We start from the raw sequence: 57671 nt of genomic DNA, 5'->3' as shown, positions 1-57671 counted from the left end.
CAACGACGGCGACCCCGCGACCCCCGACCGGGTCGACTGGGTCTGCTCCGGCACCATGATCGACGCGGACACCTTCCTGACCGCCGCGCACTGCACCACGGACTGGCCCGACAACGTGCGGTTCTACGTCTCCCTCGACCAGGACGTGCAGTCCGGCCTCGACGCGGCGGCGAAGAAGTACCCGGGCGACCCCGCCGCACAGGCCGCCGCGGTCGCCGTCGAGGGCACCGCCCACTCGCACCCCGACTACCCGGGCCCCGCCTCCGACACCCACGACATCGCGGTGGTCCAGCTGCCCGCCGCCCAGGTCAAGGCCCGCTGGAGCTTCACCCCGGCCACCCTGCCCACGGCGAACCAGCTCGGCAGACTCGGCCCGCGGGGACTGAACAGCACCGACTGGTTCGTCGCCGGCTACGGCACCCAGGAGGCCGTCAACGGCCCCGGCGGACACACCCACCCCGGCGGCGGCGTCCGCATGAAGGCGCCCGTCACCTTCGACGCCCTCAACGACTCCTGGGCCCGCCTGGCGATGACCGCGCCGCAGGGCAACGGAGGCGCCTGCTACGGCGACTCGGGCGGCCCGAACTTCGCGATGATCGACGGCAAGCGCGTCCTCGCCGCGACCACCATCACCGGCGACACCCCCTGCTACGCGACCAACGTCACCTACCGCCTGGACACCCCCGGCGCCCGCGCCTTCCTCGCGCCGTACGTACGCCTGCCGTAACCCCGCACCGGCCCGCCGCCGACCGCCCCGCCGCACCGGGCACAGCCCCGAAGCGGCGGGGCGCCGACGTTCGCATTCATCAACTCGCGTAGCGCGTGGGGCCTCCGCTCCCCCTTTCCCTCTCTCTCCGTAACGCTCCGTAACACGCGCGCAATACAGGGCCACACGCCCATCCCCGGCCGCGCCCACCCCCGGAACCTTTCCGATTCCGCCCGCGCCGCCCGCGCCACGGCAACCGCACGATCTCAGCCACTGCCAACCGGAAGTGCGCGTTCTCAGAATGCGGACTTCGGCGAAAATCCACCAAACCCGCCGAGACGGCCCGCCGCCGAGACCGGGCATCCACCACGTCATAACAAGAAAGTCACAAGCCAGCCCGCGCCGCTGACCCTGCCCTTACCCCGGGCTTAGAGTCACGGCCAGTCACCGCTCCACATCGGGAGTTCGGTACCAGCGCGGCACTCACCCCCCGACCAGGGCGGGGCCTGCCTGTGAAAGGACTGATTGTGCGACAGCGTTCCTTGGTGATTCTTACCTCCGTTCTCACGACCGGAGCTCTGACTCTCACCGCCTGCGGCTCCCGAGACGACAGCGGTGACAAGAGCGGAGACAGCGGGAGCGGCACCACGCTGACCATCGGCGTCGACGCCCCCCTCTCCGGTGAGAACTCCACCACCGGCCTCGGCATCCAGTACGGCGCCCAGATAGCCGTCGACGACGCCAACAAGAACAACTGGGTCCCGGGCGTGAAATTCAAGCTCAAGGCCCTCGACGACAAGGCCCAGCCCGCCACCGGCCAGTCCAACGCCACCAGCCTCGTCGGCGACAAGACCGTCGTCGGAGCCGTCGGCCCGCTGAACTCCGGCGTCGCCCAGACCATGCAGCAGGTCTTCGCCTCGGCCAACATGGCCCAGATCTCCCCCGCGAACACCGCCCCCGAGCTCACCCAGGGCAAGAACTGGCAGACGGACAAGAAGCGTCCCTTCAAGACGTACTTCCGCACCGCCACCACCGACGAACTGCAGGGCAGCTTCGCCGCCGGCTACGCCTACAACGGCCTCAAGAAGAAGAAGGCCTTCGTCGTCGACGACAAGCAGACCTACGGCGCCGGCCTCGCGAAGATCTTCAACGAGCAGTTCAAGAAGCTCGGCGGCAAGGTCGTCGCGACCGACCACGTCAACACCGGCGACAAGGACTTCGGCTCCCTCGTCACCAAGATCAAGAACTCCGGTGCCGACCTGCTCTACTACGGCGGCCAGTACGACGAGTCCGCGCTGATCACCAAGCAGCTCAAGGACGCCGGCGTCAAGATCCCGCTCTTCGGCGGCGACGGCATGTTCGCCTCCACCTACATCGAGGCCGCCGGCAAGTCCTCCGAGGGCGACCTCGTCACCGCCATCGGCGTCCCCGCCGACACCCTGCCCGCCGCCAAGCAGTTCATCCAGACCTACAAGGACAAGGGCTACAAGGGCGACTACGGCGCCTACGGCGCCTACGCCTACGACGCCGCCACCGCCATCATCAAGGCCGTCAAGGCCGCGGCCGACGCCAACGGCGGCAAGGTGCCCAGCGACATCAACGACCTGCGCTCCAAGGTCGTCGACGGAGTCCAGAAGTCCGACTTCGAAGGCCTCACCGGCAAGGTCTCCTTCGACCAGTACGGCGACACCACCAACAAGCAGCTGACGGTCTACCAGGTCGAGAAGGGTGCCTGGAAGGCCGTGGAAACCGGCACCGCCGACCTGCAGTAGTCCCGGCCCCCCAGTAAGCCGCACCACGGGCCGCGCGGGAGGAGGACCCCGACCGCGCGGCCCGTTTTCACACCCCCACACAGCACGCGACCACGCACGCATCCAGTGCACACGACCACCAGCGACATGGAGGCCACGCGGTGAACACCCTGCCGCAGCAGCTGGCCAACGGGCTGCTTCTCGGCTCGATGTACGGGCTGATCGCCATCGGCTACACGATGGTGTACGGCATCGTCCAGCTCATCAACTTCGCGCACGGCGAGATCTTCATGACCGGAGCGTTCGGCGCCCTCACGGTCTACTTCTACATCCTCCCCGACGGCACCTCGATGGCCCTCGCCGTACCGCTGATGCTCCTCGGCGGCGCCCTCGTGGCCATCCTCATCGCCGTCGGAGCGGAACGGTTCGCCTACCGCCCCCTGCGCGGAGCACCACGACTGGCACCCCTCATCACGGCCATCGGCCTCTCCCTGGCCCTCCAGGAAGTCGTCCGCAACTTCTACCCCGGCGCCGACCGCGCCCGCGCCTTCCCCGGCCTCGACGCCACCCACGACATCGGCTCCATCACCATCAAGGACGCCGACATCTTCCTCATCCTCGCCGCCGTCCTCTGCATGGCCGCCCTCGCCTTCTTCGTACGCCGCAGCCGCACCGGCCGCGCCATGCAGGCCACCGCGCAGGACCCCGACACCGCACAGCTCATGGGCATCGACACCAACCGCATCATCGTCATCGCCTTCGCCATCGGCGGCTTCTTCGCCGCCGTCGCCGCCGTCGCCTACGGACTCAAGTACGGCAACGTCGACTACCGCATGGGCTTCCTCATGGGCCTCAAGGCCTTCACCGCGGCCGTCCTCGGCGGCATCGGCAACATCTACGGCGCCATGCTCGGCGGCGTCGTCCTCGGCATCGCCGAAACCCTCGCCTCCGCCTACATCGACGAGATCCCCGGCATGCAGCAGCTCGGCGGCCAGAGCTGGGCCAACGTGTGGGCCTTCTGCCTCCTCATCCTCGTGCTCCTCTTCAGGCCCCAGGGCCTGCTCGGCGAGCGCGTCGCGGACAGGGCGTGATCACATGACCGAGACGACCAAGACCCCCGCCCCGGACGCCACCCCCACGCCGCCCGCCCTGCGCGGCCTCATACCGCTGCCCCTGGCGGCCGCCCGCGCCCTGCTCCTCGCCGGCGGCATCGCCACCGCGGCATCCGCCTTCCTCGCCTGGACCTGGACCGCCGAATTCCCCGGCGACCTCACCATCAACGGCTACCCCGGCGGCCTGCAGTGGCTCACCTTCACCGCCGGCCTCCTCACCGCCCTCTTCACCCTCGCCGCATACGGCATCCGCGGCCTCGGCTGGCTCCTGCCCGCCCGCAACAACGCACCCCTCGTCCTCACCGCGCTCGGCGGCTTCACCGTCACCTGGTTCACCGTCATCGCCATCAGCGTCGAACTCGGCGGCGTCGTCAACCTCGAACCCGGCGGCTGGATCGCGGCCATCGCCTCCCTCCTGCCCCTCATCGGCGCCTTCGCCCTCCCCCAGGAGCGCACCGGCACCGACGGCACCAAGGAAGCCCTCAAGGCCTACATCGCCAAGCCCGACCGGATCCCCGCACCCGCGGCCACCGCGCCCTGGGTCCAGCGGGCCGTCATCACCGTCGTCACCATCATCGGCCTCGGCGTCTTCACCTACGGCATCGACACCGAGTACGGCGAACTCTTCGTCGGCTACCTCTTCGTCGTCACCTTCGCCATGTGGGCGCTGCACACCGCCGGCCTCCTCGACCGCTTCTCCGCACAGGTCGCCGCCAACCGCAGCTTCACCCTCGCCATGGGCTTCGCCGCGGCCATCGCCTTCCCCTTCACCCAGACCGACGACCACTACGCCAACATCGGCGTCAACATCCTGATCTTCGGGACCGTCGCCCTCGGCCTCAACATCGTCGTCGGCCTCGCCGGACTCCTCGACCTCGGATACGTCGCCTTCCTCGGCGTCGGCGCCTACACCGCCGCCCTCGTCTCCGGCTCCGAGTTCTCCACCATCTCCGGCGTCCACTTCCCCTTCTGGGCCTCCGCCCTCACCGGCGCCGCCGCCTCCCTCGTCTTCGGCGTCCTCATCGGCGCCCCGACCCTGCGACTGCGCGGCGACTACCTCGCCATCGTCACCCTCGGCTTCGGAGAGATCTTCCGCATCGCCGTCAACAACATGGACGGCGACTCCGGACCCGACGTCACCAACGGCCCCAACGGCATCGCCAACATCCCCGACCTGAACCTCCTCGGCTTCAACTTCGGCCAGGCCCACGACATCGGCGGATTCACCCTCGGCCGCTTCGCCAACTACTACCTGCTGATGGTCCTCATCATGGCCATCGTCGTCCTGGTCTACACGCGTGCCGCGGACTCCCGCATCGGCCGCTCCTGGATCGCCATCCGCGAGGACGAGACCGCCGCCACCGCCATGGGCATCAACGGCTTCCGCGTCAAACTCATCGCCTTCGCCCTCGGCGCCGCCCTCGCCGGCCTCGCCGGCACCGTCAGCGCCCACGTCACCTACAGCGTCGTCCCCACGCCGTACCAGTTCGCCGGCTCCACCCCGCCCAACTCCGCGTTCCTCCTGGCCGCGGTCGTCCTCGGCGGCATGGGCACCGTCGCCGGCCCGCTCCTCGGCGCGGCCCTGCTCTACCTGCTCCCCGAGAAGCTCGTCTTCCTCCAGGACAAGTCGCTCCTCGCCTTCGGCATCGCGCTCATCCTCCTGATGCGCTTCCGCCCCGAAGGCATCATCGCCAACCGCCGGCGCCAGCTCGAATTCCACGAGACCGGCCAACTCGACGTACCCAAACAGACCACGCTGACCGACGAACCGGCCGTCACCAAGGCGGGGGCGTAACCATCATGACGACACCTGTACTCGAAGCCCGCGACGTCACGATGCGCTTCGGCGGCCTCACCGCCGTCCGCTCCGTCGACTTCACGGTCAACGCCGGCGAGATCGTCGGCCTCATCGGCCCCAACGGCGCCGGCAAGACGACGTTCTTCAACTGCCTCACCGGCCTCTACGTCCCGACGGAGGGCACGGTCTCCTACAAGGGCACCGTCCTCCCGCCCAAGCCCCACCTCGTCACCCAGGCCGGCATCGCCCGCACCTTCCAGAACATCCGCCTGTTCGCCAACATGACGGTCCTGGAAAACGTCCTCGTCGGCCGCCACACCCGGACCAAGGAAGGCCTCTGGTCGGCCCTCCTGCGCGGCCCCGGCTTCAAAAAGGCGGAAAAGGCCAGCGAAGAACGCGCCATGGAACTCCTCGAGTTCATCGGCCTCGCCCACAAGCGCGACCACCTGGCCCGCAACCTCCCCTACGGCGAGCAGCGCAAGCTGGAGATCGCGCGGGCCCTGGCCTCCGAACCCGGCCTGCTCCTGCTCGACGAGCCCACGGCAGGCATGAACCCCCAGGAGACCCGCGCCACCGAGGAGTTGGTCTTCGCCATCCGCGACAAGGGCATCGCCGTCCTCCTCATCGAGCACGACATGCGCTTCGTCTTCAACCTGAGCGACCGCGTCGCCGTCCTCGTCCAGGGCGAGAAGCTCGTCGAAGGCACCCCCGACGTCGTCCAGGCCGACGAACGCGTCGTCGCCGCCTACCTCGGCGAACCCTTCGAAGGCGACCCCGGAGAAGCCGAAGCCGCCGAGGTCGAGGCCGCCGAAGCCGCCGCCGACGCGACCAGCACCACCAGCAGCACCAAGGGAGAAGCCAAGTGACCGCACTCCTCGAGGTCGAAGACCTCCGGGTCTCCTACGGCAAGATCGAAGCCGTCAAAGGCATCTCCTTCAGCGTCGAAGCCGGCCAGGTCGTCACCCTCATCGGCACCAACGGCGCCGGCAAGACGACGACCCTGCGCACGCTGTCGGGCCTGCTCAAGCCGACGTCCGGGAAGATCCTCTTCGACGGCAAACCCCTCAACGGAGTCCCCGCCCACAAGATCGTCGCCCTCGGACTCGCCCACTCCCCCGAAGGCCGGCACATCTTCCCCCGCCTCACCATCTTCGAAAACCTCCAGCTCGGTGCCTTCCTGCGGAAGGACAAGGACGGCATCGAAAAGGACATCCAGAAGGCGTACGACCTGTTCCCCATCCTCGGGGAACGCCGCAACCAGGCCGCGGGCACCCTCTCCGGCGGTGAGCAGCAGATGCTCGCCATGGGCCGCGCCCTGATGTCCCAGCCCAAGCTCCTCATGCTCGACGAGCCCTCCATGGGCCTCTCCCCGATCATGATGCAGAAGATCATGGCGACGATCTCCGAGCTGAAGGCCCAGGGCACGACCATCCTCCTCGTCGAACAGAACGCCCAGGCCGCGCTGTCCCTGGCGGACCAGGGCCACGTCATGGAGGTCGGCAACGTCGTCCTGTCCGGGACGGGGCAGGACCTGCTGCACGACGAGTCGGTACGCAAGGCGTACCTGGGCGAGGACTGAGGTCCCGGCCGCATACGAAGAGGCCCGCCTGCCCTCCGTACGGAAGGGAGGCGGGCCTCTTCGTACTGCTCAGCCCTTGTTGGCCTTCTTCTCCTCGGCGTCCTGGATGACCGCCTCCGCGACCTGCTGCATCGACATACGGCGGTCCATCGACGTCTTCTGGATCCACCGGAACGCCGCCGGCTCCGTCAGCCCGTACTCCGTCTGCAGGATCGACTTCGCCCGGTCCACCAGCTTGCGCGTCTCCAGCCGGAGCGTGAGGTCGGCGACCTCCTTCTCCAGCTCCTTCAGCTCCGTGAACCGCGAGACGGCCATCTCGATCGCCGGGACGACGTCCGTCTTGCTGAACGGCTTCACCAGGTACGCCATGGCACCGGCGTCCCGCGCACGCTCCACGAGGTCGCGCTGCGAGAACGCGGTCAGCATCAGCACCGGCGCGATGCTCTCCTCGGCGATCTTCTCCGCCGCGGAGATGCCGTCGAGCTTCGGCATCTTCACGTCCAGGATCACCAGGTCGGGGCGGTGCTCACGGGCCAGCTCCACGGCCTGCTCACCATCACCGGCCTCACCGACGACGGTGTAGCCCTCCTCCTCCAGCATCTCTTTGAGATCGAGCCGGATCAGGGCCTCGTCCTCGGCGATGACGACCCGCGTCGTCATCGGAGGCACGTGCGACTTGTCCTCATCAGGCACGTCAACAGGCTGGGGCGACTCGGGGGCGCTCACGTGGGCTCCTTGGTAGGGGCAGGCCGGTACTGCTCCCAAGAGCGTACCTAGCTGAAGTCGGCAGCACTTACCGGGTACACTCCCGATCAGTGCTGTCGCCGGGTTGGCGGAACAGGCAGACGCTGATGTCTCAAACACATCTGTCCGAGAGGACGTGCGGGTTCGAGTCCCGCACCCGGCACCACAAGTAAAGCGGAGGATCACGTTCGCGTGGTTCTCCGCTTTTTGCTGCCCACCGTCGCGATCAGTGACGCACCGTGTCCGTATGAACGTTCACAGTACTGAGGTGCGACTGACGGCCGTCACACTGCTGCGCGCCGGCGCGAAAAACGCAGATGTCGCCCGCAGCCTGAAGGTGCCCGCAGGGACGATCGGCTACTGGAAGCACCTGGACCTGGCACGACGCGGCGAGTCCCCCGGCAGGCACGACCCGAAGTGTCCCCGCTGCGACGGGAGGGGGCTCGACGAGCCCGCATACTCCTATCTGCTCGGCCTCTACCTCGGCGACGGCCACATCAGCCACTACTCCGAGCACCGCGTGCCCAACCTCATGATCACCTGCACGGAGGCATGGCCAGGGCTCATGGACGACTGCGAACAGGCCATGCGCGCGGTCTTCCCCGACAATTCCGTCTGCCGTGTCCGCAAGACCGGCTGCCGCAATGTCAAGGTCTACTCGAAGCATCTGCACTGCCTTTTTCCGCAGCACGGCCCCGGCAAGAAGCATGAACGCCGGATCGCCCTCGAACCCTGGCAACAGGCCATCGTCGACGCCCACCCCTGGGAGTTCATCCGCGGGCTCATCCACTCCGACGGCTGCCGGATCACCAACTGGACGACCCGCATGGTCGCCGGTAAGCGCAAGCGCTACGAATACCCGCGCTACTTCTTCTCCAACAAGTCGGACGACATCCGGAGGCTGTTCACGGACGCACTCGACCTGGTCGGAGTCGAGTGGAGCACGCTTGCTCGTGCGAGCGACCCGTTCAACATCTCCATCGCCCGCAAAGCCTCCGTAGCCCTCATGGACGCCCACGTAGGCCCCAAGTACTGACGGCGCCCTACCGCGGGCTGTCGTCCTCTCCGATGTGGTGGACGCGGACCATGTTCGTCGAGCCCGACACCCCGGGCGGGGAGCCGGCCGTGATGACGACCGTGTCGCCCTTGGCGCAGCGGCCGTAGCGGAGGAGGAGTTCGTCCACCTGGTCGACCATCGCGTCCGTCGAGCCGACCTCCGGGCCGAGGAACGTCTCGACGCCCCATGTCAGGGCGAGCTGGGAGCGGGTCGCCTGGTCGGGGGTGAAGGCGAGGAGGGGGATCGGCGAGCGGTAGCGGGAGAGGCGGCGGGCGGTGTCGCCGGACTGGGTGAAGGCGACGAGGAACTTCGCGCCCAGGAAGTCGCCCATTTCTGCCGCCGCCCGGGCCACCGCGCCGCCCTGGGTGCGGGGCTTGTTGCGTTCCGTCAGGGGAGGGAGGCCCTTCGCCAGGATGTCCTCCTCCGCAGCCTCGACGATGCGGGCCATCGTGCGGACCGTTTCGATCGGGTGTTTGCCGACGCTCGTCTCGCCGGAGAGCATCACCGCGTCGGTGCCGTCGATGACGGCGTTGGCGACGTCGGAGGCTTCGGCGCGGGTCGGGCGGGCGTTGTCGATCATGGAGTCGAGCATCTGGGTGGCGACGATGACCGGTTTGGCGTTGCGCTTCGCCAGTTTGATCGCGCGCTTCTGGACGATCGGGACCTGTTCGAGCGGCATTTCGACGCCGAGGTCTCCGCGGGCGACCATGATGCCGTCGAAGGCGGCGACGATGTCGTCGATGTTCTGGACGGCCTGGGGTTTTTCGACTTTGGCGATGACGGGGAGGCGGCGGCCTTCCTCGTCCATGATGCGGTGGACGTCCTGGATGTCGCGGCCGCTGCGGACGAAGGAGAGGGCGATGACGTCGAAGCCGGTGCGCAGGGCCCAGCGGAGGTCGTCCTCGTCCTTTTTCGACAGCGCGGGGACGGAGACGGCGACGCCGGGGAGGTTGAGGCCCTTGTGGTCGGAGATGACGCCGCCTTCGATGACGGTGGTGTGGACGCGGGGGCCGTCGACCTGGGTGACTTCGAGGCAGACTCTGCCGTCGTCGACGAGGACGCGTTCGCCGGGGGTGACGTCGTCGGCGAGGCCGGCGTAGGTGGTGCCGCACATGTGGCCGTCGCCTTCGGTGCCGTCTTCGACGGTGATGGTGAAGGTGTCGCCGCGTTCGAGGAGTACGGGGCCTTCGGTGAAGCGGCCGAGGCGGATTTTCGGGCCTTGAAGATCGGCGAGGAGGCCGACGCTGCGGCCGGTTTCGTCGGCGGCCTTGCGGACCCGGTGGTAGCGCTCCTCGTGTTCGGCGTGTTCGCCGTGGCTGAGGTTGAAGCGGGCTACGTCCATTCCGGCGTCGACCAGGTCTTTGATCTGGTCGTACGAGTCGGTGGCGGGTCCAAGGGTGCAGACGATCTTCGCTCGGCGCATAGGTCCGAGCCTATGAGTTACCGGCGGGTAGAGAATTGGCCGTGCATGACTACTCAACAGACTTTGCGTGAAGTGTTATTGACAAGTGTTGAATTGTGCGGCGGGGTGCTCCGATGAGCACCCCGGGGGAATTCGTTCGCGTATTCGGAATTTCGATTCGTTTCCCCGTGGGGCTTACAGCCGCGGCGGCACCATCGTGAAGCGGGCGTTGATCTGGGCGTGGACGCGCTGGCGTTGGGGTTCGAGGTCGAGGGGTGCGGCGGGGGCGCTTTCGGCGGCGGCGCCGTAGCCGGCGGAGCGCATGCGGCCGGGGGCCTGGGGGTAGGCGGGCGGGCTGCTCTCCGCGCCGATGTCGGCGAGTTCGACGAGGGCGGAGAGGGTGGTGCCGAGCGCCTCGGCGTATTCGCGGGCGCGTTGGACGGCTTCCGTCACGGCTTTCTTGCGGGCTTCGCGGTGGGCGGGTGAGTCGGGGCGCAGGGCCCACCAAGGGCCGTCGACGCGGGTGAGTTCGAGGTCGGCGAGGCGGGTGGTGAGTTCGCCGAGGGCCGTGAAGTCGGTGAGTTCGGCGGTGACGTGGACGCTGCCGTGGTAGGTGCGGACGCGTTCGCCGCGGCCGTGTTTGGTGAGTTCGGGGGTGATGGAGAAGGCGCCGGTCTCCAGTCGTTCGACGGCGTCGCCGTAGGACTTGACGAGGTCGAGGACGACGGCGTTGCGGCGGGTGAGGTCATCGAGGGCGGAGCGGCGGTCGCGGCCGCGGGCGGCGACGGTGATGCCGATGCGGGCGATCTCGGGGTCGACTTCGAGGCGGGCCTCGCCGCGGACGGCGATGCGCGGGGCGTCGGGCGTGCCGTAGGGGACGGCGGGCTGGGTGGCATCTCCGGCGGGCGTGGTCATACGCCCCACTCTGTCATGTCTTGGCTGGCCGGAGGCCTGGAGTCGGTGATCCGAGTCATCTAATCGCAACCTGCCGGGGCTGTTGCTGCCGGTCATGCACGGGTCAGAATCTACGCGCGTTGTCCACGCGCGTTGTTCACAGTTTCCGCGAGGAGTGCCAGCCATGCCGTTGAACCGCCGGAAGTTCCTGGAGAAGTCCGCCGTGACCGGGGCGGGGGTGGCAGTGGCCGGTGCGGTCGGGGCGCCGGGCGCTCAGGCGGCCGAGGCGCGGGACGGCTCGCGGGGACGCGCGAAGCGGTACGCGTTCACCGTGATGGGGACGACGGACCTGCACGGCAACGTCTTCAACTGGGACTACTTCACGGACAAGGAGTTCGACGACAAGGCGCACAACGACGTCGGTCTCGCGAAGGTCTCCACCCTGGTGAACCGGGTCCGTGCGGAGAAGGGCCGCGGCAACACGCTGCTCATCGACGCGGGCGACACCATCCAGGGCACGCAGTTGTCGTACTACTACGCCAAAGTGGACCCGATCACTGCCGAGGGCGGCCCGGTGCATCCGATGGCGCAGGCGATGAACGCCATGGACTACGACGCGGCGGCGCTCGGCAACCACGAGTTCAACTACGGCATCCCGGTGCTGCGGAAGTTCGAGCAGCAGTGCCGTTTCCCGCTGCTGGGCGCCAACGCGCTGGACGCGAAGACGCTGCGCCCGGCGTTCCCGCCGTACAGCATGCACCGGCTGCGCACGCCGTTCGGGCGGGACGTGAAGGTGGCGGTGCTGGGGCTGACCAACCCGGGCATCGCGATCTGGGACAAGGCGAACGTGCAGGGGAAGATGACGTTCCCGGGTCTGGAGGAGCAGGCGGCGAAGTGGGTGCCGAAGCTGCGGTCGATGGGCGCGGACGTCGTGATCGTCTCGGCGCACAGCGGTTCGTCGGGGACGTCGTCCTACGGTGACCAGCTTCCGTACATCGAGAACGCGGCCGGTCTGGTGGCGGAGCAGGTGCCGGGCATCGACGCGATCCTGGTGGGGCACGCGCACACGGAGATCCCCGAGTACTTCGTGACGAACAAGAAGACGGGCAAGCAGGTCGTGCTGTCGGAGCCGCTGAAGTGGGGGCAGCGGCTGACGCTGTTCGACTTCGAGCTGGTCTGGGAGAAGGGCTGCTGGAAGGTCGAGAAGGTCGGCGCGCAGGTCCTGAACTCCAACACCGTGGAGGAGGACCCGGAGATCGTGCGGCTGCTGTCGGACGAGCACGAGAAGGTCGTGGCGTACGTCAACCAGGTCATCGGCACGAACGCGGCGGAGATGACGTCGGCCGAGGCGCCGTACAAGGACGTGCCGATCATCGACCTGATCAACCACATCCAGGCGGACACGGTGAAGCAGGCGCTGGCGGGCACGGAGCACGCCGCGCTGCCGGTGCTGTCGCAGGCGGCGTGCTTCTCGCGCAGTGCCCGGATCCCGGCGGGCGAGGTGACGATCCGGGACGTGGCGGGTCTGTACGTCTTCGAGAACACGCTGGAGGCGCGGCTGATGACGGGCGCGCAGATGAAGGCGTACCTGGAGTACTCGGCGAACTACTTCGTGCAGACGGCGCCGGGTGCCGCGGTGGACCCGGCGAAGCTGACGAACGCGGGCGGGACGCCGGACTACAACTACGACGTGGTGAGCGGTCTGTCGTACGAGATCGACATCGCGAAGCCGGCCGGGTCGCGGGTGACGAACGTGCGGTTCGAGGGGCAGCCGCTGGCGGACGACGCGAAGTTCGTGTTCGCGGTGAACAACTACCGGGCCAACGGCGGCGGGAACTTCCCGCATGTCGCCGCCGCGCCGCTGCTGTGGTCGAACTCGGACGAGATCCGCAACACCATGATCGCCTGGGTGAAGGCGAAGGGGTCGATCGATCCGGCCGAGTTCGCCGCGGTGGACTGGAAGCTCACGCGGGAGGGCACGCCCGTCTTCTAGAGCCTGTCCGGAGCCTCGTCACCTTCGGTCGTCGACGAGCGGCGTCAGGGCCGGTGCCTCGCGGGGCGGCGGCACCTGTTGCCGCTGGGTGAGGCCGAAGGTGGTGAAGGCGGTGCGGCTCGGGAGTCGGTAGGCCTCCCTGCCGGTCAGGGAGTTGAGAATGATCGCGCCGCGCCAGGCGGTGAGGCCGAGGTCGGGTGTGCCGACGCCGTGGGTGTGGGTCTCGGCGTTCTGGACGTACACCGAGCCGGAGACGGACGGGTCGAGGACGAGCCGGTGGTCCTCGTCGACGCGCGGGCGTTCCTGGCTGTCGCGGCGCATGTAGGGGTCGAGGCCGGCGAGGACGCGGTCGAGGGGGCGTTCGCGGTAGCCGGTGGCGAGGACGACGGCGTCGGTGGTGAGGCGGGAGCGGCTGTCCTGGCGGGCGTGTTCCAGGTGCAGTTCGACCTTGGTCGTGGCGACGCGGCCGGCGGTGCGGACGCGGACGCCCGGGGTGAGGACGGCGTCGGGCCAGCCGCCGTGCAGGGTGCGGCGGTAGAGCTCGTCGTGGATGGCGGCGATGGTGCCGGCGTCGATGCCCTTGTGGAGCTGCCACTGTCCGGCGACGAGCCGGTCGCGGGCGGTCTCGGGCAGGGCGTGGAAGTAGCGGGTGTGGTCGGGGGTGAAGTGCTCCAGGCCGAGCTTGGAGTACTCCATGGGGGCGAAGGCCTCGCTGCGGCCGAGCCAGTGCAGTTTCTCGCGTCCGGCGGGCCGGTTGCGGAGCAGGTCGAGGAAGATCTCGGCGCCGGATTGGCCGATGCCGACGACGGTGACGTGTTCGGCGGCGAGGAGGGCGGCGCGGTGGTCGAGGTAGTCGGCGGCGTGCAGGACCGGGACGCCGGGGGCCTCGGCGAGGGGTTTGAGGGGGTCGGGGACGTAGGGCTCGGTGCCGATGCCGAGGACGACGTTGCGGGTGTACGTCCGGCCTAGGGCCTCTGCTTCGCCGTCGGTGTCGAGCTGGGTGAAGTCGACTTCGAACAGGTCGCGTTCGGGGTTCCAGCGGACGGCGTCGACCTGGTGGCCGAAGTGCAGGCCGGGGAGGTTCTCCGCGACCCAGCGGCAGTAGGCGTCGTACTCGGCGCGCTGGATGTGGAAGCGCTCGGCGAAGTAGAAGGGGAAGAGCCGCTCGCGGGACCTGAGCCAGTTGAGGAAGGTCCAGGGGCTGGTGGGGTCGGCGAGGGTGACCAGGTCGGCGAGGAACGGGACCTGGATGGTGGCGCCTTCGATGAGCAGGCCGGGGTGCCAGGCGAAGGCGGGGCGCTGCTCGTAGAAGACGGTGTCGAGGTCGCGCAGGGGCTGGGCGAGCGCGGCGAGGGAGAGGTTGGCGGGGCCGATGCCGACGCCGACGAGATCGCGGGGGGCGTCGGGCTCGTGGTGGGGGTGGGGCGTCGGGGTGGGGTCGGGGGTCGGTGGGGGGTTCATCGGGGGGTGTGTCCTTCCGCGAGTGTCGCTCGGCGCGCTGCCACGAGGTGCAGCAGGGCGGCCAGGTCGTCGGGGCCGGTGACGGGGTTGAGGAGGGTGGCCTTGAGCCAGAGCCGGCCGTCGAGGCGGGCCCGGCCGAGGACGGCGCGGCCGTCGGTGAGGAGTGCGCGGCGTACGGCGGCGACGGTGGTGTCGGGGGCGTCCGCGGGCCGGAACAGGACCGTGCTGATGACGGGCGGGGCGTGCAGTTCGAAGCCGGGGTGTTCGTGGACGAGGGCGGCGAACTCGCGGGCGCGGGCGCACACCTGGTCGACGAGTGTGCCGAGGCCGTGGCGGCCGAGGGTCTTGAGGGTGACGGCGAGTTTGAGGACGTCGGGGCGGCGGGTGGTGCGCAGGGAGCGGCCGAGGAGGTCGGGCAGTCCGGCCTCGGTGTCGTCGGTGGCGTTCAGGTAGTCGGCGCGCTGCCGCAGGGCGGTGAGGTCGTGTGCGTCCCGGACGGCGAGGAGGCCTGCGGCGACCGGTTGCCAGCCGAGTTTGTGCAGGTCGAGGGTGACGGTGTCGGCGGCGTCGAGGCCGGTGAGGCGGGTGCGGTGCCGGTCGCTGAAGAGGAGGCCTCCGCCGTAGGCGGCGTCGATGTGCAGCCGGGCGCCGTGGGCGGTGCAGCGGGCGGCGATCTCGGGCAGGGGGTCGATGTGTCCGGCGTCGGTGGTGCCGGCGGTGGCGGCGACGAGCAGGGGGCCGGGCAGGCGGGTGAGGACCGCGTCGAGCGCGGTGGGGTCGATCGTTCCGTCCGGGGCGGGGACGACGACGGGTTCGGGCAGTCCGAGGAGCCAGGCGGCGCGTGGGAGCGAGTGGTGGGCGTTCGCCCCGACGACGAGCCGTGGGGTGCCGCCGCAGGCCTCCCGGGCGAGGAGCAGGGCGAGTTGGTTGGATTCGGTGCCGCCGGTGGTGATGACGGAGTCGGGGGGTCCGCTCTGTCCGGAGCCGTAGATCTCTCTGGCCAGTGCCGCTGTGACCATCGCCTCCAGTTCCGAGGCGGCCGGGGCCTGGTCCCAGGAGTCCAGGGACGGGTTGAGGGCGGAGGCGGCGAGGTCGGCGGCGGTGGCGACGGCGAGGGGCGGGCAGTGGAGGTGGGCGGCGCACAGGGGGTGGGCCGGGTCGGCGGCGCCCTCGGCGAAGGCGTGGACCAGGGTGCGCAGGGCGTGTGGGTCGCCGTGGTCGGGCAGGACTTCGCCCACGGCTTCCCGCAGGCGCGCGGCGACCGCGTCCGGCCCGCCCGCCGGCAGTGGCCCGCCCCGGATCCGGGCGCCGGTGTCCAGCGCGTCGAGCACGGTGTCGAGCAACGGGCGCAGGGCGTACGGGCCTGCTGGGCCTGAGGCGAGGGGCGGCGTGCTCATGGGCTGTCCTCCGGGGCGCGGGGCGGCACGCCCGAATAGCCCAACGACGGGACCCGGGTGGAGGTACGTCCGTACGGGGAAAACGTGTCGGAGCCGCACGGGTCCGGGACGGGGCGTGGGGTCGCGCCCAGGGCGCCCGTCACCACAGCGCCACCAGGGCGGGGGGGGGTGGCCCCCGGTGGCTCCCCCTACCGACAGCGCCCCGGGGCGGGGCCACCTCCAGGGGCGCCCCCACCCTCGGCACCACCGAGGCGGGGCCTGCGGTCATCGGCGGCGCCCGCAACACACAGCACCCCGAGGCCGGGCCCGGGTCACCCCGGCGCGCCCGCCCCCACAGCGCCCAGGCCCTGCGCGGATCGGCAGGTGAGGCGGCCGGGGTGCCGGGGCTCGGGGTGCGGTCCGTGGCCGTTCGTCCGGGGCGTCAGGTCCTAGGTGTTCTGGGGCTCCTGGTCGGTTCGGCTGCCCTGGACGCGTAGCGCGCGGGACAGGTCGTCGAGTTGGTCGATGAGTTTGCGGCGCAGGGCGGGGACGGGGTCGGCGTCGCGCAGGCACTCCTCGCCGAGGCGGAGGTTGTCCGTGTCGACGGCGTGGGCGGGGAAGGCGTCGCGGCCGACGGCCCCGGCGATGGCGGGGCCGCGGCGGTCGGCGACGGCGACCGCGTCGGCGTAGTAGCGCGGCACGTACTCCCGCACCAGGTCGGCCTGTTCCGGCTGCCAGAAGCCGGCTGCCGTGGCGGTGAAGAGGTAGTTGGACAGCTCGTCGGAGGCGAACATCGCCTCCCAGGCACGGGCCTTGGCCTCCGGGTCGGGCAGGGCGGCCCGGCAGCGGGCGGCGCCCTCCTGGCCGGTGGCGCTCGGGTCGCGGTCGAGTTCGGCGGCGATGGCGGTCTCGTCGGTCGCGCCGAGGACGGCGAGCCGGGCGAGGACGCGCCAGCGCAGCTCGGGGTCGAGCTCCGGGCCGCCGGGGACGGTGCCGTCGGCGAGCCAGGCGGCGATGGTGTCGGGGTGGGCGGCCACGTCGATGCGGTGGCGTACGGCGATCAGGCGCAGGCCGGGGTTGTCGCCGTCCTCGGTGCGGCGGATGAGGTCGCGGCACAGCTCGGAGAGGGTGGCGAGGGCGGCGGGCCGCTCCTCGGGAGTGACGTAGCGGTCGGCGATGTGCGTGGACGCGAAGGCCAGCACGCCCTGGACGATGGCGAGGTCCGTCTCCAGGGGGAGGTGGGCGCGGGCCGTCTCCAGGTAGGCGGCGGGGGCGAGTTCGCCGTCGCGGACGGCGTCCCGCAGGGCGTTCCAGACGACCGCGCGGGTGAGCGGCTCGGGCAGGCCGGACAGGTCCTTGCGGACGGTCTCGAAGGACTCGGGGTCGAAGCGGACCTTGGCGTAGGTGAGGTCGCCGTCGTTGAGGAGGAGCAGGGCCGGCCGCTTGCCGATGGGGTGGGGGGCGCTCTGCGGGAGGTCCAGGTGGAGGCGTTCGCGCAGGACGAGGTGTCCGCCGTCGTCGCCGAGGTCCCGGTCGTACAGGCCGGCGGCGATGCGGTGGGGGCGGCTGCCGGCGCGGTCGACGGTGAGGGCGCAGGTGCCGTGTTCGCCGGGGGCGACGCGCGGGGTGAGGGTGTCGACGCCGGTGGTGCGCAGCCAGGCGTCGGCCCAGGCGTGGACGTCGCGTTCGGTGGCGCTCGCGAGGTTGTCGATGAAGTCGGCGAGGGTGGCGTTGGCGAACTTGTGCCGGGCGAAGTGGGTGTTGATGCCGGCGAGGAAGTCCTTCTCGCCGAGCCAGGCGACCAGTTGCCGCAGGGCGCTGGCGCCCTTGGCGTAGGAGATGCCGTCGAAGTTGAGCAGCGCGGAGGCGGTGTCGTCGACGGCTTCGGGGGCGACGGGGTGGGTGGAGGGGCGCTGGTCGGCGTCGTAGCCCCAGGACTTGCGGGCGACGCCGAAGTCGGTCCAGGTGTCGGTGAAGCGGGTCGCTTCGGTGAGGGTCTGGTAGCCCATGTACTCGGCGAAGGACTCGTTGAGCCAGATGTCGTCCCACCACTTGAGGGTGACGAGGTCGCCGAACCACATGTGGGCCATCTCGTGGGCGATGACCATGGCGCGGGTCTGGCGCTCGGTGTCGGTGACGGCGGAGCGGTAGACGAACTCGTCGCGGAAGGTGACCAGTCCGGGGTTCTCCATGGCGCCGGCGTTGAACTCGGGGACGAACGCCTGGTCGTAGGAGTCGAAGGGGTAGGGCTCGTCGAACTTCTCGTGGTAGCGGTCGTAGCACTGCCGGGTGATCTCGAAGAGTTCGTCGGCGTCCGTGTCCAGGTAAGGGGCCAGGGAGCGGCGGCAGTGGATGCCGAAGGGCAGGCCGCGGTGTTCGGTGCGCACGGAGTGCCAGGGGCCGGCGGCGACGGCGACGAGGTAGGTGGAGATCAGCGGCGTGGGGGCGGCTTGCCAGAGGCCGTTCCCGGTGTGCTCGGTGATGCCGTTGGCGAGGACGGTCCAGTCCTCGGGGGCCTTCACGGACAGTTCGAAGACGGCTTTCAGGTCGGGCTGGTCGAAGGCGGCGAAGACGCGCTGGACGTCGTCCAGGAAGAGCTGTGTGTAGACGTAGGTCGCGCCGTCGGTGGGGTCGGTGAAGCGGTGCATGCCTTCGCCGGTGCGGGAGTAGCGCATGTGGGCGTGGACGCGCAGTTCGTGCTCGCCGGCGGTGAGGTTCTTCAGGGGGAGCCGGTTGCCGTCGAGGGCTTCGGGGTCCAGGGGTTGTCCGTCGAGGGTGACGGAGCGCAGCTCGGCGGGCTTGACCTCGACGAAGGTGTCCCCGTCCGCGCGGGCGCTGAACCTGATCGCGGTGCGGGAGCCGAAGGTGTCGTCGCCGCTGGTCAGGTCGAGTTCGATCGTGTAGCGGTGGACGTCGAGGAGCTCTGCTCGGGTCTGCGCTTCGTCGCGCGTCAGTACGGACATGCAGGACATGCTGCCTGATGGCAGGGGCAAGGCACAGAGGCGGATCGGTACGTGCCCAATGTCCGGTCTATGTGCGGTCTTTTTCGAGCTCCCCGGCGTGCGCCCCCATGGGTCGCTGGGTCGGCACGCGCGCGTCCGGACGGGGCAGGCCGGGGCGCGGGGGGTGCGCGGTGATCTCGGTGTGCTCGCGGACGACGGAGCGCAGCCGGCGCACCTCCCGTTCCAGGGCGAGGTGGCGCCGGTGGGTGTCGAAGAGGTAGCGGACCTTGGTGCGCAGGGCCCAGGGGTCCACGGGTTTGAGGACGAGGTCGGCGACGCCGAGTCCGAAGGCGGCGGTGGTGAGTTCGTGGTCGGCGCCGAAGCCGGTGAGCAGGATGACGGGGATGTGCTGGGTCTGTTCGACGCGCCGCATGTAGCGCACGACCTCCAGTCCGCTGACGCCGGGCATGCGCACGTCGAGCAGGAGCAGGCCGACCTGGCCGCGGAGGACCTGCTTGAGTGCCTCGTCGCCGCTGGTGGCCCGGGCGAGCTGGTAGCCCAGCGGGGCCAGGGCGCTCTCCAGCGCGTACAGCGTGTCCTCGTGGTCGTCGACGATGAGGATCCTGGTATCCGACGGCATGGCCCGGCGCCCCTCCCTCGTGGAGGACCAGAGTAATGCGGGACACTGACGGGCAGTGCTCGTCAGCTGACATGCTGTGCACAGCGCAGCATGCACCGCCCGGGGCGCCGTGTCACCACCCCCGAGGTCAGTTACCGGCGGTCGCGGCGCCGTTGAGTGCCTCGTCGGCGATGCGCTCGTGGTGGCGGATCACCTCGGCGACGATGAAGTTGAGGAATTTCTCCGCGAAGGCCGGGTCCAGTTTGGCGTTCTCGGCGAGGGCGCGCAGCCGGGCGATCTGGCGGGCCTCGCGCGCCGGGTCGGCGGGCGGCAGCTGGTGCCGCGCCTTGAGGAGGCCGACCTGCTGGGTGCACTTGAAGCGCTCGGCGAGCATGTGGACGACGGCGGCGTCGATGTTGTCGATGCTGTCGCGCAGCCGGGCGAGTTCCTCGCGGACGGCGGGGTCGACGTCACCGGTGGCGGTGTTGCTGGTGGTCATGGAGGGTCAGCGTAGAGGGCGGGGGCCGGGCGGCCGCAGGGTGTCTCACGCATCGGCCGGGGCGAGCCGCTTGTGGAAGTAGACGTCCTCGTGGCCTCCGGGCACGCCCTCGATGCGGGCCCGTTCGCGGTAGCCGAGCCGCGGGTAGAAGCCGGGGGCCTGGAAGCTGTACGTGGAGACGATCATGTCGGTGCAGCCGCGCCGGACGGCCTCGGTCTCCGCGGCGCGCATCAGGCGGCTGCCCCAGCCGGCGTGCCGCTGGTCCTCGCGCACCCAGAGCATGTCCACCGAGCACAGGCTGCCCCAGGTCCAGGCGGTGAGGCCGCCGACCAGGTCGCCGGTTGCGTCGGTGGCGCGGACGGAGAGGGGTTCGGTGGGGGCGCCGTCGGCGGCGGCGGTGTTGAAGGCGGTGAGTTCCTCGTCGAGCCGCTTTTCGAGGTCGTCGTCCTGGCCGCCCACCTGGAGCGCGTCGGCCACGGAGCGCTGTTCGCTGGTCACGGCCCGGATTCTGCCAGCGGCCCCGGGGCAGGACGACCGGTTTTCGCCGCGGCGGGGCCGGTCCGGGGCGCGGCGTGGGCTCGTACAGTGGAGTCGGTGAGGGGCGTCTTGGGGGTGAGGCGTGGCCAACGACGGGCCGGTCGAGCACGGCTACCCGCATCTGGAGACGGTGCGGGCCGCGATCACGGCGCTGTACAGGCGGCTGTCGTACGACACGATCCAGACGTTCGCGACCAGCGTGCTCCCGGCCGACGTGGCGTTCGGCGACACCGACGACCTGTATCTGGGGGCGCAGCGGGTGGCGCGGGAGCTGGTGCGGCACTACCGGCTGCCGGACGCGCGGCTGATCGTGAGCTTCCGGGAGATGCGGCACGCGGCGAACGTCGAGCTCGCGGCCGGGCCGGAGTACTTCGTGGAGCTGAACGACCGGTTCCGTACGCATCGGCGGGACATCGGGGCGGCCCTCGCGCACGAGGTGATGCACGTGTACCTGCACCGGCTGGACCTGTCCTTCCCGGGGGTGCGGGACAACGAGATCCTGACGGACACGGCGACGACGTACCTGGGCGCGGGGTGGCTGCTGCTGGACGCGTACCGGGAGGACGGGGCGTCGTCGCAGAAGCTGGGGTATCTCACGCCGGAGGAGTTCGGGTACGTGCTGGCCAAGCGGGCGCTGCTGTTCGGGGAGGACCCGTCGGTGTGGTTCACCAGTCCGCAGGCGTACACGGCGTACGTGAAGGGCAGGGAGCTGGCCCGTCGCGACGGGCAGCAGCCGCCGTTGACCGCGGCGGGGTGGGCGGGGCGGCGGAGGTACGCCAGGGACCGGCGGCACGCGTCGGCGGGGCCGCCGCAGCCGGGGGTGCGGTACGCGTTCTCCCCGGACGGGGGCGGCCGGTTGCGGGTGTCGTTCCCCTGTCCGACGTGTCATCAGCGGATCAGGGTGCCGGTGCGGGGGCGCGTTCGGGCGCGGTGCGCGTTGTGCCGGAGCGTGCTGGAGTGCGATACGTGAGCTGTGCGCCGGGGGGTGTGATGGAGGATGAGGCGCGGTCGGGGCGTGCGCTCATGCCCCGTAGGCGGCCTCCGGCGGTTCGGCCTCGGCCAGCAGCTTCCGTGTGCGCTCCCCCGCCTCCGCCGGAGACCAGCGCCCGCCCTTGTCCGCACTCGGCCCCCGCCGCCACCCGTCCATCACCGTGATCCGGCCCCCCTCCGCCTCGAAGACCCGGCCGGTCACCCCGGCGCTCGCGGCCGAGCCGAGCCAGACCACCAGGGGGGAGACGTTCTCCGGGGCCATCGCGTCGAAGCCCGCGTCGGGGGCGGCCATGGTGTCGGCGAAGGTGTGTTCCGTCATGCGGGTCCGGGCGGCGGGGGCGATCGCGTTGGCCTGGACGCCGTAGCGGCGCAGTTCGGCCGCGGCGACCAGTGTCAGGGCGACGATCCCGGCCTTCGCGGCGCTGTAGTTGCCCTGTCCGACCGAGCCGAGCAGGCCGGCTCCGCTGCTGGTGTTGACGATCCTCGCCTCGGGGCGGCGGCCCGCCTTGGCCTCGGCCCGCCAGTGGGCGGCGGCGTGCTTCAGGGGCAGGAAGTGGCCCTTGAGGTGGACGCGTACGACGGCGTCGAAGTCGTCCTCGTCGAGGTTGACGAGCATGCGGTCGCGCAGGAAGCCCGCGTTGTTGACGAGGGTGTCGAGCCGGCCGTACGTCTCCAGGGCCGTGCGGACGAGTGAGGCGGCGCCCTCGGTGGTGGCGATGTCGCCGCCGTGCGGCACGGCCTCGCCGCCCCGCGCACGGATCTCCTCGGCGACCCGGGCGGCGGGGCCGTCGGGGCCGGGGGTGCCGTCGAGGCCCACGCCGAGGTCGTTGACGACCACCAGCGCTCCCTCGGCCGCGAACGCCAGGGCGTGGGCCCGGCCGAGCCCGCGGCCCGCGCCCGTGACGGCGACGACCCGCCCCTCACAGATTCCGCTCATGTCGGCTCTCCTCGGTCGGCTACCGGCCCAGGGCTGGCGTTCGCCGCGTCCAGGAACGCCGGCCGCTCTCCGCCCCCGTGCACGAGCAGGCTCGCCCCGCTGATGTACGCGGCGGCGTCGGACGCCAGGAACACCGCCGCCGCGCCCACGTCGGACGGCTCGGCGAGACGGCCCAGCGGGACCGTGCGGGAGACGGCGGTGATGCCGTCCCGGTCGCCGTAGTGGAGGTGGGACAGTTCGGTGCGGACCATGCCCACGACGAGGGTGTTGACCCGGATGTCGGGCGCCCACTCCGCCGCCATCGAGCGGGCGAGGTGCTCCAGGCCCGCCTTGGCGGCGCCGTAGGCGGCGGTGCCGGGTGAGGGGCGGCTGCCGCTGACGCTGCCGATCATGACGATCGCCCCCCGGGCGCGCCGGAGGTGCTCGTACGCGGCGAGGGACACGGTCAGCGGGGCGAGGAGGTTGAGTTCGACCACGCGCGCGTGCCGGTCCGGCCCGGCCTCGGTGAGCAGGCGTGGGGGTGCGCCGCCCGCGTTGTTGACGAGGACGTCCAGCCGCGGCAGAGCGGTGAAGAAGCGCCGGCCGGCCTCGGCGTCCCGGACGTCCAGCGGCATGAACTCGGTCCCGGGGGCCGGGACGTCCGGGGGGCGGCGGGCGCAGACGACGACCCGGGCGCCGGCCCGGGCGAAGGCGCGTGCGATGCCGGCGCCGACGCCCCGGGTCCCGCCCGTGATGACGGCGACCTTCCCGTCCAGGTCCATCCGCTGCTACCTTCCACCTAACAAACGTTTGGTGGAAAGGTAGCTGATGCGGCCATGGGTGTCTCCACCTCGTGCGGGGAAAAGGGCATCGCCGTCGTCACGGTCGACGTCCCGCCGGTGAACGCCCTGCCGGTGGCCGGCTGGTCCGCGCTGGCCGACGCGGTGCGCGCGGCGGGGCGCGACCCGGAGGTCCGGTGCGTGGTGCTGGCGGCCGAGGGGCGCGGGTTCAACGCGGGCGTGGACATCAAGGAGCTCCAGCGGGACGGCAACAGCGCGCTGATCGGCGTCAACCACGCCTGCGCGGAGGCCTTCGCGGCGGTGTACGAGTGCGAGGTGCCGGTCGTGGCGGCGGTGCAGGGTTTCTGCCTGGGCGGCGGCATCGGCCTGGTGGGGAACGCGGACGCGATCGTGGCGAGCGAGGACGCGGTGTTCGGGCTGCCGGAGCTGGACCGGGGCGCCCTGGGCGCGGCCACGCATCTGGCCCGGCTGGTCCCGCAGCACCTGATGCGGGCCCTGTACTACACGGCGCGCACGGCGAGCGCGGCCGAGCTGCACGCGCACGGCTCGGTGTGGCGGGTGGTGCCGCGCGGGGAGCTGCGCGCGGCGGCCCTGGAGCTGGCCCGGGAGATCGCCGCCAAGGACGGCCGGCTGCTCCGCCTGGCGAAGGCCGCGCTCAACGGCATCGACCCGGTGGACGTGCGCCGCAGTTACCGCTTCGAGCAGGGCTTCACCTTCGAGGCGGGCCTGAGCGGAGTGGGCGAGCGGGTGCGGGCCGGCTTCGGGAAGGAGGGGCGTAGGTGAGCGACAAGACGATGACCGCCGACGAGGTCGTCTCCCGGCTGCGCAGCGGCATGACCCTCGGCATCGGCGGCTGGGGTTCGCGCCGCAAGCCGATGGCCCTGGTGAGAGCGGTGCTCCGGTCGGAGATCACCGATCTCACCGTGGTCTCCTACGGCGGCCCGGACGTGGGCCTGCTGGCCGCGGCCGGGCGGATCCGGCGACTGGTCACGGCCTTCGTCACCCTCGACTCGATCCCCCTGGAGCCGCATTACCGCGCGGCCCGCGAGCGGGGCGCCTTCGCGCTGACGGAGGTCGACGAGGCGATGTTCATGTGGGGGCTGCACGCGGCGGCGAACCGGCTGCCGTTCCTGCCGGTGCGGGCGGGGCTCGGCTCGGACGTGATGCGGGTCAACCCGGACCTGCGGACGGTCACCTCGCCGTACGAGGACGGGGAGACGTTCGTGGCGATGCCCGCCCTGCGGCTCGACGCCGCCCTGGTGCACGTCAACCGCGCCGACCGGTCGGGCAACGGGCAGTACCTGGGCCCCGACCCGTACTTCGACGACCTGTTCTGCGCGGCGGCCGACACGGCGTACATGAGCTGCGAGCGGATCGTCGACACGGCGGAGCTGACGAAGGACGCCCCGCCCCAGACGCTGCTGATCAAGCGGCACACGGTCACCGGTGTCGTCGAGGCCCCGAACGGCGCGCACTTCACGTCCTGCGCGCCCGACTACGGCCGGGACGAGGCCTTCCAGCGGACGTACGCGACCACCCCCTGGCCGGAGTTCGCGGCCCGGTTCCTCGCCGGGGACGAGCGGGCGTACCAGTCGGCCGTCCGGGAGGGGTCATGACGGGGGCCACCCGCGCCGAGTACTGCGTGATCGCCTGCGCCGAGGCCTGGCGGGGCGACGGCGAGGTGCTCGCCAGTCCCATGGGCCTGATCCCGTCCCTCGGCGCCCGGCTGGCCCGGCTCACCTTCGCGCCGGACCTGCTGCTGACCGACGGCGAGGCGCTGCTCGTCCGCCCGGACGGGACACCGGAGGGCTGGCTGCCCTACCGGCAGCATCTGGCCCTGGTCACCGGCGGGCGGCGGCACGTGATGATGGGCGCGAGCCAGCTCGACCGGTTCGGCAACCAGAACATCTCCTGCATCGGCGACTGGCAGCGGCCCCGGCGGCAGCTGCTCGGGGTGCGCGGCGCCCCCGTCAACACCCTCAACAACCCGACCAGTTACTGGATCCCGAGGCACTCCCGGCGCGTGTTCGTCGAGCGGGTCGACCTGGTCTGCGGCGTCGGGTACGACCGTGCGGCCGGGGCGCGGTACCACCGCATCCCGCGGGTCGTCACCGACCTGGGCGTCTTCGACTTCGCCACCTCCGACCGGTCGATGCGGTTGGCGTCGCTGCACCCGGGGGTCACGCCGGAGCAGGTCAGTCAGGCCACGGGCTTCGAGCTGACCGTCCCGGACGAGGTGCCGGCCACCCGTGAACCGACCGCCGAGGAGCTGCGGCTGATCCGGGAGGTCCTGGACCCGGCCGGCGCCCGGGCCCGGGAGGTCGCCGCGTGAGGGAAACGGCCCTGGCCTCGGGCTCGGAGGTCGTCGCGTGAAAGAAACGGCCCTGACCCGGCTCGTCGGTGTCCGCCATCCGATCGTGCAGACCGGCATGGGCTGGGTGGCGGGCCCCCGCCTGGTCTCCGCCACGGCGAACGCGGGCGCCCTCGGCATCCTGGCCTCCGCGACGATGACGCCCGACCAGCTGCGGGCGGCCGTCCGGGAGGTCCGGGCGCGCACCGACGCGCCGTTCGGGGTGAACCTGCGCGCCGACGCCGCCGACGCGGGCGAGCGGGTGCGGATCCTCGTCGAGGAGGGCGTCCGGGTCGCCTCCTTCGCCCTGGCCCCGTCCCGGGAGCTGATCGCCGAGCTCAAGGAGGCGGGCGTGGTGGTCATGCCGACCGTGGGGGCGCGGCGGCATGCGGAGAAGGTCGCGGCGTGGGGCGCGGACGCGGTGGTCGTGCAGGGCGCGGAGGGCGGCGGGCACACCGGGGAGGTGGCCACGACCGTGCTGCTGCCGCAGGTGGTGGACGCGGTGCGGATCCCGGTCGTCGCGGCGGGCGGGTTCTTCGACGGGCGCGGGCTGGTCGCGGCGCTGGCCTACGGGGCGGCGGGCGTCGCCATGGGCACGCGCTTCCTGCTGACGTCGGACTCGACCGTGCCGGACGCGGTGAAGGCGCGGTATCTGGCGGCGACCGTGCGGGAGGTGACGGTGACCAGGGCGGTGGACGGGCTGCCGCACCGCATGCTGCGGACGGAGCTGGTGGACGCGCTGGAGCGCTCCGGTCGGGGCCGGGCACTGGTGCGGGCGGTGCGGCACGCGTCCGGCTTCCGCGGGCTGTCGGGGCTGACCTGGCGTCGCATGATCCGTGACGGGCTCGCGCTGAAGCACGGCAAGGACCTGTCCTGGAGTCAGGTGCTGCTCGCCGCGAACACGCCGATGCTGCTGAGGGCCGCGATGGTGGACGGCCGTACGGATCTGGGTGTGATGGCGTCCGGGCAGGTCGCCGGGGTGATCGACGACCTGCCGTCGTGCGCGGAGCTGGTGGGGCGGATCATGGCGGAGGCCGACGGGACGCTGGCGCGGCTCAGAGCCGTTCGATGATCGTCACGTTGGCCTGGCCGCCGCCCTCGCACATGGTCTGCAGGCCGAACCGGCCGCCGGTGCGCTCCAGTTCGTGCAGCAGCGTGGTCATCAGCTTCACGCCCGTGGCGCCGAGGGGGTGGCCCAGGGCGATGGCCCCGCCGTTGACGTTGACCCGCTCCGGGTCGGCGCCGGTCTCCTTCAGCCAGGCCAGGACGACCGGCGCGAAGGCCTCGTTGATCTCGACGAGGTCGATGTCGTCGATGCTCATGCCGGTCTTCTTCAGGGCGTGGGCGGTGGCCGGGATGGGGGCGGTGAGCATGCGGATCGGGTCCTCGCCGCGCACGGACAGATGGTGCACACGCGCGCGGGGCGTGAGCCCGTGGTCGCGCACGGCCCGCTCGGAGGCCAGCAGCATCGCCGCCGCCCCGTCGGAGACCTGCGAGGAGCAGGCGGCGGTGATCGTGCCGCCGTCGAGGACCGGCTTGAGCGCGGCCATCTTCTCCAGGGAGGTGTCCCGGCGGGGGCCCTCATCGGCCGTGACGTCCCCGTAGGGCACGGTCTCACGGGCGAAGCGGCCCTCGTCGATCGCCCGCAGCGCCCGCCGGTGGGAGCGCAGGGCGAACTCCTCCTGGTCCGGCCGGCTGGTGCCCCACTTCGCGGCGATCATCTCGGCGCCCACGAACTGGTTGACGGGCTTGTCCCCGTACCGGGCCCGCCAGCCCGCGCTGCCCGCGAACGGGCCCTGGGTGAGCCCCAGCGGCTCGGCGGCCTGCCGGGTGGCGAAGGCGATGGGGATCATCGACATGTTCTGCACGCCGCCCGCCACCACCAGGTCCTGCGTGCCGGACAGCACGGCCTGGGCCGCGAAGTGCACGGCCTGCTGCGAGGAACCGCACTGCCGGTCGACCGTGACGCCCGGCACCTCCTCGGGGAGCCCGGCCGCCAGCCAGCAGGTCCGCGCGATGTCCCCGGCCTGCGGCCCCACCGCGTCCAGACAGCCGAGGACGACGTCCTCCACGGCGGCCGGGTCGGCGCCCGAGCGGCTCATCAGCTCCCGGAGCACATGGGCGCCGAGGTCGGCCGGGTGGACCGCGCTCAGCCCTCCCCCGCGCCGCCCGACGGGCGTCCGGACCGCTTCGACGATGTAGGCCTCGGCCATGGCAACTCCCTGATGAGTGGGGGTTATTCGCGTACGGCGATCCCGTCCAGCACCATCGACAGGTACTGCCGGGCGATCTCGTCCGGGCTGTGCTGTCCGCCCGGCCGGTACCAGGAGGCGGCCACCCACACCGTGTCGCGCACGAACCGGTAGGTGAGCCGGACGTCCAGGTCGGCGCGGAAGGCCCGCTCGGCGACGCCGCGCTCCAGCGTGGACAGCCAGGCCTCCTCGAACCTGCGCTGCGACTCGGCGAGGAACGCGAACCGCTCCTGCGCCACCAGCTGCCGGCTCTCCTTCTGGTAGATCGCGACGGCCGCGCGGTGCCGGTCGATCTCCCGGAACGACTCGGTGACCAGGGCCTGCAGCGTCTCGCGGGGTCCCAGTTCGGCGCCCAGGACGGTGTCGTAGCCGTCCCACAGCTCGTCGAGGAAGGTGCGCAGGATCTCCTCCAGCATCGACTCCTTGGAGTCGAAGTGGTAGTAGAGGCTGCCGGCGAGCATGCCCGCGTGGTCCGCGATCTTGCGGACGGTGGTGGCGTTGTAGCCCTGCTCGGCGAAGACCTCGGCGGCGGTGGAGAGGAGTTCGCCGCGGCGGTCGCCGGGGGTGGCGGTCGCGGCGGGCTCGACTGCGGTCACCTGGGGTTTCTTCTTCGTAGGAGGCACGGGTCCATTGTCGCCCTAGGGATGCCGGCTGCTGACGGAGACCACTTCTCCGGTCATGTAGGAGGAGTAGCCGGAGGCCAGGAACACGATCACGTTGGCCACCTCCCAGGGTTCGGCGTGGCGGCCGTAGGCCTCGCGGGCGGTCAGCTCGGTGAGCAGCTCGGGGGTCGTCACCTTCACCAGGTGCGGGTGCAGGGCGAGGCTGGGGGCCACGGCGTTGACCCGCACCCCGTAGGCGGCGGCCTCGACCGCCGCGCACCGGGTCAGCGCCATCACGCCCGCCTTCGCGGCGGCGTAGTGGGCCTGTCCGGCCTGGGCGCGCCAGCCGACGACGGAGGCGTTGTTGACGATCACGCCGCCGCCGGTCTCCCGCATGCGGCGCAGGGCGGCGCGGGTGCACCGGAACGTGCCGTTCAGCGTCACGTCCAGGACGCGGGTCCACTGGTCGTCGGTCATGTCCGCCAGTTCCGCGGTGCCGCCGAGCCCGGCGTTGTTGACGACGACGTCGAGCCGCCCGTGTTCCCGCACGGCGGTGTCGAAGAGGGCGCGGACCTGCGTCTCGTCGGTGACGTCGCAGGGCGCGGCGGAGACCGCGCCGGTGCCGAAATCACCGGCCAGCTCCGCCTCGTACTCCTTGAGCCGCCGCACGTGCGCGTCGCTGACCAGGACGCGCGCGCCCTCCTCCAGGAGGCGCCGCGCCGTGGCCCCGCCGATGCCCGCGCCGGCCGCCGCGGTGACGACGGCGGTCCGCCCGGCCAGCAGGCCGTGGCCGGGCACGTACGACGGGCTCTCGACGTCTGTCATGGCCTCACGCTAACCTACCAAACACTTGTTAGGGAAGTCCGGCCGGGGAAGGAGGGACGGTCGTGGACCTGGCGTTCTCCCCGGCGGACGAGGAGTTCCGCACCGAGGCGCGGGAGTGGCTGCACGCGCACGTGCCGCGTGAGCCGCTGCCCTCCCTGGAGACGGAGGAGGGCTTCGCTGCGCACCGCGCCTGGGAGGCGGAGTTGGCCGCGGAGCGCTGGTCGGTGGTCGACTGGCCGTCCGAGTACGGCGGACGGGACGCGGGTCTCGTGCGCCGGCTGCTCTTCGAGGAGGAGTACTACGCGGCGGGCGCGCCGGGCCGGGTCGGCCAGAACGGCATCCATCTGCTCGCCCCGACGCTCTTCGCCCACGGCACCGAGGAGCAGCGGGCGCGGGTGCTCCCGCCGATGGCCTGCGGTGAGGTGGTGTGGGCGCAGGCCTGGTCGGAGCCGGAGGCCGGTTCGGACCTGGCGTCGCTGCGGGCGCGGGCCGTGCGCACGGACGGCGGGTGGCGCTTGAGCGGGCAGAAGACCTGGTCGTCGCGGGCCGCGTTCGCCGACCGCGCGTTCGGCCTGTTCCGCAGCGACCCGGACGCGCCGAAACCCCACCAGGGCCTGACCTACCTGATGTTCGGCCTGCGGGCTCCTGGTGTCACGGTCCGCCCGATCGCCCGGCTCGACGGCAAGCCGGCGTTCGCGGAGCTGTTCCTCGACGAGGTCTTCGTGCCCGACGAGGACGTGATCGGCCAGCCGGGCCAGGGCTGGCGGATCGCGATGTCGACGGCGGGCAATGAACGCGGGCTGATGCTCCGCTCCCCCGGCCGTTTCCTCGCCTCCGCGCGGCGGCTGGCCGGGCTGTGGCGGGAGCGGGGCGGCCCGGCGGCCGCGCGGGACCGGGTCGCCGACGCCCTGATCGGCGCCCGCGCCTACCAGCTCTTCACCTACGCGGCGGCCTCCCGCTTCCTGGACGGCGAGGCCGTCGGCCCGGAGTCGAGCCTGAACAAGGTCTTCTGGTCCGAACTGGACCTCGCGCTGCACGAGACGGCCCTCGACCTCCTCGGCCCGGAGGGCGAACTGGCCGGCACGGACTGGGCGGAGCGGTACGTCTTCGCGCTCGCCGGTCCCCTCTACGCGGGCACGAACGAGATCCAGCGCGACATCATCGCCGAGCGGCTGCTCGGCCTGCCGAAGGGACGCCGGTGATGCGTTTCCTCCTCGACCCCGAGCAGCGCGCCTTCGCCGCGTCGCTGGACGCCCTGCTGACGGCGGCGGACACACCGGCGGTGGTGCGGGAGTGGAGCCGGGGCGACCACGCGAGCGGGCGGGCGCTGTGGTCCCGGCTCGCGGAGGCGGGCGTGTTCGCGCTGGCGGTGCCGGAGGCGTACGAGGGCCTGGGGCCGCGGCCCGTGGAACTGGCCGTCGCCTTCATGGAACTGGGCCGCCACGCGGTGCCCGGCCCCTTGGTCGAGACGGTCACGGCGGCGGTACTCCTCGCGGAAGCGGCCCCGGGCACCGCCAAGCGGCTGCTGCCGGCGCTGGCATCCGGGGAGACGATGGCGACGGTGACACCGCCCCGGGCCCAGGACGCGGCCGTCGCGAACGACACCCCGATGCCCCGGGCGCCGCAGGACGCAGGAGTCGGGGACGGCGCCCCCGAGCCCCGAGCCCAGGCCGCGACCGCCACGGCCGGCACCCCCGCACCCCGGGCCCAGGACGCGAAGGTCGGTAACGGCGCCCCCGAGCCCCGAGCCCAGGCCGCGACCGCCACGGCCGGCACCCCCGCACCCCGGGCCCAGGACGCGGCCGCCACAATCGGTGCCCCCAGCCCGCGCGAGCCCACGCCGACGGCCCTGCAAGCCCCCTACGCCCTGGACGGTGACGTCGCCGGCCTCCGGATCGTGTGGGAGCCCGGTGGTGTCCGTCTCTCCCCGGGTCACGGGCCGGTCCGGGCCTCCCTCGACCCCGCCCGGCGGCTCACCCCCCTCACCCCGGGCGGTGAACTCCTCGGCGCTCCCGCGGAAGCCGCCCTGTCCCGGGCCCGTCTCGCCACCGCCGCCCAGGCCCTCGGCGTGGGGCTGGCGCTCCTCGACAGGACCGTCGGCCACGTCAAGCGGCGCCACCAGTTCGGCGTGCCCGTCGGCTCGTTCCAGGCGGTCAAGCACCGGCTGGCCGACGCGAAGATCGCCCTGGAGTTCGCGCGCCCCCTGGTCTTCGGCGCCGCGCTGACCCTGCGCCCGGCCGACGTCGCCGCCGCCAAGGTCGCCGCCTGCGAGGCCGCGTACGCCACCGCCCGCACGGCGCTGCACCTGCACGGCGCGATCGGCTACACCGCGGAGTACGACCTGTCGCTGTGGCTGGCCAAGGCCCGGGCCCTGCGCACCGCCTGGGGCGCTCCCGAGGAGTGCCGGGCGCTGGTCGTCAGTGCCGGTGATCGCCGCTGGTGATCTCCCGGTACTCCTCCACCGTCGGCTTCTGGATCCGCGCGTCGGGCCCGAACATGGCGTGCGCGAGCCGGGCGCGCAGCCGCTCGGACCGTTTGACCTTGCGGCGTACACCGCCCGCGTCGACCTCGGGTCCGACCTCGTACGGCGGGTTCTGCTCGTGCTGGGTGAGGGTGAACAGCTCGGCCTGGGTGAGGGGCTCGTGCACCTCGACGTACTCGCCGGTCGGCAGCCGTTTGATGGTGCCGGTCTCCCTGCCGTGCAGGACCTTGGCGCGGTCGCGGCGCTGGAGGCCCATGCAGATCTTCTTCGTGACGATGAAGGCGACGACCGGCAGCACGAACGCGCCGATCCGCACGAACCAGGTGATCACGTTGATGGACAGGTGCAGATGGGTGGCGACGATGTCGTTGCCGCCGCCGATCAGCAGCACCGCGTACAGCGTCAGCCAGGCCACGCCGAGACCGGTGCGCACGGGCACGTTGCGCGGCCGGTCCAGGATGTGGTGCTCGCGCTTGTCGCCGGTGATCCACGCCTCGATGAAGGGGTAGGCGCCGATGGCGAGCATGACCAGCGGGAAGAGCGCGAACGGGATGAACACGCCGAGCACCAGCGTGTGGCCCCACAGGTCGATCTCCCATCCCGGCATCACCCGGATCAGCCCCTCGGAGAAGCCGAGGTACCAGTCGGGCTGGGCGCCCGTGGTGACCAGGTCGGGGCGGTAGGGGCCGAACGCCCACACGGGGTTGATCTGGGCGATCGCGCCCATGATGGTCAGGACGCCGAAGACGAGGAAGAAGAAGCCGCCCGCCTTGGCCATGTAGACCGGCAGGAAGGGCATCCCGACGACCGTCCGCTCCTTGCGTCCGGGGCCCGGGAACTGGGTGTGCTTGTGGTAGAAGACCAGGATCAGATGGGCGGTCACCAGGCCCAGCATGATCCCCGGCAGCAGCAGCACATGGACCGGGAAGAGGCGCGAGATGATGTCGTCGCCCGGGAACTCCCCGCCGAAGAGGAAGAACGCCACGTACGTCCCGACGATCGGGATCGACAGGATCGCTCCGTGCGCGAAGCGCAGGCCGGTGCCGGACAGCAGGTCGTCCGGGAGGGAGTAGCCGGTCAGGCCGGTGATGATGCCGAGCATCAGCAGGGTCCAGCCGAAGACCCAGTTCAGCTCGCGCGGCTTGCGGAAGGCGCCCGTGAAGAACACCCGCATCATGTGCACCATCATGCCGGTGATGAAGACCAGCGCCGCCCAGTGGTGGATCTGCCGGATCAGCAGCCCGCCGCGTACGTCGAAGCTGATGTCCAGCGTGGACTCGAACGCCCTGGACATGAGCACGCCGTTGAGTTCCGTGTAGGAGCCGCGGTAGACGACCTCCTGCATGCTCGGCTCGAAGAACAGGGTGAGGTAGACGCCGGTGAGGATCAGGACGACGAAGCTGTAGAGGGTGACCTCGCCCAGCATGAAGGACCAGTGGTCCGGGAAGACCTTGCGCATGTTGGCCTTGGCCAGCGCGTAGAGCCCGAGCCGTCCGTCCGCCCAGTCGGCGAGTTTCTCGCCCTTGCCGGCGGGAGGTCTCCTGCGGGCGGAGGCCGTCCCGTACACCCGTCGTGCGCCGTCGTCGCCCATACGTCGTCGCCTCCCCGTGGGATCCTTCCCAGCGTGGCACGGCTGGACGAGCACGCCAACGGGGCGAGGGGGCGGCTAGGCCAAGGGGGCGAGCGGGCGGCTCAGCGACTGCCGGGAGCCCTCCGCCGGGCGATGCGCTCCTCGATGCCGTGCAACTGGTCCAGGAGCAGCGGGGTCATACCGGGCTCGATCTCGGAGAGCTGCCCGATCGTCGTCCGCGCCCACCTGGCGGAGAACGCGGCCGCCCTGGAACTCACCCTTACGAGGACCAGTTCAAGCGGCTGGGCGCCTGACTCACACGATGCCCCGGGCCCGCGCGGCCACGAGCCACTTCGGGAACTCCCCCACCAGCCGGTCGTACAGCTCGGCGTCCGGCACCTTCCGCGGGTCCTCCCCCGCGTGGAAGAAGCCGGCGTTGTCGACGACCCGCTTGTCGGGCACGGCCAGCTCGTCCAGCTTGCGAAGGAAGTCGAACTGCTTGCCGCGCGGGTCGCCGAAGCCGATGAACTGCCAGAACAGCGGCAGTTTCGCCGCCTTGCACAGGTACCGTTCGGCGGCGAGCTTGTTGATCGGCCCGCCGTCGGTCTGGAAGACGACCAGGGCGGGTTCGGCCGTGCCGCTGTCGAGGTAGTGGTCGATGACGGCGTCCATCGCCAGGTGGTAGCTGGTCTTCCCCATGTGCCCGAGCCCGGCCACGATCCGGTCGATCCGCCCCTCGTGACGGGCCAGGGCGATCTCGGTCTCGGCGTCGACGTCCGTGGAGAAGAACACGACCGGAACGGTGCCGTCGTCGTCGAGGTGCGCCGACAGCCCGAGCACCCGGTCGGCCAGCGCCTGCACGCTGCCGTCCTGGTAGTAGGGCCGCATCGAGCCGGAGTAGTCGACGACAAGGTAGACCGCGGCGCGCAGCCCGTCCAGCCCGTGCTTCGTGAGGGACACCCCGGCGCTCTTGTAGAGGTTCACCAGCGCGGGAGCGGTCTCCTGGACCTTGGTGAGACTGATCGCGGCCATGGCGTTACTGTCTCACTCCTCGACGCTGTCTCACTCCTCGACGACCACTCCGTCGCTCAGGCTGAGCACCCGGTCGGCCAGGCCGAGGAGTTGGGGGTCGTGGGTGGCGACGAGGGCCGTGACGCCCTCGCTGCGGACCACGGCCCGCAGCAGCTCCATCACCGCCAGACCGGTGGCGGCGTCGAGCTGGCCGGTCGGTTCGTCGGCGAGCAGCAGGGCCGGGCGGTTGGCGAGGGCCCGGGCGATGGCGACGCGCTGCTGCTGCCCGCCCGAGAGCTCGGCGGGCCGCTGCGCCTCATGGCCCGCGAGGCCCACCAGCGCCAGCAGCAGCGCCACCCGCTCCTCGCGTTCGCGGGGCTCGGCCCGGCGCAGCCGCAGCGGCACGCCCACGTTCTCGGCGGCGGTGAGGATGGGGATGAGCCCGAAGGACTGGAAGACGAAACCGATCCGGTCGCGGCGCAGTTCCAGCAGCTCGCTCTCGCCCAGCGCCGACAGGTCCGTGCCGTCCACGACGACCCGGCCGCTCCGCGGCGAGTCGAGGCCGCCGATCAGCTGGAGCAGCGTCGACTTGCCGGAGCCCGAGCGGCCCTTGAGGGCGACCAGTTCACCGCGCCGGACGGCGAAGGTGGCCCCGCGCAGCGCGTGGACGGCCGCGGCGCCGGTGCCGTAGGAGTGGTGCAGATCCTCCACGCGCAGCATGGGCTCGTCTGGCGCGTCGTCGGCGAGGGCGGCACCGGACCCCGGACTGGTGTTCTCGGTCATCACCGCATCCCATACGGAACCGGTCCGGACGGTCAAGAGCTGAACGACCCGGGTTCGAACGCATGTGCCGGACTGGTAAGTCCGTGATATGCATGCCGCGTTGGGAGAACAGTGGCTAGGCCATCGGGTGGGGGAAGAGTGACGGGCTTACTGCTGCTGCGCCTGCGCGCGCACCGGCTGCTGCTCACGGCCGCCCTGCTCGCCGTCCTGCTGACCACCTCGGTGCTCGCCGCCCTCACGGCCTTCTCCGGCTCCGTCGGGGACGCGGCGCTGCGCGGCACCCTGGGCGGCCGGGCCGCGGCCTCCGCCTCCCTGGTCGTCGAGGCGGACGTGCCCCGGGAGCGGCGGGACGCGGCGCAGCGGGCCGTGGTGCGCGGGGCGCGGGAGGCGTTCGGCGGGCTGCCGGTGACCGTGCGGCGGCTGGAGCGGTCCGGGCCGTACGCGCTGCCCCGTTCCCTGCAGAGCGCCGACGCCCGTGCCGGCGAGCCCGATCTCACGCACCTGGCCGCCCTGGACCGGTCGCGGATCAGGCTGGTCTCGGGCACCCTGCCGGGCCCGGCCCCGGCCGCCCGCACGGCCGCCGTGCCCGTCGCCCTGCCCGAGGCGGCCGTCGAGAAGCTGAGGCTGCGGCCGGGAGCGCAGGTCACGCTCACCGACCGGCTGGGCGGCGAGCCCCTGCGGGTGCGGGTGACCGGCGTGTACCGGGCGGCCGACAGCTCCGACCCCTACTGGCAGGCGGACACGCTCGGCGGCCAGGGCGTGCGCACCGTCGCCTTCACCACGTACGGGCCGCTGCTGGCCGACGCGTCGGTGCTCGCCTCCGGCCGCGCCTCCGAGGACGGCACGGGCTGGGTGGCGACGGCCGACTACCGCGCCTTCACCACCGACGGCATGGGCGCGCTCCGCGCGGCGGCCGTCCGCGCGGCTTCGGCGCTGCGCGCGGACCCGGCGCTCGGCGGTGCCGCGGACGTGCGCACCGGGCTGCCCGAAGTGCTCGACCGGACCGAGCGGACCCTGCTGGTGTCCCGGTCCACCCTGCTGATCGTCTCCGTGCAACTGGTGCTGCTCGCCGGGTACGCGCTGCTGCTGGTGGCGCGGCTGCTGGGCAGTGAACGGGCGGGCGAGACGGAGCTGTTGCGGGCCAGAGGCGCGTCGCGCGGCCGGATCACCGGACTGGCCGCACTGGAGGCGCTGCTGCTGGCGGTGCCCGCCGGGGTCTGTGCGGCGCTGCTGTCCGGACCGCTGGCCCGGCTGCTGGCCCGGTGGTCCGGGCTCGACCGGATCGGGCTGCGGCTCGACACCGCCCCGTCGGGCGCGGTCTGGCTGGTCGCGGCCGGGGTGGCGGTGGTGTGCGCCGTGGCGGTCGTGGCGCCCGCGCTGGCGGCGACGGCCGGTACGACGGTACGGCTGCGGCGCGTGCGCGCCGCCACGGCGGCCGCGCCCGTGCGCGCCGGAGCCGATGTCGGGCTGCTGCTGATCGCGGGCGTGGCGTACTGGCAGCTGGCACGGCAGACCGACGCGAGTGGCGGCGGGGTGCTCAGCCGGGACCGGGCCGGGCAGCTGGGCATCGACCCGCTGCTGGTCGCGGCGCCCGCGCTGGCGCTGCTGGCCGGCACGGTGCTGACGCTGCGGCTGCTGCCCCTGCTGGCCCGGCTCGCGGAGCGGCGGTCCGCGCGGGGGCGCGGGCTGCCGGCGGCGCTGGCGGGCTGGCAGTTCAGCCGCCGCCCGCTGCGCGGGGCGGGCCCGGTGCTGCTGCTGGTCATCGCCGTGGCGACGGGGATGCTGGCGATCGGACACGGCGCGTCCTGGGACCGGTCGCAGGACGACCAGGCCGACTTCCGGACGGGCGCCGCCGTCCGGGTCCTCGACCACCGGCCGGGCAGCCCCGGCCAGACCGGTCTCTACGCCGCGCTGCCCGGGGCGCGGGACGCCGCCCCCGCGCACCGCACCACCCTGGCCCTCTCCGGCGACCGCGAGGCGACGGTCCTCGCCCTGGACACGGCCCACGCCGCGGACGGCATGCTGATGCGCGGCGACCTCGCCGACGAGCCCCCGGCGGCACTGTTGCGGGCACTGGACCCGCCCGCGCGGGACGACGACCGGGCGGTGCGGCTCCCGGACGGCACCCGGCGGCTCACCCTCGACGTGCGGATCACCGACGAGCGGTCCCCGACGGGGCGCTCCCCCTCCGGCCGCGCGCCCCTGCTCACAGTGGTCGTCGAGGACCGGTACGGCATCGCGTACCGGCTGGGCGCCGGCAGCGTCCCGGTGGACGGCCGGGTCCACCGGGCCACGCTCGACCTGGACGTGACGGCGACGGGCCGCCGTGCCGCCCCGGCCGGGCCGCTGCGGCTGACCGGGCTGCAGCTCGACGACACCTCCCCCGCCGTCCGCCCCGAACAGCACCGGTTCACCGTCGAACGGCTGCTCGCCACCGGCCGCGACGGCGCCGCGCGGACCGTCCCGGCGCCCGCCGGAACGCGCTGGCAGGGCGACCGGGCCGTGACGGAGAACGGCGAGGTCGTCGCCCGTTCGGCCGCCGAGCCCGCCGTGTCGGGGACCGCGCCGCTGACCGTGGCGTACGGCACCGGCGCCAACCCCGACCCCGACCCCGACGGCATCGCGGGCGCCTCGCGGATCTACACCCTCCGGGTCGCCACCGCCGGGGCCGGGGCGCCGCGCGGCCTGTCCGCCGTCGCCACCCGGGACTTCCTGCGGGCGGCGGGGGCCGGGCCCGGCGACACCATCGACGTACCGCTGTCCGGGGAGCAGCTGCGGGTGCGGATCGTGCGGGTGGTCGAGGAACTGCCGACCACCGGCGCCGGCGTGGACGGGCAGGCCGTGGACGGCGGGGCGCTGCTGCTCGATCTGCGGGCCGTCGACGCCGTGCTGGCACAACGGGCCGGTGCGCCGCTCGCCCCCACCGAGTGGTGGGTGAGCGCCGCCCCCGGCAAGACCGCCGAGGTCGTCGCGGCGCTGCGGGCGCGCCCCGACCTCGCACCGCAGCAGGTGCTGGTGCGGGACGAGACCGCGGCCGAGCTGCTGCGGGACCCGCTCGGCGCCGGGCCGCGCTCGGCGCTGACGGCGGTGGCGGTGGCCGCCGTGGCCCTCGCCGCCGGGGGTTTCGCGGTGAGCGCCGCCGGGGCGCGGCGGGAGCGGTCCGCGGAGTTCGCGGTGCTGCGCGCCCTGGGCACGCCCCGCCGGGATCTCGCCCGGCTCGTCGCGACGGAGCAGAGCCTGCTCATCGGCGCCGGGCTGCTCGCCGGGCTGGGGCTCGGCACCGTCCTGGCCCGGGCCGTCGTGCCGCTGATCGTGCTGACCTCCGGGGCCGCGCGGCCGGCCCCGCCCGTCCTCGTCGAACTCCCGGTGTCCCGGGTGGCCCTGCTGCTCGCGGGGGTGGCCGCCCCGCTGCTGCTGATCACCGTCGCGTCGGCGCTGCGCCGTGCCGAGCCGGCGGTCGCGCTCCGCGATCAGGGGGAGGACTGAGATGCGGCCGAACGCACAGGGCGCGCCGTGGGTGCGGACGCGGCTGCGGACCGCGCCCTGGTCCGCCGTCGCCTTCGGTGTGCTGGTGCTGGTCACGGCGTTCCTTGCGGCCGTCCTGCCCCGGGCCGTCGAGGCGTACGAGACGGACGGGCTGCGCGCGGCCGTCACCGGGGCCTCCCCCGAGTCCACCGTGCTGGAGCTGAAGTCGCCGCCGCCCGGTCTCGAACAGAGCGAGGAGGCCCGGGCGGACGCGGTCCGGCCTCAGGCGCTCGCGGCGGTCGACGCCCGGGCGCGGGCGCTGCTGCCCGGGCCGCTGCGGGCGGACCCGGCCGAGTCGGCGTACGGGGTGCGGACCGGCAAGAGCCTGGAGGCGCTGGACGCCTCGCTGCCCCGGCCGGACGGGCTGCCGCCGCGGTTCACGCTGCTCACGCAGTCGGGAGCGGCCGGACACGCCACCGTGCGGGAGGGACGGCTGCCCACCGCCGGCGCGGTGAGCGTGGACACCAGGTCGGTGGAGGGGGCCGTGACCAGCGAGACCGCCCGCACGCTGCGGCTGCGGGCCGGCTCCACGCTCAGCCTGGCCGGCTTCCCGGACGGGCCGCTGACCGTGCGGATCACCGGCGTCCTCGAACCCCGGCATCCGCGGGGGAGTTACTGGTCCGCGGAGCCTGTGCTGCGCACACCGGCCCTGCAGAGCAACAACGGCCGCCCGCCGCAGTTCTACTGGGAGGCGGGTGTCCTGCTGGCGCCCGGGGCCGCGCCGGCGCTGCTCGGCGGGCAGGGGGAGCCGGAGAAGTACTGGCGGTTCGCGCCGGCGACCGGGCGGCTCACCGGGGCGGACGCCTCGGCGCTCGGCGCGGCCGTGGCGTCCCTGGAGGACGGACCCGGGCTGGTGCGGATGCGCGGGGCCGCCGGTCCGACGGCGCAGCTGTCCACCGGCCTGGAGCAGGTGGTCGGCGCCTACGCGGAGACCCGGGAGGCGATCACGCCCGTGGTCGCCGTCGCGGCCTTCGGGATCGCCGCGGTCGCCGTCGTCGTCCTGGTCATGGCCGGTGGTCTGGCCGCCGCCCGCCGCGACGACGAACTCGCCCTGCTGCGGGCCCGGGGCGGGTCCCTGCGCGGCATCGGCGGGCGGCTGCTGGCCGAGACCGCGGTGCCGGCGGTGCCCGCGGCGGCCTGCGGTCTGCTGCTCGCCCTGCTCGTGGTGGACGAGGGCCGGGCGCTGCCCGCCGTGCTCGGGGCGGGCGCCGTGGCGCTGCTGGCCTGTGCCGTGCTGCCGCTGCGCGCGGTCGTGGCGCAGCGCAGGCCGCGGGCGCACCGGGAACGCGACGACCTCGCCCACGCCAGGCCCGGCGGGCGCCGCACGGTCGCCGAACTGACCGTGCTGGTGCTGGCCGCCGGCTCGGTGGCGGCGCTGCGCCGCCGCGGCACGGAAGGGTCGGCCGATCTGCTGGTGAGCGCGGCCCCGGTGCTCCTCGGGGTGGTCGCCGCGCTGGTCCTGGTACGGCTGTACCCGCTGCCGCTGCGGTGGGCCGCCGGCCCGGCCGGGCGGCTGCGCGGCCTGGTCGGGTTCCTGTCGCTGGCCCGCGCGGGCCGCTCCCCGGCGGCGGTCGCCGTGCTGCCCCTGCTCGCCCTGCTGACCGCCCTGACGACGGCCGCGTTCGGAGGGTCCGTGCTGACCGGCGTGGCGGACGCCCGGGACCGGGCCGCGCTGCTGGAGACGGGCGCGGACGCGCGCCTGGAGACGACCGACGGCACCCCGCTCCCGGCCGGACTGGCGGGGGCGGTACGGGATGTGGCGGGCGTACGGCAGGTCACGGCCGTGCGGGTCGGGTTCGCCGCGGAGCGCCCCTCCGACGAGACGCCGTCGCTGACCGTGGTCGGGGTCGAGCCGGAGACGTACGCGGAGGTGGCCCGGCGGACGGGGCTCGGGGGTTTCCCGGCCGGCCTGCTGGGCGCCGGGGGCGGGGTGCTGGACGCCATCGCCTCCCCCGAGGTCGCGGAACGACTCGGGCGGGCGCCGCGCCGGATCGTCACGGAGGGCGGGCCCGTCACGGTACGGATCACCGCCGTCCGCCCCCGCACCCCGGCCGTCACCCAGGGCGAGTTCCTGCTGGTCGACGCGGCGGGCCTGAAGGCCTCCGGCGGTCCCACGACCCTGCTGGCGGCCGGTGCCGGACTCGACGCGAAGGCGCTGCGGGCGGCCGTGCGCGACACCGGCTCCGGCGTCTCCGTGACCCTGCGCGGCGAGGAGCGGGCGGCGCTGTCCGACTCACCGCTGCAGAAGGGCGCCGAACGGATCTACGTCTGGGCCGTGGCCGCGGGTGCGGGGTACGCCGTGCTCGCCCTGGTGCTCGCCATGCTGCGGTCCGCGCCGGAACGGGCCGCGCTGCTGGCCCGGCTGCGCGCCCTGGGTCTGACGACCCGTCAGGGGCGTCGGCTGCTCGGCCTGGAGGCGCTGCCCCAGGCGCTCCTGGCGGCGGGCGGGGGCATGGCCGTCGGCTGGGCCACGGTAGGGCTGCTCGCCCCCGGCGTCGACCTGGACCGGCTCGCCCTGGCCGGCGCGTCCGGCGGAGCGCTGCCGGGCGGTGCCGTGCTGCGGGCCGACGTGTGGTCGCTGGCCCTGCCGGCCGCGGTCACGGTACTGCTGGCGGGGGCGGTGGCCGTCGCGCAGGCCTGGTGGGCGGGGCGCCGGACACCGATCACTCACCTCAGGGCAGGAGACATGCGATGAGCGGTACGACGGAGTCGCTCGCGGAGCTGGAGCGGCGGGCGGCGCACCACCGCGACCGGCCTGCGTACGGGCACGACGCCCTGATCGCCTGCGACCGGCTGGTGCGGATCTTCGCCAAGCGGGGCGGCGGGGACGCCGTGGAGGTGCAGGCGCTCCAGGGGCTCGATCTGCTGGTGCGCGAGGGCGAGTTGATGGCGCTGGTGGGGGCGTCCGGCAGCGGCAAGTCGACGCTGATGAGCATCCTCGCGGGCCTGGACGTGCCCACGGCCGGCGCCGCGAAGGTCGCGGGTCACGATCTGCTGGCGATGGACGCCAAGGCGCGGTTGCGGTACCGGCGCGAGGTGGTCGGCTTCGTCTGGCAGCAGACGGCCCGCAATCTGCTGCCGTATCTGACGGCGGTGCAGAACGTGGCGCTGCCCATGCAGTTGGCGGGCCGCTCCCGGCGGGAACGGGCCGGACGGGCGGACGAGCTGCTCTCCCTGCTGGGGGTCGCCGACTGCCGGGACCGGCGGCCGCGGCAGATGTCCGGCGGCCAGCAGCAGCGCGTCGCGATCGCCGTCGCCCTCGCCAACGCCCCCGCCGTCCTGCTCGCCGACGAGCCGACGGGTGAGCTGGACTCGGCGACCGGGCAGCAGGTCTTCGCGGCGTTCCGCCGGGCCAACGAGGAACTGGGCACGACGATCGTCATCGTCACGCACGACCAGGCGGTGTCCGGCGAGGTCCGCCGCACGGTCGCGATCCGCGACGGCCGCACCTCCACGGAGGTACTGCGTCGCACGGAGGTCGACGCGACGGGGCGGGAGTCCCTGGTGGCGCGCGAGTACGCGATGCTCGACCGCGCGGGCCGCCTGCAGCTGCCGGCCGAGTACACGGCGGCCCTGGGCATGCGGGACCGGGTGCTGCTGGAGCTGGAGGAGGACCACGTCCAGGTGTGGCCGGACGGGCACGGCACCGAGGACGGGGGCGGCACCGTGGACAGGCACGGCACCGAGGACCGGCACGGCTGAGGACGGACAGGCACGGCTGAGGACAGGCGACGGCGCCTGCCCGTTCGTCCGGTCGGGGACAAGGGGCAGGCGCCGTCTGTGTTCCGTACGCCGTTGTACGGGACGTCTGTGCGGACCGCTGTCAGACCATCAGGGCCCGGTCCGTCGGGCGGATCGGCGCGGGCAGCTCGCTGGCGCCCGTGAGGTGGCGGTCCACCCCGCGCGCCGCCGAACGGCCCTCGGCGATCGCCCACACGATGAGCGACTGGCCGCGGCCGGCGTCACCGGCGACGAACACGCCCGGCACGTTGGTCTGGAAGTCGGCGTCGCGGGCGATGTTGCCGCGCTCGTCCAGCTCCAGGCCGAACTGCTCGACCAGGCCGTTCTCTCGGTCGGTGCCGGTGAAGCCCATGGCCAGCGTCACCAGCTGGGCGGGGATCTTGCGCTCGGTGCCCGGCTTCTGGGTCAGCTTGCCGTCGATGAACTCCACCTCGGTGAGGTGCAGCCACTGGACGTTGCCGTCCTCGTCGCCCTCGAAGTGGGTCGTCGAGACGGAGTAGACGCGCTCGCCGCCCTCCTCGTGGGCCGAGGTGACCTTGTACAGCATGGGGAAGGTCGGCCAGGGCTGGTTGAGCGGGTGCCGCTCGTCGTTCGGGCGGGGCATGATCTCCAGCTGCGTCACGGAGGCCGCGCCCTGGCGGTGGGCGGTGCCGACGCAGTCCGCGCCGGTGTCGCCGCCGCCGATGACCACGACGTGCTTGCCCTCGGCCGAGATGGGGGGCGCCACGAAGTCGCCCTCCTGCACCTTGTTGGCCAGCGGCAGGTACTCCATCGCCTGGTAGATGCCCTTGAGTTCACGGCCGGGCACCGGCAGGTCGCGGGCGGTCGTCGCGCCGACGGCCAGGACGACCGCGTCGTACCGCTTCTTCAGGTCGGTCGCCTTGAGGTCGCGGCCGATCTCGATACCGGTGCGGAAGCGGGTGCCCTCCGCGCGCATCTGCTCGATGCGGCGGTTGATGTGCCGCTTCTCCATCTTGAACTCGGGGATGCCGTAGCGGAGGAGGCCTCCGATGCGGTCCGCGCGCTCGTAGACGGCGACGGTGTGACCGGCCCGGGTCAGCTGCTGGGCGGCGGCGAGGCCGGCCGGGCCCGAGCCGACGACCGCGACGGTCTTGCCGGACAGGCGCTCGGGGATCTGCGGGGCGACGTCCCCGGTCTCCCACGCCTTGTCGATGATGGAGACCTCGACGTTCTTGATGGTGACCGGCGGCTGGTTGATGCCGAGCACACACGCCGACTCACAGGGAGCGGGGCACAGCCGGCCCGTGAACTCCGGGAAGTTGTTCGTCGCGTGCAGCCGCTCCGACGCCGCGCCCCAGTCCTCGCGGTAGGCGTAGTCGTTCCACTCGGGGATCAGGTTCCCGAGCGGGCAGCCGTTGTGGCAGAACGGGATGCCGCAGTCCATGCAGCGGCTGGCCTGCTTGCTGATGATCGGCAGCAGGGAGCCGGGGACGTAGACCTCGTTCCAGTCCTTGACGCGCTCTTCGACGGGGCGGGACTTGGCGACCTCGCGCCCGTGGTTCAGGAAGCCCTTCGGGTCAGCCATTGATCGCCGCCTCCATCATCTTCTCGTGGGTCTCGGTCTCGGAGAGACCGGCTCGCTCGGCGGCGTCCTTGGCGGCGAGCACTGCCTTGTACGTGCTGGGGATGATCTTGCTGAAGCGCTCGACGGCGGTGTCCCACTCGGCCAGGAGCTTCTCGGCGACGGTGGAGCCCGTCTCCTCCTGGTGGCGGCGGACCACGTCGCGCAGCCACTGCTTGTCGGTGTCGTCCAGCGCCTCGATCGCGTCCAGGTTGCCGACGTTGACGTTGTCCCGGTCGAGGTCGATCACGTAGGCGATACCGCCGGACATGCCGGCCGCGAAGTTGCGGCCCGTCTCGCCGAGCACCACCGCGTGGCCGCCGGTCATGTACTCGCAGCCGTGGTCGCCCACGCCCTCGGAGACGACCGTCGCGCCGGAGTTGCGGACGCAGAACCGCTCACCGGTCTTGCCGCGCAGGAACATCTCGCCGCCGGTGGCGCCGTAGCCGATGGTGTTGCCGGCGATGACGCTGTATTCGGCGAGGTGGTCGGCCGCGCGGTCCGGGCGGACGATGATCCGGCCGCCCGAGAGGCCCTTGCCGACGTAGTCGTTGGCGTCGCCCTCCAGGCGCAGCGTGACGCCGCGCGGCACGAACGCGCCGAAGGACTGGCCGGCGGAGCCGGTGAAGGTGATGTCGATGGTGTCGTCGGGCAGGCCCGCACCGCCGAACTTCTTCGTCACCTCGTGGCCGAGCATGGTGCCGACCGTGCGGTTGATGTTGCGGATCTCCACCTGGGCGCGGACCGGCTGGGCCTCGGTGGCGTCCGAGGCGGCCAGGGCGTCCGCCGCCAGCTTGATCAGCTGGTTGTCGAGCGCCTTCTCCAGGCCGTGGTCCTGCGCGACGATCTGGTGGCGCACCGCGCCCTCGGGCAGTTCGGGCACGTGGAACAGCGGCTCCAGGTTCAGGCCCTGGGCCTTCCAGTGGTCGACGGCGCGGGTGACGTCGAGGGCCTCGGCGTGGCCGACGGCCTCCTCGATGGAGCGGAAGCCCAGCTCGGCGAGGATCTCGCGGACCTCTTCGGCGATGTAGTTGAAGAAGTTCACGACGTACTCGGCCTTGCCGGAGAACCGCTCGCGCAGCACCGGGTTCTGCGTGGCGATGCCGACCGGGCAGGTGTCCAGGTGGCAGACGCGCATCATGACGCAGCCGGAGACGACGAGCGGCGCGGTCGCGAAACCGAACTCCTCGGCGCCGAGCAGCGCGGCGATGACCACGTCACGGCCGGTCTTCAGCTGGCCGTCGGTCTGCACGACGATGCGGTCGCGCAGGCCGTTGAGCAGCAGCGTCTGCTGGGTCTCGGCGAGGCCCAGCTCCCAGGGGCCGCCGGCGTGCTTCAGCGAGGTGAGCGGGGAGGCACCCGTACCACCGTCGTGGCCGGAGATGAGCACCACGTCCGCGTGCGCCTTGGACACACCCGCCGCGACCGTGCCGACGCCGACCTCGGAGACCAGCTTGACGTGAATCCGCGCCTGCGGGTTCGCGTTCTTCAGGTCGTGGATCAGCTGGGCCAGGTCCTCGATGGAGTAGATGTCGTGGTGCGGCGGCGGGGAGATCAGGCCCACGCCGGGCGTCGAGTGACGGGTCTTGGCGACCCACGGGTAGACCTTGTGGCCGGGCAGCTGGCCGCCCTCGCCGGGCTTGGCGCCCTGGGCCATCTTGATCTGGATGTCGTCGGAGTTGACCAGGTACTCGGAGGTCACACCGAAGCGGCCGGAGGCGACCTGCTTGATGGACGACCGGCGGGCCGGGTCGTACAGGCGCTCCGGGTCCTCGCCGCCCTCACCGGTGTTGGACTTGCCGCCCAGCTGGTTCATGGCGATGGCGAGGGTCTCGTGCGCCTCCTGGGAGATGGAGCCGTACGACATGGCGCCGGTGGAGAACCGCTTGACGATCTCGGAGGCCGGCTCGACCTCGTCGATCGGGATGGGCTTCCGGTCGGACTTGAAGCCGAACAGGCCGCGCAGCGTCATCAGCCGCTCGGACTGCTCGTTCACGCGCTCGGTGTACTTCTTGAAGATGTCGTAGCGGCCGGAGCGGGTGGAGTGCTGGAGGCGGAAGACCGTCTCCGGGTCGAACAGGTGCGGCTCGCCCTCGCGGCGCCACTGGTACTCGCCGCCTATCTCCAGCGCGCGGTGCGCCGGGGCGATGCCGGAGGCCGGGTAGGCCTTGGCGTGCCGGGCGGCGACCTCCTTGGCGATGACGTCGATGCCGACGCCGCCGATCTTGGTGGCCGTGCCGTTGAAGTACTTCTCGACGAAGGCCTCGTCGAGACCGACGGCCTCGAAGACCTGGGCGCCGCGGTAGGAGGCGACGGTCGAGATGCCCATCTTGGACATGACCTTCAGCACGCCCTTGCCGAGGGCGTAGATGAGGTTGCGGATGGCCTTCTCGGGCTCGATGCCGGGCAGGAAGGTGCCGGCGCGGACCAGGTCCTCGACGGACTCCATCGCCAGGTACGGGTTGACCGCGGCGGCGCCGTAGCCGATGAGCAGGGCGACGTGGTGGACCTCGCGGACGTCACCGGCCTCGACCAGCAGGCCCACCTGGGTGCGCTGCTTGGTGCGGATGAGGTGGTGGTGGACGGCCGCGGTGAGCAGCAGCGACGGGATCGGCGCGTGCTCGGCGTCCGAGTGCCGGTCCGACAGGACGATCAGGCGGGCGCCGTTCTCTATCGCGGCGTCGGCCTCGGCGCAGATCTCCTCGATGCGGGCGGCCAGCGCGTCACCGCCGCCGTGCACCCTGTACAGGCCGGACAGGGTCGCGGCCTTGAAGCCGGGCATGTCACCGTCGGCGTTGATGTGGATGAGCTTGGCCAGCTCGTCGTTGTCGATGACCGGGAAGGGCAGCAGGACGCTGCGGCAGGACGCGGCCGACGGCTCCAGCAGGTTGCCCTGCGGGCCCAGCGAGGAGCGCAGGGAGGTGACCAGTTCCTCGCGGATGGCGTCCAGCGGCGGGTTGGTGACCTGCGCGAACAGCTGCGTGAAGTAGTCGAAGAGCAGGCGCGGGCGGTCCGACAGCGCGGCGATCGGCGAGTCGGTGCCCATGGAGCCGATCGGCTCGGCACCGGCCTTGGCCATCGGCGCGAGGATGACGCGCAGCTCCTCCTCGGTGTACCCGAAGGTCTGCTGGCGGCGGGTGACCGAGGCGTGGGTGTGGACGATGTGCTCGCGCTCGGGCAGGTCGGAGAGCTCGATCTCACCGGCCTCGATCCACTCCGCGTACGGCTTCTCGGCGGCGAGCTCGGCCTTGATCTCGTCGTCCTCGATGATGCGGTGCTCGGCGGTGTCGACGAGGAACATGCGGCCCGGCTGGAGGCGGCCCTTGCGGACGACCTTGGCCGGGTCGATGTCCAGGACGCCGACCTCGGAGCCGAGGACGACCAGGCCGTCGTCGGTGACCCAGTAGCGGCCGGGGCGCAGGCCGTTGCGGTCGAGGACCGCGCCGACCTGGGTGCCGTCGGTGAAGGTGACACAGGCCGGGCCGTCCCAGGGCTCCATCATCGTGGAGTGGAACTGGTAGAAGGCGCGCCGGGCCGGGTCCATGGAGTCGTGGTTCTCCCACGCCTCCGGGATCATCATCAGCACGGAGTGCGGCAGGGAGCGGCCGCCCAGGTGCAGCAGCTCCAGGACCTCGTCGAAGGAGGCGGAGTCGGAGGCGTCGGGCGTGCAGATCGGGAAGATCCGGTCGATCTCGTCCTGGCCGCCGAACAGGTCGGAGACGATCTGGGACTCGCGGGCCGCCATCCAGTTGCGGTTGCCCTTGACGGTGTTGATCTCACCGTTGTGCGCGACGAAGCGGTACGGGTGGGCCAGCGGCCACGACGGGAACGTGTTCGTCGAGAAGCGGGAGTGCACGAGCGCGATCGCGGAGGCGAAGCGGCGGTCGGACAGGTCCGGGAAGAAGGGCTCCAGCTGACCGGTCGTCAGCATGCCCTTGTAGACGATGGTCCGCGCGGACAGCGACGGGAAGTACACGCCGGCCTCGCGCTCGGCGCGCTTGCGCAGCACGAAGGCCTTGCGGTCGAGGGCGATGCCCGTGGCGGGCACGTCCGCGCCGTCGGCGACGAAGATCTGGCGGAAGACCGGCATGGTCGACCGGGCGGTGGCACCGAGCAGTTGGGGCGCGACCGGCACCTCGCGCCAGCCGAGGACGGTCAGGCCCTCGTCGGCCGCGATCGTCTCGATCTGCGAGACGGCGTCGGCGGTGGAGTCCTCCGGCAGGAAGGCGATGCCGACGGCGTATCCGCCGGCCTCGGGCAGCTGGAATCCGGCCACGTCACGGAAGAAGGCGTCCGGAACCTGCGACAGGATGCCGGCGCCGTCGCCCGAGTCGGGCTCGGAGCCGGTGGCACCGCGGTGTTCGAGGTTGCGCAGGACGGTCAGAGCCTGCTCGACCAGGGTGTGGGACGCCTCGCCGGTGAGGGTGGCGACGAAGCCGACGCCGCAGGCGTCGTGCTCGTTGCGGGGGTCGTACATACCCTGCGCAGCAGGGCGAGCATCCATGAAGGACCAGTTCTGGCCATTCGCGGAATGCTGGGACGGCTGGCGCGGCGTACGCATCGGCTCTCCCGTCGTCGTCATGTGGCATATGCAAGGTGCCGAGGGACGACGTTGGCCCTCGCGTGATCGCAAAATTTCGTGCAGGTTACATGATGGAGCGGTTCTCGGGAAGCGGGATAATCCGTTCCAACATGCGGACACCGGCGGCTCGCGGCGGGGGTACCGCACCGACGGTGGAAGCTATGGGGGGCCTGTACGGAACGACCGGGTGAGATCGATGCCCGTCGGGCCCTGGGGCGGGGGCAGGCGCCTTCGCCCGCCCCGCTGGGGTACGCGGCGGGCCTCATTGCCCGCAGCGCTTACGGCTCATGCCCGGTGGTTGCGCATTCGAAACCAGCGAGTAACGGTTACTTATGCGGCCCCATGCATAAGCCCGAGCCGCGCTATCCTACGGCCGTTCCGAACAAGGTGCCCAGGGCGTACGTCACACCGGCCGCCGCGCCACCCAGGAGCAGCTGCCGCAGCCCGCTGTACCACCAGGTGCGCGCCGTCACCTTGGCCACCACCGCACCGCACAGGAACAGCCCCAGCAGCGCCAGCAGCACGGCCGGCCAGATGCTGCTCGCGCCCAGCAGATAGGGCAGTACGGGGATCAGCGCGCCGAGCGCGAAGGAGCCGAAGCTCGACACCGCGGCGACGGTCGGCGAGGGCAGATCGCCGGGGTCGATGCCCAGCTCCTCCCGGGCGTGGATCTCCAGCGCCTGCTCGGGGTCCTTCGACAACTGCCGGGCGACCTCGTCGGCCAGCCGCGGCTCGACCCCGCGCGCCCGGTAGAGCGCGGCGAGCTCGGCCTCCTCGCACTGCGGGTGCTTGCGCAGCTCACGCCGCTCCACGTCCAGCTCGGCCTCGACCAGCTCGCGCTGCGAGGCGACGGAGGTGTACTCGCCGGCGGCCATGGAGAAGGCACCGGCGGCCAGGCCGGCCAGTCCGCTGAGGACGACGGTGTGCTGGCCGACCGACCCGCCCGCGACACCGGTCATCAGGGCCAGGTTGGAGACGAGGCCGTCCATCGCTCCGAACACCGCGGGACGCAGCCAGCCGCCGTTCACGTCCCGGTGGGTGTGGTTGTCCCGGTGCGCCTCGTGCAGCGCCGCCTCGGTCTCGATGATGGCCATGGAAGAACTCCGCTCCCCTATGTCGAACCAGCTACTTTGGACAAGTTCCAGAGTTTTACAACACACAAACTACGCCCTGAATTCCGCCGCCGCCAGCAAGGAAAGGCTGCGCTAACCTGCGGTTTTGCCGTTTTCCGCTCACTTGATCGTCAGTTCGCGCAGATGTCGACCGGGTGATGCTGTGGCGGCTGAGGCTCGGGGCAGCCGCCCCGGTGGGACACATGCCGTATGGCATCGATCGCCTGCATCCCCTCCGTCCCGGCGCCCGGGGACGCCGCCGGGCTCCGCGCACGGGCCCGGGGCGCGCTGCTGGGCCTGGCCGTCGGTGACGCCCTCGGGGCGCCCGCCGAGAACATGAAGCCGTCCGAGATCCGCGCGCGGTGGGGCCGTATCACCGGCTACGTCGCCGAGACGCCCGCCGGCACGGACGACACCGAGTACGCGATCTTCTCCGGCCTCCTCCTGGCCCGGCACGGCTCCGCCCTCACCCCGGCCCATGTGGAGGCGGCCTGGCACGAGCTGATCGCCGACCGCGACGAGGGTCCCTTCCGGGGCGCCGGGTTCAGCGAACGCGGCACGCTGGAGAACTTGCGCCGGGGCCTGGCCGCCCCCATCTCCGCCCAGCACCGGCACGCCTGGAGCGACGGCCTGGCCATGCGCGCGGCCCCCTTCGGGGTGTTCGCGGCGGGCCGCCCGGCGGAGGCGGCCCGGCTGGTCGCGATCGACGGTTCGGTGAGCCACGACGGCGAGGGCATCTACGGCGGCCAGGCGGTGGCGGCGGGCGTGGCGGCGGCGATGGCCGGGGCCCCGCCGATCGCGGTCGTGGCCGCCGCCCTGGCGGTCGTGCCCGACGACTCCTGGACGGCCCGCTGCCTGCGCCGCGCGGTGGCGGTGGCCCACCGCGGCGAACGCGCGGTCCGCTCCGCGGTCGTCATCGGCGGCTACCCCTGGACCGACCTGGCCCCCGAGGCGGTCGCCCTCGCCTTCGGCGCGTACGCGGCGGCCGACGGCGACTTCGAGCAGTCCGTCCTGACCGCGGTGAACATGGGCCGCGACGCGGACACGACGGCGGCGGTGGCGGGCGCGCTGGCGGGCGCCACCGGGACGGTGTCGGCGATCCCGGCTGCCTGGGCCTCGGCCATCACCCCCGCCCGGGGCTCCTGCCTCCCGGCGATGGCGGGCCACCACGTCCTGGACGTGGCGGACCTGCTGACCCCGGCGGCACCCCACCCGGAACCGACCCCGACGGACTTCGCCCTGGCGGCCGACGGAACGGAGCCTGCCTCATGAGGACGCACGAACCGGCAGCCGCCGACGGCGAAGTCGCCCCACGGGAGACCAGGACCCCTCGGGAGACAGTTACGGGCGGTGCGCGGGTGGGAGAAAAGAAGGCCGAAGGCCTCCTGCTGGGACTCGCCGCCGGCGACGCCGCCGGCTGGCCCGCCGCCCGCCACCGAGCCGCCCGCATGCCCGACTGGACCCGCCGCCTCACCCGCGAACTCGACACCTTCGCCGAGCAGAACGCGACGACCACCCTCCCCGTCCCCATCGCCCTGAACCAACCCCCCGAACCCCTCCGCCTCGGCCCCTCCGACGACGCCGAATGGGCGGCCTTCGCCGCCGAAGCCCTCCTCCGCGCCGGCGACGACACCGTCCTGAACGACCTCAGCCGAGACCGCCGCACCCGAGCCGCGATCGACCTCACCTGGAACGCCATCGCCAGTGAGGTCGCCGCGGCGGCGGACCGCGCGCCCGAGATCGAGTCCGCCGTCCTCCCCCTGCGCGCCCGCATCTCCGTCCGCGCCGGCCTCGGCAACCTCGCCACCGGCCTGCGCCCACCCGCCACCGGCCACGACAACCCCCACTACTTCGACGACGCCGCCTGCGTCCGCGCCTGCGTCCTGGCCGTGGCCCACCCGGGCGACCCCCGGCGCGCCGCCGACCTCGCCGAGTTCGACGCCCGCTACACCCAGGACGGCGACGGCGTCCACGGCGCCCGCGCGATGGCGGCGGCCCTCGCCCTCGCCCTGGCCGGCGCGCACGTCGACGCCTGCGTCACCGCCGCCCTGGCCGAACTCCCCGAGGAGACGGAGATCGGCCGCAACGCCCGGCACGCCCTGCGGCTCGCCGCCGCGGCGGACAGCGCCTTCGCCCTGGTCCCGCCCCTGGAGCACCAGATCGTCGACCACGTCTACAGCTACGGCATCGCCGCCGCCGAAACGGTCCCGGTCGCCCTCGCCCTGGCCACCGCCGCCCGCGGCCGCATCACCGAGGCGGTCCCGGCCGCGGCCTGCCTCTCCCGCGTCGCGGACTCCGCCCCGGCCCTGGCGGGCGCCCTCACCGGCGCCCTCGGCGGCAGCGCGTCGATCCCGGCGTCCTGGCGGGACGCCTGCCGCACCCTCTCCGGCTGCGTCCTGCCCCGCCTCACCGGCACCGACCTCATGGAACTCGCCGGACTCCTGGAAGCCGCCCAACCGGCCCGCCCGGGTGGATGATGCGGCCATGCAGCCCAAACCCCACCAAAACGCCACACTGGACGAGCGGATCACCGGCGCCCTGGTCGGCGCGGCCGTCGGCGACGCCCTCGGCGGCCCCGTCGAGGGCTACTCGCCCGAGCAGATCCTTCAGCGCCACGGCGGCCGCGTCCACGGCATCGTCGGCCCCTGGCACGGCGACGACTGGCGCACCGCCCGCCCCCTCGCCCCGTACCACAAGGGTGACGGCCACGTCACCGACGACACCTTGATGACGCACGCCCTGGTCCGCGTCTACGCCCGGGTCCGCGACCACCTCGACGCCTACGCCATCGCCGACCACCTGGTCCCCGACCTGATGACCGAGCGCCGCTGGATCCCGGAACTGGAGACCGAGGCCCTCCCCCTCCAGCGGATCTTCCTCGCGGAGAAATGGCTGGTGGCGAGGCTCCACTACGGCCACGCCGACCCGCGCGAGGCCGGCACCGGCAACATCGTCAACTGCGGCGCGGCGATGTACATGGCCCCGGTCGGCCTGGTCAACGCGGCCGACCCGCGAGCGGCGTACGCCGAGGCCCTGGACATCGCCGGCGCGCACCAGTCGTCGTACGGCCGTGAGGCGGCAGGGGTCCTGGCCGCGGCGGTGGCGGCGGCCTGCACGCCCGGCGCCACCCCCGACTCGGTCGTCTCGGCCTGCCTCTCCCTCGCCAAGGACGGCACCCGGACCGCGATCGAGCGGGTCTGCGAGGAGGCGTCCCGCCACACGGACTTCGAGTCGGCGCTGCGTCCCCTGCGCGAGGCGGTGGCCCCCTACGACACCGTCGGCCCCGACTACCGCGCCCCGTCCCTGGGCGCCCGCCGCCCGTCCCGCCTCCACGCGATCGAGGAACTCCCCGTCGCCCTGGGCATGCTGCTCGTCGCACAGGGCGACTACCGGCACGCGGTCCTCGGCGCCGTGAACTACGGCCGGGACTGCGACTCCATCGCCACGATGGCGGGCGCCCTGGCGGGTGCCCTCGGGTCCCCGGTCCCCGAGGACTGGGCCAAGACCGTGGCGGAGGCGAGCCGCCTGGACCTCTGGGAACCCGCGACCACCCTCACCGCGGTGACCCGCGAGATCTTCACCCGGGACGTCGCCCGCCGCCGCGCCCACGAACAGGCCTTCGCATCCCTCGGAGGCCGGGAATGCTCCGACTGACCTGGGTCCAGCCGGAGGACCTGCTCGGCCACGAACTCCGCCAGGCGAGCCAGGACGGCCGCGAGCCGAAGGCGATCGCGGCCCGCTGGCGAGCGGCAGGCGGCCCGGAGGCCCCGGCCACCGCGGGCGCCTCCCCCACCCCCGCGTCCCGCTACCTCCGCCAACTGGCAGAAGACCTCCTGGACGAACTGGCGGACCTGCCCAGCACGTTGACCGACGACGAACCGACGGATCTGGAGAAGATCAGGGCCGTCTGCGTCGACTGGCCGAAGCCCTCCCCCACTTCGGCCGCATCCCACCAGCGCCTCGAAGCCGCGTGGCTGGGCCGGGCCACCGGCTGCCTCCTCGGAAAACCCGTCGAGAAACTCCCCCTTGAGGCCATCCGCCGACTGGCCGAAGCGACCGGCAACTGGCCTCTCACCACCTACTTCACCGCCAAGGGCGTCCCGGAAGCCCTCCTCGAAGAACACCCCTGGAACCGCCGCTCGGCGACCACCTCCCTCGCCGAGAACATCGACGGCATGCCCGAGGACGACGACCTCAACTACCCCCTGCTCAACCTGCTCCTCCTGCGACGCCACGGCAAGGCCTTCACCACCACGGACGTGGCCCGCGTCTGGCTCGACGAACTCCCCGCGGGCCGCACGTTCACCGCCGAGCGCGTCGCCTACCGCAACCTCCTCACCGGCCTGGAACCCCCGCACACCGCCCGCCACCGCAACCCGTTCCGGGAATGGATCGGCGCGCTGATCCGCGCCGACGTCCACGGCTGGACCAACCCCGGCGACCCGGCCGCCGCGGCCGAACAGGCCCACCGCGACGCCACCCTCACCCACACCGCCAACGGCGTCTACGCGGCGATGTTCGCGGCGGCCGCCATCGCGACGGCCGCGACCGGCACCGCCGACGTCCACACCTGCCTCCGCACCGGCCTCACGGTCGTCCCGCCCCGCTCCCGCCTCGCCCGGGCAGTCCGCCAGGCCATCGAACTGGCCCACGAGCACGCCGACTTCGACACGGTCGTCGACGCACTCCACGCCACCCACGCCGCCGGCCACCACTGGGTGCACGCCGTGCCCAACACCGCCCTGATCGCCGCCGCCCTCACCCACGCCGACGGCGACTTCACCGGCTCCGTCTGCCGCGCGGTGAGCGGCGGTTGGGACACCGACTCCAACGGCGCCACGGCCGGCAGCGTCGCCGGCCTGCTCGCCGGGCACCCCGCGGCGCTCCCCGACCGCTGGACGGCCCCGCTGAAGAACCGCCTGTCCACCTCCGTCGGCGACTTCAACGGCATCGGCTTCGACACCCTCGCCCACCTCACCCACCGGGAGACCCACCGCTCATGACCGCGCCCCTGCCCGCGCCCCTCACCGGCCTGCGCGTCCTCGACCTCGCCACCCTCTTCGCCGGCCCGATGGCCGCCACCCTGCTCGGCGACTTCGGCGCGGAGGTCATCAAGGTCGAACACCCCAGGAAACCGGACCCCTCCCGCGGCCACGGCCCCTCGAAGAACGGCGTGGGCCTGTGGTGGAAGATGCTCGGCCGCAACAAACGCACCATCACCCTGGACCTGTCGAAGCCCGGCGGCCGGACCGCCCTGCTGCGCCTCGCCGCCACCGCCGACGTGATCGTCGAGAACTTCCGGCCGGGCACCCTGGAGAAGTGGGACCTGGGCTGGCCGGAGCTGTCGGCCGCCAACCCCCGCCTCGTCCTGGCCCGCGTCACCGGCTTCGGCCAGTTCGGCCCCTCCGCGCACCGCCCCGGCTTCGGCACCCTCGCCGAGGCGATGAGCGGCTTCGCCGCGATCACCGGCGAACCGGACGCGCCCCCGACCCTCCCGCCGTTCGGCCTGGCCGACGCCATCGCGGGCCTGACGACGGCGTACGCGGTGATGACGGCCCTCGCCGCCCGCGACCGCACCGGCGAGGGCCAGGTCGTCGACATGGCCCTGATCGAGCCGATCCTGGCCGTCCTCGGCCCCCAGCCCCTCTGGTACGACCAGCTCGGCCACGTCCAGCCCCGCACCGGCAACCGCTCCCCCAACAACGCCCCGCGCGGCGTCTACCGCACCGCCGACGGCACCTGGGTCGCCGTCTCCACCTCCGCCCAGTCGGTCGCGGAACGCGTGATGCACCTGGTCGGACGCCCCGAACTGATCGACGAACCCTGGTTCGCCACCGGCGCCGACCGCGCCCGCAACGCCGACGTCCTGGACGAGGCCGTCGGCTCCTGGATCGCCGAACGCACCCGCGCCGACGTCCTCGCGGCCTTCGAGAAGGCGGAGGCGGCGGTGGCCCCGGTGCAGGACATCCGGGACGTGATGGCGGACCCGCAGTACCAGGCCCTGAACACCATCACCACCGTCGACGACCCGGAACTGGGCCCCCTGCGCATGCAGAACGTCCTCTTCCGCCTCTCCGCCACGCCCGGCGCGATCCGCTGGGCCGGCCGCCCGCACGGCGCCGACACCGACGAGGTCCTCACCGAGCTGGGCCTGTCCCCGGCCGACCTCACGGCGCTGCGCGCGGAGGGCGCCCTGTGACGGCGTTCCCGCTCACCTGGCTCTACGCCCCGGGCGACCGCCCGGACCTGGTGGCGAAGGCCCTCACCAGCGGCGCCGACATCGTCGTCGTCGACCTGGAGGACGCGGTCGCCCCCGACCGGAAGGAGTACGCCCGCGCCGCCACCGCCGACCTGCTCACCGACCCGCCACCGGTGCCGGTCCACGTCCGCGTCAACGCCCTGGCCGGCCCCTGGGCCGAGCGGGACATCGCCACCCTCGCGCAGGCCCCGGGCCTGTCCGGACTGCGCCTGCCCAAGGTGACCTCCCCGGCCGAGATCACCCGCGTCGCACCCCGAGCCGCCGCCGGGCTGTACGCCCTGCTGGAGACGGCCCTCGCCGTGGAACAGGCGTACGCCGTCGCCACGGCCCACCCGAATCTGCGCGGCATCGCGCTCGGCGAGGCGGACCTCCGGGCCGACCTGGGCGTACGCGACGACACGGGCCTCGCCTGGGCCCGCTCCCGGGTGATCGTCGCGGCCCGGGCCGCGGGCCTGCCCCCACCGCCGCAGTCGGTGCACCCGGACATCCGGGACCTGGAGGGCCTGGCCGCCTCCTGCGCGCACGGCCGCGCCCTGGGCTTCCTGGGCCGCGCCGCGATCCACCCCCGCCAGCTCCCGGTGATCGAGCGGGCCTATCTGCCCTCCGAGGAGGAGATCGAGCGGGCCGAGACGGTCCTCAAGGCGGCCGCCACGCAGCAGGGCGCGCAGGCCCTGCCGGACGGCCGCTTCGTCGACGCGGCGGTGGTGACGGCGGCCCAGCGCACCCTGTCCCTGGCCCGCCGCCGCTGACACCCCCACACGCACCGAGGGCGCCCAGATCGTGCCGGGCGCCCTCGGTGTCGTACAGCGATGTGTCAGGTCTTCTTCGCCGACCCTGCCTCGTCCTTGGCCGTGCTCTTGGCGTCGCCGTCCTCGCTCTCGCTGTCGGCGTCGCCGCCGGACGTGTCGTCGGCCGCGTCGCCGGAGGCACCCGGCTCCACCACTTCCTCCCGGCCGGGCCGCTTCCTCGACGACAGCACCAGGTACGTGACGGCGAGCAGGAAGACCAGGATCGCGGTCCAGACGTTCAGCCGGACGCCCAGGATGTGGTGGGCGTCGTCGACCCGCATGTACTCGATCCACGCCCGGCCGGTGCAGTACGCGGCGACGTACAGCGCGAACGCCCTGCCGTGTCCGAGGCGGAAGCGGCGGTCGGCCCAGATGACCAGGAACGCGACGCCGACGCACCACAGCGACTCGTACAGGAACGTCGGGTGGTACGTGCCCGGCACCCGGCCGTCCGCGGAGGAGGTGATCTCCAGCGCCCACGGCAGGTCGGTGGGCTTGCCGTACAGCTCCTGGTTGAACCAGTTGCCCCAGCGGCCGATGGCCTGCGCGAAGGCGATGCCCGGCGCGACGGCGTCGGCGTAGGCGGGCATCGGGATGCCCCGGCGGCGGCAGCCGATCCAGGCGCCCAGCGCGCCGAGCGCGATCGCGCCCCAGATGCCGAGGCCGCCCTCCCAGATCTTGAAGGCGTCCACCCAGTCACGGCCCTCGCTGAAGTACAGCTCGTAGTCCGTGATCACGTGGTAGAGGCGGCCGCCGACCAGGCCGAAGGGCACGGCCCAGACCGCGATGTCGGCCACCGTGCCGGCCCGCCCGCCCCGGGCGATCCAGCGCTTGTTGCCGAGCCAGACGGCAACGAAGACGCCGATGATGATGCAGAACGCGTAGCCGCGCAGCGGAATGGGGCCGAGGTACAGCACCCCGCGTGACGGGCTGGGAATGAAGGCAAGTTCCATGGCAAGGTCGACGCTACCGTGCCGAACCGGGCCCCGGGCAGGGGGCCCGGCTACGGGTCCATAACAGGGGCGTGAGAA

General features: G+C 72.6%; 46 protein-coding genes and 1 tRNA gene (1 of these 47 cut by a window edge). 25 read left to right on the top strand and 22 right to left on the bottom strand.

What is annotated here, in order from left to right:
• From ABZ386_RS04485 to ABZ386_RS04460, 6 genes are all read left to right on the top strand, one after another.
• Positions 1 to 727 carry the 3' portion of a trypsin-like serine protease gene (locus ABZ386_RS04485; RefSeq protein ID WP_351331730.1) on the top strand. Its footprint begins 146 nt before the window's first position, so only the last 727 of its 873 coding nucleotides appear in the window; its start codon lies beyond the left edge, outside the window; its stop codon occupies positions 725 to 727.
• Positions 728 to 1248: 521 nt separating this feature from the next.
• Positions 1249 to 2478, top strand: a complete 1230-nt coding sequence (locus ABZ386_RS04480) for a branched-chain amino acid ABC transporter substrate-binding protein (protein ID WP_351332972.1) — start codon at positions 1249 to 1251, stop codon at positions 2476 to 2478.
• Between the two features lie 140 nt (positions 2479 to 2618).
• Positions 2619 to 3548, top strand: a complete 930-nt coding sequence (locus ABZ386_RS04475) for a branched-chain amino acid ABC transporter permease (RefSeq protein WP_114251465.1) — start codon at positions 2619 to 2621, stop codon at positions 3546 to 3548.
• Positions 3549 to 3552: 4 nt separating this feature from the next.
• Complete coding sequence (locus tag ABZ386_RS04470) at positions 3553 to 5364, top strand: branched-chain amino acid ABC transporter permease (protein ID WP_355713911.1); 1812 nt, start codon at positions 3553 to 3555, stop codon at positions 5362 to 5364.
• A gap of 5 nt (positions 5365 to 5369) precedes the next feature.
• Positions 5370 to 6233, top strand: coding sequence for an ABC transporter ATP-binding protein (locus ABZ386_RS04465; protein ID WP_114251467.1), 864 nt, complete (start codon positions 5370 to 5372; stop codon positions 6231 to 6233).
• Complete coding sequence (locus ABZ386_RS04460) at positions 6230 to 6946, top strand: ABC transporter ATP-binding protein (RefSeq protein WP_351331738.1); 717 nt, start codon at positions 6230 to 6232, stop codon at positions 6944 to 6946. Before ABZ386_RS04465 ends, ABZ386_RS04460 begins: the two co-directional genes overlap by 4 nt.
• Before the next feature lie 69 nt (positions 6947 to 7015).
• Here the strand turns inward: ABZ386_RS04460 and ABZ386_RS04455 are convergent, their stop codons facing one another.
• Complete coding sequence (locus tag ABZ386_RS04455; protein WP_031115650.1) at positions 7016 to 7672, bottom strand: response regulator; 657 nt, start codon at positions 7670 to 7672, stop codon at positions 7016 to 7018.
• A gap of 97 nt (positions 7673 to 7769) precedes the next feature.
• Here ABZ386_RS04455 and ABZ386_RS04450 point away from each other — a divergent pair.
• Both ABZ386_RS04450 and ABZ386_RS04445 read left to right on the top strand, forming a co-directional pair.
• A tRNA-Leu gene (locus ABZ386_RS04450) sits at positions 7770 to 7856 on the top strand.
• 81 nt (positions 7857 to 7937) lie between these two features.
• Positions 7938 to 8726, top strand: coding sequence for a helix-turn-helix domain-containing protein (locus tag ABZ386_RS04445; RefSeq protein ID WP_355713905.1), 789 nt, complete (start codon positions 7938 to 7940; stop codon positions 8724 to 8726).
• Positions 8727 to 8733: 7 nt separating this feature from the next.
• On the opposite strand, the gene pyk is transcribed toward ABZ386_RS04445, so the two are convergent.
• Both pyk and ABZ386_RS04435 read right to left on the bottom strand, forming a co-directional pair.
• Positions 8734 to 10170, bottom strand: a complete 1437-nt coding sequence (gene pyk / locus ABZ386_RS04440) for a pyruvate kinase (RefSeq protein ID WP_351331743.1) — start codon at positions 10168 to 10170, stop codon at positions 8734 to 8736.
• Positions 10171 to 10344: 174 nt separating this feature from the next.
• Positions 10345 to 11064, bottom strand: a complete 720-nt coding sequence (locus ABZ386_RS04435; protein ID WP_351331745.1) for an SIMPL domain-containing protein — start codon at positions 11062 to 11064, stop codon at positions 10345 to 10347.
• Positions 11065 to 11227: 163 nt separating this feature from the next.
• On the opposite strand from ABZ386_RS04435, the gene ABZ386_RS04430 reads away from it, so the two are divergent.
• Positions 11228 to 13036 carry a 5'-nucleotidase C-terminal domain-containing protein gene (locus ABZ386_RS04430; protein ID WP_355713900.1) on the top strand — a complete coding sequence of 603 codons (1809 nt, stop codon included), beginning with the start codon at positions 11228 to 11230 and terminating at the stop codon, positions 13034 to 13036.
• Positions 13037 to 13054: 18 nt separating this feature from the next.
• On the opposite strand, the gene ABZ386_RS04425 is transcribed toward ABZ386_RS04430, so the two are convergent.
• The 6 genes from ABZ386_RS04425 to ABZ386_RS04400 all read right to left on the bottom strand — a co-directional run bounded on the left by ABZ386_RS04425 (position 13055) and on the right by ABZ386_RS04400 (position 20431).
• Positions 13055 to 14497, bottom strand: a complete 1443-nt coding sequence (locus ABZ386_RS04425; protein ID WP_351331749.1) for a SidA/IucD/PvdA family monooxygenase — start codon at positions 14495 to 14497, stop codon at positions 13055 to 13057.
• Positions 14494 to 15894, bottom strand: a complete 1401-nt coding sequence (locus ABZ386_RS04420) for an aminotransferase class V-fold PLP-dependent enzyme (protein WP_356669802.1) — start codon at positions 15892 to 15894, stop codon at positions 14494 to 14496. Before ABZ386_RS04420 ends, ABZ386_RS04425 begins: the two co-directional genes overlap by 4 nt.
• A gap of 428 nt (positions 15895 to 16322) precedes the next feature.
• Complete coding sequence (gene pepN / locus ABZ386_RS04415; RefSeq protein WP_358963552.1) at positions 16323 to 18836, bottom strand: aminopeptidase N; 2514 nt, start codon at positions 18834 to 18836, stop codon at positions 16323 to 16325.
• A 67-nt stretch (positions 18837 to 18903) separates the two neighbouring features.
• A complete protein-coding gene (locus tag ABZ386_RS04410; protein WP_355713889.1) occupies positions 18904 to 19455 on the bottom strand; it encodes a response regulator in 552 nt (183 codons plus the stop codon).
• Between the two features lie 127 nt (positions 19456 to 19582).
• The gene (locus ABZ386_RS04405; RefSeq protein WP_351331754.1) at positions 19583 to 19933 is read right to left on the bottom strand and encodes a chorismate mutase; all 351 of its coding nucleotides are present in this window, start codon (positions 19931 to 19933) and stop codon (positions 19583 to 19585) included.
• Positions 19934 to 19978: 45 nt separating this feature from the next.
• Positions 19979 to 20431: a GNAT family N-acetyltransferase gene (locus ABZ386_RS04400; RefSeq protein ID WP_351331756.1), complete on the bottom strand. Its 453-nt coding sequence runs from the start codon at positions 20429 to 20431 to the stop codon at positions 19979 to 19981.
• Positions 20432 to 20552: 121 nt separating this feature from the next.
• Between ABZ386_RS04400 and ABZ386_RS04395 the strand changes: the two genes are divergently transcribed.
• Positions 20553 to 21440, top strand: a complete 888-nt coding sequence (locus ABZ386_RS04395; RefSeq protein ID WP_355713883.1) for a hypothetical protein — start codon at positions 20553 to 20555, stop codon at positions 21438 to 21440.
• Positions 21441 to 21491: 51 nt separating this feature from the next.
• Here ABZ386_RS04395 and ABZ386_RS04390 read toward each other — a convergent pair whose 3' ends face one another.
• Complete coding sequence (locus ABZ386_RS04390) at positions 21492 to 22397, bottom strand: SDR family oxidoreductase (protein ID WP_358963549.1); 906 nt, start codon at positions 22395 to 22397, stop codon at positions 21492 to 21494.
• A complete protein-coding gene (locus ABZ386_RS04385; protein WP_356618412.1) occupies positions 22394 to 23158 on the bottom strand; it encodes an SDR family oxidoreductase in 765 nt (254 codons plus the stop codon). Before ABZ386_RS04385 ends, ABZ386_RS04390 begins: the two co-directional genes overlap by 4 nt.
• A 54-nt stretch (positions 23159 to 23212) precedes the next feature.
• Between ABZ386_RS04385 and ABZ386_RS04380 the strand changes: the two genes are divergently transcribed.
• Genes ABZ386_RS04380 through ABZ386_RS04365 form a run of 4 tightly spaced genes read left to right on the top strand, consistent with a single transcriptional unit; the run spans position 23213 to position 26598 of the window.
• On the top strand, positions 23213 to 23959 hold the full coding sequence (locus ABZ386_RS04380) for an enoyl-CoA hydratase family protein (RefSeq protein WP_358963547.1): 747 nt from the start codon (positions 23213 to 23215) through the stop codon (positions 23957 to 23959).
• Complete coding sequence (locus ABZ386_RS04375; RefSeq protein WP_351331766.1) at positions 23956 to 24792, top strand: CoA-transferase; 837 nt, start codon at positions 23956 to 23958, stop codon at positions 24790 to 24792. The genes ABZ386_RS04380 and ABZ386_RS04375 overlap by 4 nt, the downstream gene beginning before the upstream one ends.
• Positions 24789 to 25508: a CoA-transferase gene (locus tag ABZ386_RS04370; RefSeq protein WP_355713870.1), complete on the top strand. Its 720-nt coding sequence runs from the start codon at positions 24789 to 24791 to the stop codon at positions 25506 to 25508. Before ABZ386_RS04375 ends, ABZ386_RS04370 begins: the two co-directional genes overlap by 4 nt.
• A gap of 37 nt (positions 25509 to 25545) precedes the next feature.
• On the top strand, positions 25546 to 26598 hold the full coding sequence (locus ABZ386_RS04365; protein ID WP_356671122.1) for a nitronate monooxygenase: 1053 nt from the start codon (positions 25546 to 25548) through the stop codon (positions 26596 to 26598).
• Here ABZ386_RS04365 and ABZ386_RS04360 read toward each other — a convergent pair.
• Genes ABZ386_RS04360 through ABZ386_RS04350 form a run of 3 tightly spaced genes read right to left on the bottom strand, consistent with a single transcriptional unit; the run spans position 26582 to position 29205 of the window.
• Entirely contained in the window at positions 26582 to 27739 is a 1158-nt protein-coding gene (locus ABZ386_RS04360) for an acetyl-CoA C-acetyltransferase (protein ID WP_358963544.1), read from the bottom strand. The two genes, ABZ386_RS04365 and ABZ386_RS04360, sit on opposite strands and share 17 nt — an antisense overlap.
• Before the next feature lie 23 nt (positions 27740 to 27762).
• Positions 27763 to 28374, bottom strand: a complete 612-nt coding sequence (locus tag ABZ386_RS04355; RefSeq protein ID WP_356501307.1) for a TetR/AcrR family transcriptional regulator — start codon at positions 28372 to 28374, stop codon at positions 27763 to 27765.
• A gap of 42 nt (positions 28375 to 28416) precedes the next feature.
• Positions 28417 to 29205, bottom strand: a complete 789-nt coding sequence (locus ABZ386_RS04350; protein WP_351331774.1) for an SDR family oxidoreductase — start codon at positions 29203 to 29205, stop codon at positions 28417 to 28419.
• 62 nt (positions 29206 to 29267) lie between these two features.
• Between ABZ386_RS04350 and ABZ386_RS04345 the strand changes: the two genes are divergently transcribed.
• Positions 29268 to 30407, top strand: coding sequence for an acyl-CoA dehydrogenase family protein (locus tag ABZ386_RS04345; RefSeq protein WP_358963542.1), 1140 nt, complete (start codon positions 29268 to 29270; stop codon positions 30405 to 30407).
• A complete protein-coding gene (locus tag ABZ386_RS04340; RefSeq protein ID WP_358963540.1) occupies positions 30407 to 31648 on the top strand; it encodes an acyl-CoA dehydrogenase family protein in 1242 nt (413 codons plus the stop codon). The genes ABZ386_RS04345 and ABZ386_RS04340 overlap by 1 nt, the downstream gene beginning before the upstream one ends.
• Here the strand turns inward: ABZ386_RS04340 and ABZ386_RS04335 are convergent.
• The 4 genes from ABZ386_RS04335 to ABZ386_RS04320 all read right to left on the bottom strand — a co-directional run bounded on the left by ABZ386_RS04335 (position 31623) and on the right by ABZ386_RS04320 (position 35051).
• Complete coding sequence (locus tag ABZ386_RS04335; protein ID WP_356616104.1) at positions 31623 to 33278, bottom strand: cytochrome bc complex cytochrome b subunit; 1656 nt, start codon at positions 33276 to 33278, stop codon at positions 31623 to 31625. The genes ABZ386_RS04340 and ABZ386_RS04335 overlap by 26 nt on opposite strands.
• A 101-nt stretch (positions 33279 to 33379) precedes the next feature.
• Positions 33380 to 33535, bottom strand: coding sequence for a hypothetical protein (locus tag ABZ386_RS04330; protein WP_355726700.1), 156 nt, complete (start codon positions 33533 to 33535; stop codon positions 33380 to 33382).
• Positions 33536 to 33572: 37 nt separating this feature from the next.
• On the bottom strand, positions 33573 to 34289 hold the full coding sequence (locus tag ABZ386_RS04325) for a VWA domain-containing protein (protein ID WP_358963538.1): 717 nt from the start codon (positions 34287 to 34289) through the stop codon (positions 33573 to 33575).
• A gap of 30 nt (positions 34290 to 34319) precedes the next feature.
• Complete coding sequence (locus ABZ386_RS04320) at positions 34320 to 35051, bottom strand: ABC transporter ATP-binding protein (protein WP_351331784.1); 732 nt, start codon at positions 35049 to 35051, stop codon at positions 34320 to 34322.
• A 138-nt stretch (positions 35052 to 35189) separates the two neighbouring features.
• Here ABZ386_RS04320 and ABZ386_RS04315 point away from each other — a divergent pair, with 138 nt between their 5' ends.
• From ABZ386_RS04315 to ABZ386_RS04305, 3 genes are read left to right on the top strand one after another with little or no spacing between them, the layout of a single operon-like run.
• A complete protein-coding gene (locus ABZ386_RS04315) occupies positions 35190 to 38537 on the top strand; it encodes an FtsX-like permease family protein (RefSeq protein ID WP_358963535.1) in 3348 nt (1115 codons plus the stop codon).
• 1 nt (position 38538) lies between these two features.
• Positions 38539 to 41271 carry an ABC transporter permease gene (locus ABZ386_RS04310; protein ID WP_358963533.1) on the top strand — a complete coding sequence of 911 codons (2733 nt, stop codon included), beginning with the start codon at positions 38539 to 38541 and terminating at the stop codon, positions 41269 to 41271.
• Complete coding sequence (locus ABZ386_RS04305; protein WP_351331790.1) at positions 41268 to 42278, top strand: ABC transporter ATP-binding protein; 1011 nt, start codon at positions 41268 to 41270, stop codon at positions 42276 to 42278. The genes ABZ386_RS04310 and ABZ386_RS04305 overlap by 4 nt, the downstream gene beginning before the upstream one ends.
• 121 nt (positions 42279 to 42399) lie before the next feature.
• On the opposite strand, the gene ABZ386_RS04300 is transcribed toward ABZ386_RS04305, so the two are convergent.
• From ABZ386_RS04300 to ABZ386_RS04290, 3 genes are all read right to left on the bottom strand, one after another.
• Positions 42400 to 43863, bottom strand: coding sequence for a glutamate synthase subunit beta (locus tag ABZ386_RS04300; RefSeq protein WP_351331792.1), 1464 nt, complete (start codon positions 43861 to 43863; stop codon positions 42400 to 42402).
• On the bottom strand, positions 43856 to 48460 hold the full coding sequence (gene gltB, locus ABZ386_RS04295; protein WP_351332977.1) for a glutamate synthase large subunit: 4605 nt from the start codon (positions 48458 to 48460) through the stop codon (positions 43856 to 43858). Before gltB ends, ABZ386_RS04300 begins: the two co-directional genes overlap by 8 nt.
• 383 nt (positions 48461 to 48843) lie before the next feature.
• The gene (locus ABZ386_RS04290; protein ID WP_355723795.1) at positions 48844 to 49575 is read right to left on the bottom strand and encodes a VIT1/CCC1 transporter family protein; all 732 of its coding nucleotides are present in this window, start codon (positions 49573 to 49575) and stop codon (positions 48844 to 48846) included.
• A gap of 228 nt (positions 49576 to 49803) precedes the next feature.
• Here ABZ386_RS04290 and ABZ386_RS04285 point away from each other — a divergent pair, with 228 nt between their 5' ends.
• From ABZ386_RS04285 to ABZ386_RS04260, 6 genes are all read left to right on the top strand, one after another.
• A complete protein-coding gene (locus tag ABZ386_RS04285; RefSeq protein ID WP_351331796.1) occupies positions 49804 to 50865 on the top strand; it encodes an ADP-ribosylglycohydrolase family protein in 1062 nt (353 codons plus the stop codon).
• Positions 50866 to 50951: 86 nt separating this feature from the next.
• Complete coding sequence (locus tag ABZ386_RS04280; protein ID WP_358963531.1) at positions 50952 to 52070, top strand: ADP-ribosylglycohydrolase family protein; 1119 nt, start codon at positions 50952 to 50954, stop codon at positions 52068 to 52070.
• 7 nt (positions 52071 to 52077) lie between these two features.
• Positions 52078 to 53247, top strand: a complete 1170-nt coding sequence (locus ABZ386_RS04275) for an ADP-ribosylglycohydrolase family protein (protein WP_351331800.1) — start codon at positions 52078 to 52080, stop codon at positions 53245 to 53247.
• Entirely contained in the window at positions 53235 to 54596 is a 1362-nt protein-coding gene (locus ABZ386_RS04270; protein ID WP_356501286.1) for an ADP-ribosylglycohydrolase family protein, read from the top strand. The genes ABZ386_RS04275 and ABZ386_RS04270 overlap by 13 nt, the downstream gene beginning before the upstream one ends.
• Positions 54593 to 55792 (top strand): CoA transferase, encoded by a 1200-nt coding sequence (locus ABZ386_RS04265; protein WP_356616113.1) that lies wholly within the window; start codon positions 54593 to 54595, stop codon positions 55790 to 55792. Before ABZ386_RS04270 ends, ABZ386_RS04265 begins: the two co-directional genes overlap by 4 nt.
• On the top strand, positions 55789 to 56601 hold the full coding sequence (locus ABZ386_RS04260; protein ID WP_351331806.1) for a CoA ester lyase: 813 nt from the start codon (positions 55789 to 55791) through the stop codon (positions 56599 to 56601). The genes ABZ386_RS04265 and ABZ386_RS04260 overlap by 4 nt, the downstream gene beginning before the upstream one ends.
• Before the next feature lie 65 nt (positions 56602 to 56666).
• Here the strand turns inward: ABZ386_RS04260 and lgt are convergent, their stop codons facing one another.
• The gene (gene lgt / locus ABZ386_RS04255; RefSeq protein WP_358963528.1) at positions 56667 to 57593 is read right to left on the bottom strand and encodes a prolipoprotein diacylglyceryl transferase; all 927 of its coding nucleotides are present in this window, start codon (positions 57591 to 57593) and stop codon (positions 56667 to 56669) included.
• Between the last annotated feature and the right edge of the window lie 78 nt (positions 57594 to 57671).

This window comes from Streptomyces sp. NPDC006140, assembly GCF_040628815.1.
In the GTDB taxonomy this organism is placed as follows: Bacteria; Actinomycetota; Actinomycetes; order Streptomycetales; family Streptomycetaceae; genus Streptomyces.
The sequence above is the reverse complement of the archived record's forward strand: the minus strand, read 5'-3'. Positions and strand labels throughout refer to the sequence as shown.

Coding starts and splice junctions, on each gene's coding strand:
- ABZ386_RS04275 (WP_351331800.1), top strand. CDS start 52,078: ATGCAGCCCAAACCCCACCAAAACGCCACACTGGACGAGCGGATCACC.
- ABZ386_RS04320 (WP_351331784.1), bottom strand. CDS start 35,051: ATGACCGAGAACACCAGTCCGGGGTCCGGTGCCGCCCTCGCCGACGAC.
- ABZ386_RS04435 (WP_351331745.1), bottom strand. CDS start 11,064: ATGACCACGCCCGCCGGAGATGCCACCCAGCCCGCCGTCCCCTACGGC.
- ABZ386_RS04385 (WP_356618412.1), bottom strand. CDS start 23,158: ATGGACCTGGACGGGAAGGTCGCCGTCATCACGGGCGGGACCCGGGGC.
- ABZ386_RS04380 (WP_358963547.1), top strand. CDS start 23,213: ATGGGTGTCTCCACCTCGTGCGGGGAAAAGGGCATCGCCGTCGTCACG.
- ABZ386_RS04360 (WP_358963544.1), bottom strand. CDS start 27,739: ATGGCCGAGGCCTACATCGTCGAAGCGGTCCGGACGCCCGTCGGGCGG.
- pyk (WP_351331743.1), bottom strand. CDS start 10,170: ATGCGCCGAGCGAAGATCGTCTGCACCCTTGGACCCGCCACCGACTCG.
- ABZ386_RS04270 (WP_356501286.1), top strand. CDS start 53,235: ATGCTCCGACTGACCTGGGTCCAGCCGGAGGACCTGCTCGGCCACGAA.
- ABZ386_RS04445 (WP_355713905.1), top strand. CDS start 7,938: ATGAACGTTCACAGTACTGAGGTGCGACTGACGGCCGTCACACTGCTG.
- ABZ386_RS04300 (WP_351331792.1), bottom strand. CDS start 43,863: ATGGCTGACCCGAAGGGCTTCCTGAACCACGGGCGCGAGGTCGCCAAG.
- ABZ386_RS04405 (WP_351331754.1), bottom strand. CDS start 19,933: ATGACCACCAGCAACACCGCCACCGGTGACGTCGACCCCGCCGTCCGC.
- ABZ386_RS04370 (WP_355713870.1), top strand. CDS start 24,789: ATGACGGGGGCCACCCGCGCCGAGTACTGCGTGATCGCCTGCGCCGAG.
- ABZ386_RS04285 (WP_351331796.1), top strand. CDS start 49,804: ATGGCATCGATCGCCTGCATCCCCTCCGTCCCGGCGCCCGGGGACGCC.
- ABZ386_RS04430 (WP_355713900.1), top strand. CDS start 11,228: ATGCCGTTGAACCGCCGGAAGTTCCTGGAGAAGTCCGCCGTGACCGGG.
- ABZ386_RS04305 (WP_351331790.1), top strand. CDS start 41,268: ATGAGCGGTACGACGGAGTCGCTCGCGGAGCTGGAGCGGCGGGCGGCG.
- ABZ386_RS04350 (WP_351331774.1), bottom strand. CDS start 29,205: ATGACAGACGTCGAGAGCCCGTCGTACGTGCCCGGCCACGGCCTGCTG.
- ABZ386_RS04420 (WP_356669802.1), bottom strand. CDS start 15,894: ATGAGCACGCCGCCCCTCGCCTCAGGCCCAGCAGGCCCGTACGCCCTG.
- ABZ386_RS04325 (WP_358963538.1), bottom strand. CDS start 34,289: ATGGCCGCGATCAGTCTCACCAAGGTCCAGGAGACCGCTCCCGCGCTG.
- ABZ386_RS04425 (WP_351331749.1), bottom strand. CDS start 14,497: ATGAACCCCCCACCGACCCCCGACCCCACCCCGACGCCCCACCCCCAC.
- pepN (WP_358963552.1), bottom strand. CDS start 18,836: ATGTCCGTACTGACGCGCGACGAAGCGCAGACCCGAGCAGAGCTCCTC.
- ABZ386_RS04340 (WP_358963540.1), top strand. CDS start 30,407: ATGCGTTTCCTCCTCGACCCCGAGCAGCGCGCCTTCGCCGCGTCGCTG.
- ABZ386_RS04310 (WP_358963533.1), top strand. CDS start 38,539: ATGCGGCCGAACGCACAGGGCGCGCCGTGGGTGCGGACGCGGCTGCGG.
- ABZ386_RS04290 (WP_355723795.1), bottom strand. CDS start 49,575: ATGGCCATCATCGAGACCGAGGCGGCGCTGCACGAGGCGCACCGGGAC.
- lgt (WP_358963528.1), bottom strand. CDS start 57,593: ATGGAACTTGCCTTCATTCCCAGCCCGTCACGCGGGGTGCTGTACCTC.
- ABZ386_RS04465 (WP_114251467.1), top strand. CDS start 5,370: ATGACGACACCTGTACTCGAAGCCCGCGACGTCACGATGCGCTTCGGC.
- ABZ386_RS04410 (WP_355713889.1), bottom strand. CDS start 19,455: ATGCCGTCGGATACCAGGATCCTCATCGTCGACGACCACGAGGACACG.
- ABZ386_RS04470 (WP_355713911.1), top strand. CDS start 3,553: ATGACCGAGACGACCAAGACCCCCGCCCCGGACGCCACCCCCACGCCG.
- gltB (WP_351332977.1), bottom strand. CDS start 48,460: ATGCGTACGCCGCGCCAGCCGTCCCAGCATTCCGCGAATGGCCAGAAC.
- ABZ386_RS04265 (WP_356616113.1), top strand. CDS start 54,593: ATGACCGCGCCCCTGCCCGCGCCCCTCACCGGCCTGCGCGTCCTCGAC.
- ABZ386_RS04335 (WP_356616104.1), bottom strand. CDS start 33,278: ATGGGCGACGACGGCGCACGACGGGTGTACGGGACGGCCTCCGCCCGC.
- ABZ386_RS04390 (WP_358963549.1), bottom strand. CDS start 22,397: ATGAGCGGAATCTGTGAGGGGCGGGTCGTCGCCGTCACGGGCGCGGGC.